The 56,164-nt window shown below is 57.0% G+C and carries 54 protein-coding genes (2 of these 54 cut by a window edge); 36 read left to right on the top strand and 18 right to left on the bottom strand.

The window, feature by feature from the left end:
• From tviB to AC07OG_RS12180, 14 genes are all read left to right on the top strand, one after another.
• Positions 1–495: the final stretch of a Vi polysaccharide biosynthesis UDP-N-acetylglucosamine C-6 dehydrogenase TviB gene (gene tviB, locus AC07OG_RS12115; RefSeq protein WP_218425281.1), read on the top strand. It extends 783 nt beyond the left edge of the window; the window shows 495 of its 1,278 coding nt (coding positions 784–1,278); the start codon falls outside the window, past its left edge; it ends in the stop codon at positions 493–495.
• A gap of 66 nt (positions 496–561) precedes the next feature.
• Entirely contained in the window at positions 562–1,611 is a 1,050-nt protein-coding gene (locus tag AC07OG_RS12120) for an NAD-dependent epimerase/dehydratase family protein (RefSeq protein WP_218425282.1), read from the top strand.
• A gap of 5 nt (positions 1,612–1,616) precedes the next feature.
• Positions 1,617–2,840 carry an MATE family efflux transporter gene (locus AC07OG_RS12125; protein ID WP_495067128.1) on the top strand — a complete coding sequence of 408 codons (1,224 nt, stop codon included), beginning with the start codon at positions 1,617–1,619 and terminating at the stop codon, positions 2,838–2,840.
• A 115-nt stretch (positions 2,841–2,955) separates the two neighbouring features.
• Entirely contained in the window at positions 2,956–4,167 is a 1,212-nt protein-coding gene (locus AC07OG_RS12130; protein ID WP_495067129.1) for a hypothetical protein, read from the top strand.
• A 34-nt stretch (positions 4,168–4,201) separates the two neighbouring features.
• The gene (asnB, locus tag AC07OG_RS12135; RefSeq protein WP_495067130.1) at positions 4,202–6,127 is read left to right on the top strand and encodes an asparagine synthase (glutamine-hydrolyzing); all 1,926 of its coding nucleotides are present in this window, start codon (positions 4,202–4,204) and stop codon (positions 6,125–6,127) included.
• 23 nt (positions 6,128–6,150) lie between these two features.
• Positions 6,151–7,287 (top strand): glycosyltransferase family 4 protein, encoded by a 1,137-nt coding sequence (locus tag AC07OG_RS12140; RefSeq protein ID WP_495067131.1) that lies wholly within the window; start codon positions 6,151–6,153, stop codon positions 7,285–7,287.
• 3 nt (positions 7,288–7,290) lie between these two features.
• The gene (locus AC07OG_RS12145) at positions 7,291–8,535 is read left to right on the top strand and encodes a glycosyltransferase family 4 protein (protein ID WP_495067132.1); all 1,245 of its coding nucleotides are present in this window, start codon (positions 7,291–7,293) and stop codon (positions 8,533–8,535) included.
• Positions 8,532–9,389 (top strand): dTDP-4-dehydrorhamnose reductase family protein, encoded by an 858-nt coding sequence (locus AC07OG_RS12150; RefSeq protein WP_218425288.1) that lies wholly within the window; start codon positions 8,532–8,534, stop codon positions 9,387–9,389. Before AC07OG_RS12145 ends, AC07OG_RS12150 begins: the two co-directional genes overlap by 4 nt.
• Positions 9,390–9,422: 33 nt before the next feature.
• On the top strand, positions 9,423–10,433 hold the full coding sequence (locus AC07OG_RS12155) for a polysaccharide biosynthesis protein (RefSeq protein WP_218425289.1): 1,011 nt from the start codon (positions 9,423–9,425) through the stop codon (positions 10,431–10,433).
• Positions 10,426–11,553, top strand: coding sequence for a non-hydrolyzing UDP-N-acetylglucosamine 2-epimerase (gene wecB, locus AC07OG_RS12160; RefSeq protein ID WP_218425290.1), 1,128 nt, complete (start codon positions 10,426–10,428; stop codon positions 11,551–11,553). Before AC07OG_RS12155 ends, wecB begins: the two co-directional genes overlap by 8 nt.
• A gap of 20 nt (positions 11,554–11,573) precedes the next feature.
• Positions 11,574–12,548 (top strand): UDP-glucose 4-epimerase family protein, encoded by a 975-nt coding sequence (locus AC07OG_RS12165; protein WP_495067133.1) that lies wholly within the window; start codon positions 11,574–11,576, stop codon positions 12,546–12,548.
• 52 nt (positions 12,549–12,600) lie between these two features.
• Positions 12,601–13,626, top strand: coding sequence for an MraY family glycosyltransferase (locus AC07OG_RS12170; RefSeq protein WP_218425292.1), 1,026 nt, complete (start codon positions 12,601–12,603; stop codon positions 13,624–13,626).
• Between the two features lie 103 nt (positions 13,627–13,729).
• A complete protein-coding gene (locus AC07OG_RS12175; protein ID WP_218425293.1) occupies positions 13,730–15,724 on the top strand; it encodes a polysaccharide biosynthesis protein in 1,995 nt (664 codons plus the stop codon).
• A gap of 112 nt (positions 15,725–15,836) precedes the next feature.
• Positions 15,837–16,172 (top strand): ComEA family DNA-binding protein, encoded by a 336-nt coding sequence (locus AC07OG_RS12180; RefSeq protein ID WP_218425294.1) that lies wholly within the window; start codon positions 15,837–15,839, stop codon positions 16,170–16,172.
• Positions 16,173–16,291: 119 nt separating this feature from the next.
• On the opposite strand, the gene AC07OG_RS12185 is transcribed toward AC07OG_RS12180, so the two are convergent.
• Together AC07OG_RS12185 and AC07OG_RS12190 are read right to left on the bottom strand one after the other, a co-directional pair.
• The gene (locus tag AC07OG_RS12185) at positions 16,292–18,058 is read right to left on the bottom strand and encodes a calcium-binding protein (protein ID WP_495067134.1); all 1,767 of its coding nucleotides are present in this window, start codon (positions 18,056–18,058) and stop codon (positions 16,292–16,294) included.
• Between the two features lie 146 nt (positions 18,059–18,204).
• Positions 18,205–18,381, bottom strand: a complete 177-nt coding sequence (locus tag AC07OG_RS12190) for a hypothetical protein (protein ID WP_495067191.1) — start codon at positions 18,379–18,381, stop codon at positions 18,205–18,207.
• On the opposite strand from AC07OG_RS12190, the gene AC07OG_RS12195 reads away from it, so the two are divergent.
• From AC07OG_RS12195 to AC07OG_RS12205, 3 genes are read left to right on the top strand one after another with little or no spacing between them, the layout of a single operon-like run.
• On the top strand, positions 18,352–20,094 hold the full coding sequence (locus AC07OG_RS12195; RefSeq protein WP_495067189.1) for a type I secretion system permease/ATPase: 1,743 nt from the start codon (positions 18,352–18,354) through the stop codon (positions 20,092–20,094). The two genes, AC07OG_RS12190 and AC07OG_RS12195, sit on opposite strands and share 30 nt — an antisense overlap.
• Before the next feature lie 13 nt (positions 20,095–20,107).
• Positions 20,108–21,430: an HlyD family type I secretion periplasmic adaptor subunit gene (locus AC07OG_RS12200; RefSeq protein ID WP_218425296.1), complete on the top strand. Its 1,323-nt coding sequence runs from the start codon at positions 20,108–20,110 to the stop codon at positions 21,428–21,430.
• Positions 21,427–22,836, top strand: a complete 1,410-nt coding sequence (locus AC07OG_RS12205; protein WP_495067135.1) for a TolC family outer membrane protein — start codon at positions 21,427–21,429, stop codon at positions 22,834–22,836. The genes AC07OG_RS12200 and AC07OG_RS12205 overlap by 4 nt, the downstream gene beginning before the upstream one ends.
• Before the next feature lie 163 nt (positions 22,837–22,999).
• Here the strand turns inward: AC07OG_RS12205 and AC07OG_RS12210 are convergent, their stop codons facing one another.
• Both AC07OG_RS12210 and AC07OG_RS12215 read right to left on the bottom strand, forming a co-directional pair.
• Positions 23,000–24,268, bottom strand: coding sequence for a Wzz/FepE/Etk N-terminal domain-containing protein (locus AC07OG_RS12210; RefSeq protein WP_495067136.1), 1,269 nt, complete (start codon positions 24,266–24,268; stop codon positions 23,000–23,002).
• A 7-nt stretch (positions 24,269–24,275) separates the two neighbouring features.
• Positions 24,276–24,542, bottom strand: coding sequence for a hypothetical protein (locus AC07OG_RS12215; protein ID WP_495067137.1), 267 nt, complete (start codon positions 24,540–24,542; stop codon positions 24,276–24,278).
• A 226-nt stretch (positions 24,543–24,768) separates the two neighbouring features.
• On the opposite strand from AC07OG_RS12215, the gene AC07OG_RS12220 reads away from it, so the two are divergent.
• Both AC07OG_RS12220 and fabF read left to right on the top strand, forming a co-directional pair.
• Positions 24,769–25,563: an SDR family NAD(P)-dependent oxidoreductase gene (locus AC07OG_RS12220; protein ID WP_495067138.1), complete on the top strand. Its 795-nt coding sequence runs from the start codon at positions 24,769–24,771 to the stop codon at positions 25,561–25,563.
• A 32-nt stretch (positions 25,564–25,595) separates the two neighbouring features.
• Positions 25,596–26,870 carry a beta-ketoacyl-ACP synthase II gene (fabF, locus tag AC07OG_RS12225; protein WP_060540904.1) on the top strand — a complete coding sequence of 425 codons (1,275 nt, stop codon included), beginning with the start codon at positions 25,596–25,598 and terminating at the stop codon, positions 26,868–26,870.
• Here fabF and AC07OG_RS12230 read toward each other — a convergent pair.
• The 5 genes from AC07OG_RS12230 to rfbB form a co-directional block, all read right to left on the bottom strand.
• The gene (locus AC07OG_RS12230) at positions 26,867–27,424 is read right to left on the bottom strand and encodes a TetR/AcrR family transcriptional regulator (protein ID WP_060540905.1); all 558 of its coding nucleotides are present in this window, start codon (positions 27,422–27,424) and stop codon (positions 26,867–26,869) included. The two genes, fabF and AC07OG_RS12230, sit on opposite strands and share 4 nt — an antisense overlap.
• A gap of 181 nt (positions 27,425–27,605) precedes the next feature.
• On the bottom strand, positions 27,606–27,773 hold the full coding sequence (locus AC07OG_RS12235; protein ID WP_020299652.1) for a DUF2897 family protein: 168 nt from the start codon (positions 27,771–27,773) through the stop codon (positions 27,606–27,608).
• Between the two features lie 235 nt (positions 27,774–28,008).
• Positions 28,009–28,878: a dTDP-4-dehydrorhamnose reductase gene (rfbD, locus tag AC07OG_RS12240; protein WP_218425300.1), complete on the bottom strand. Its 870-nt coding sequence runs from the start codon at positions 28,876–28,878 to the stop codon at positions 28,009–28,011.
• 43 nt (positions 28,879–28,921) lie between these two features.
• A complete protein-coding gene (rfbA, locus tag AC07OG_RS12245; RefSeq protein WP_060540908.1) occupies positions 28,922–29,797 on the bottom strand; it encodes a glucose-1-phosphate thymidylyltransferase RfbA in 876 nt (291 codons plus the stop codon).
• Positions 29,794–30,876 carry a dTDP-glucose 4,6-dehydratase gene (rfbB, locus tag AC07OG_RS12250; RefSeq protein ID WP_495067139.1) on the bottom strand — a complete coding sequence of 361 codons (1,083 nt, stop codon included), beginning with the start codon at positions 30,874–30,876 and terminating at the stop codon, positions 29,794–29,796. Before rfbB ends, rfbA begins: the two co-directional genes overlap by 4 nt.
• A 314-nt stretch (positions 30,877–31,190) precedes the next feature.
• On the opposite strand from rfbB, the gene kdpF reads away from it, so the two are divergent.
• From kdpF to AC07OG_RS12280, 6 genes are all read left to right on the top strand, one after another.
• Entirely contained in the window at positions 31,191–31,280 is a 90-nt protein-coding gene (kdpF, locus tag AC07OG_RS12255; RefSeq protein ID WP_007899818.1) for a K(+)-transporting ATPase subunit F, read from the top strand.
• An 8-nt stretch (positions 31,281–31,288) separates the two neighbouring features.
• Positions 31,289–32,983 (top strand): potassium-transporting ATPase subunit KdpA, encoded by a 1,695-nt coding sequence (gene kdpA / locus AC07OG_RS12260; protein ID WP_495067140.1) that lies wholly within the window; start codon positions 31,289–31,291, stop codon positions 32,981–32,983.
• A gap of 11 nt (positions 32,984–32,994) precedes the next feature.
• On the top strand, positions 32,995–35,052 hold the full coding sequence (kdpB, locus tag AC07OG_RS12265; protein WP_495067141.1) for a potassium-transporting ATPase subunit KdpB: 2,058 nt from the start codon (positions 32,995–32,997) through the stop codon (positions 35,050–35,052).
• Positions 35,053–35,291: 239 nt separating this feature from the next.
• Positions 35,292–35,837, top strand: a complete 546-nt coding sequence (gene kdpC / locus AC07OG_RS12270; protein WP_495067142.1) for a potassium-transporting ATPase subunit KdpC — start codon at positions 35,292–35,294, stop codon at positions 35,835–35,837.
• 142 nt (positions 35,838–35,979) lie between these two features.
• Positions 35,980–38,631, top strand: a complete 2,652-nt coding sequence (locus tag AC07OG_RS12275) for a DUF4118 domain-containing protein (protein WP_495067143.1) — start codon at positions 35,980–35,982, stop codon at positions 38,629–38,631.
• A 48-nt stretch (positions 38,632–38,679) separates the two neighbouring features.
• Complete coding sequence (locus tag AC07OG_RS12280; RefSeq protein ID WP_495067144.1) at positions 38,680–39,378, top strand: response regulator; 699 nt, start codon at positions 38,680–38,682, stop codon at positions 39,376–39,378.
• A gap of 113 nt (positions 39,379–39,491) precedes the next feature.
• On the opposite strand, the gene AC07OG_RS12285 is transcribed toward AC07OG_RS12280, so the two are convergent.
• Entirely contained in the window at positions 39,492–40,529 is a 1,038-nt protein-coding gene (locus tag AC07OG_RS12285; RefSeq protein WP_060541017.1) for a patatin-like phospholipase family protein, read from the bottom strand.
• 218 nt (positions 40,530–40,747) lie between these two features.
• Here AC07OG_RS12285 and AC07OG_RS12290 point away from each other — a divergent pair, with 218 nt between their 5' ends.
• The 3 genes from AC07OG_RS12290 to AC07OG_RS12300 all read left to right on the top strand — a co-directional run bounded on the left by AC07OG_RS12290 (position 40,748) and on the right by AC07OG_RS12300 (position 42,884).
• Positions 40,748–41,026 carry a hypothetical protein gene (locus tag AC07OG_RS12290; protein ID WP_060540914.1) on the top strand — a complete coding sequence of 93 codons (279 nt, stop codon included), beginning with the start codon at positions 40,748–40,750 and terminating at the stop codon, positions 41,024–41,026.
• Between the two features lie 106 nt (positions 41,027–41,132).
• A complete protein-coding gene (locus AC07OG_RS12295) occupies positions 41,133–41,891 on the top strand; it encodes a CHAD domain-containing protein (RefSeq protein WP_495067145.1) in 759 nt (252 codons plus the stop codon).
• 198 nt (positions 41,892–42,089) lie between these two features.
• A complete protein-coding gene (locus AC07OG_RS12300; protein WP_495067146.1) occupies positions 42,090–42,884 on the top strand; it encodes an acyl-CoA thioesterase in 795 nt (264 codons plus the stop codon).
• Here the strand turns inward: AC07OG_RS12300 and AC07OG_RS12305 are convergent, their stop codons facing one another.
• Positions 42,885–43,250, bottom strand: a complete 366-nt coding sequence (locus AC07OG_RS12305) for a terminase (RefSeq protein WP_495067147.1) — start codon at positions 43,248–43,250, stop codon at positions 42,885–42,887.
• Positions 43,251–43,466: 216 nt separating this feature from the next.
• On the bottom strand, positions 43,467–44,276 hold the full coding sequence (locus AC07OG_RS12310; protein WP_495067148.1) for a TatD family hydrolase: 810 nt from the start codon (positions 44,274–44,276) through the stop codon (positions 43,467–43,469).
• A gap of 236 nt (positions 44,277–44,512) precedes the next feature.
• On the opposite strand from AC07OG_RS12310, the gene AC07OG_RS12315 reads away from it, so the two are divergent.
• The 3 genes from AC07OG_RS12315 to AC07OG_RS12325 all read left to right on the top strand — a co-directional run bounded on the left by AC07OG_RS12315 (position 44,513) and on the right by AC07OG_RS12325 (position 47,022).
• Positions 44,513–45,934, top strand: coding sequence for an MltF family protein (locus AC07OG_RS12315; RefSeq protein WP_060540919.1), 1,422 nt, complete (start codon positions 44,513–44,515; stop codon positions 45,932–45,934).
• 95 nt (positions 45,935–46,029) lie between these two features.
• Positions 46,030–46,464 carry a DoxX family protein gene (locus AC07OG_RS12320; RefSeq protein WP_060540920.1) on the top strand — a complete coding sequence of 145 codons (435 nt, stop codon included), beginning with the start codon at positions 46,030–46,032 and terminating at the stop codon, positions 46,462–46,464.
• A gap of 249 nt (positions 46,465–46,713) precedes the next feature.
• The gene (locus tag AC07OG_RS12325; protein WP_060540921.1) at positions 46,714–47,022 is read left to right on the top strand and encodes a hypothetical protein; all 309 of its coding nucleotides are present in this window, start codon (positions 46,714–46,716) and stop codon (positions 47,020–47,022) included.
• 16 nt (positions 47,023–47,038) lie between these two features.
• On the opposite strand, the gene greB is transcribed toward AC07OG_RS12325, so the two are convergent.
• From greB to AC07OG_RS12340, 3 genes are read right to left on the bottom strand one after another with little or no spacing between them, the layout of a single operon-like run.
• Positions 47,039–47,536, bottom strand: coding sequence for a transcription elongation factor GreB (gene greB, locus AC07OG_RS12330; protein ID WP_495067149.1), 498 nt, complete (start codon positions 47,534–47,536; stop codon positions 47,039–47,041).
• A gap of 34 nt (positions 47,537–47,570) precedes the next feature.
• Entirely contained in the window at positions 47,571–50,075 is a 2,505-nt protein-coding gene (locus tag AC07OG_RS12335) for an ABC transporter permease (RefSeq protein WP_495067150.1), read from the bottom strand.
• The gene (locus tag AC07OG_RS12340; RefSeq protein WP_495067151.1) at positions 50,075–50,758 is read right to left on the bottom strand and encodes an ABC transporter ATP-binding protein; all 684 of its coding nucleotides are present in this window, start codon (positions 50,756–50,758) and stop codon (positions 50,075–50,077) included. Before AC07OG_RS12340 ends, AC07OG_RS12335 begins: the two co-directional genes overlap by 1 nt.
• Positions 50,759–50,768: 10 nt before the next feature.
• Here AC07OG_RS12340 and AC07OG_RS12345 point away from each other — a divergent pair, with 10 nt between their 5' ends.
• The 3 genes from AC07OG_RS12345 (at position 50,769) to AC07OG_RS12355 (ending at position 52,797) form a co-directional block, all read left to right on the top strand.
• Positions 50,769–51,374 (top strand): arylesterase, encoded by a 606-nt coding sequence (locus AC07OG_RS12345; protein WP_218425313.1) that lies wholly within the window; start codon positions 50,769–50,771, stop codon positions 51,372–51,374.
• Positions 51,375–51,430: 56 nt separating this feature from the next.
• Positions 51,431–51,724: a hypothetical protein gene (locus tag AC07OG_RS12350; RefSeq protein WP_003226812.1), complete on the top strand. Its 294-nt coding sequence runs from the start codon at positions 51,431–51,433 to the stop codon at positions 51,722–51,724.
• A gap of 101 nt (positions 51,725–51,825) precedes the next feature.
• Entirely contained in the window at positions 51,826–52,797 is a 972-nt protein-coding gene (locus tag AC07OG_RS12355; RefSeq protein ID WP_060540926.1) for a L,D-transpeptidase family protein, read from the top strand.
• 124 nt (positions 52,798–52,921) lie between these two features.
• Here the strand turns inward: AC07OG_RS12355 and oprI are convergent, their stop codons facing one another.
• Positions 52,922–53,173, bottom strand: coding sequence for an outer membrane lipoprotei OprI (oprI, locus tag AC07OG_RS12360; protein ID WP_007943620.1), 252 nt, complete (start codon positions 53,171–53,173; stop codon positions 52,922–52,924).
• A 640-nt stretch (positions 53,174–53,813) separates the two neighbouring features.
• Between oprI and AC07OG_RS12365 the strand changes: the two genes are divergently transcribed.
• Complete coding sequence (locus AC07OG_RS12365) at positions 53,814–54,101, top strand: GNAT family N-acetyltransferase (protein WP_020800382.1); 288 nt, start codon at positions 53,814–53,816, stop codon at positions 54,099–54,101.
• 85 nt (positions 54,102–54,186) lie between these two features.
• Here AC07OG_RS12365 and AC07OG_RS12370 read toward each other — a convergent pair whose 3' ends face one another.
• A complete protein-coding gene (locus AC07OG_RS12370) occupies positions 54,187–55,263 on the bottom strand; it encodes a 3-deoxy-7-phosphoheptulonate synthase (protein WP_060540927.1) in 1,077 nt (358 codons plus the stop codon).
• 182 nt (positions 55,264–55,445) lie between these two features.
• Entirely contained in the window at positions 55,446–55,889 is a 444-nt protein-coding gene (locus AC07OG_RS12375; RefSeq protein ID WP_495067152.1) for a PilZ domain-containing protein, read from the bottom strand.
• Between AC07OG_RS12375 and AC07OG_RS12380 the strand changes: the two genes are divergently transcribed.
• Positions 55,888–56,164, top strand: the 5' portion of a protein-coding gene (locus tag AC07OG_RS12380; protein ID WP_060540929.1) for a thioredoxin family protein. The gene runs 110 nt beyond the window's last position; only the first 277 of its 387 coding nucleotides appear in the window; the start codon lies at positions 55,888–55,890; its stop codon lies off the right edge, out of view. The two genes, AC07OG_RS12375 and AC07OG_RS12380, sit on opposite strands and share 2 nt — an antisense overlap.

Genomic DNA, 56,164 nt, shown 5'->3' on the forward strand with positions numbered 1-56,164 from the left:
ATTGGTGTAGACCCTTACTACCTGACGCATAAAGCCCAGTCGATTGGTTACCATCCTGAAATCATTCTGGCCGGTCGCCGCTTGAACGACAGTATGGGCGCCTACGTCGTGTCTCAACTGGTCAAGGCCATGCTCAAGCGCAAAATTCATGTCGACGGTGCTCGAGTACTGATTATGGGTTTGACGTTCAAGGAAAACTGCCCTGATCTGCGAAACACCAAAATCATCGACATCGTTAATGAGCTTGCAGAATTCAATATTGTTGTTGATGTGTACGACCCGTGGGTAGATGTGGCTGAAGCACAGCATGAGTACTCAATCACTCCTGTCAGTCAGCCAGAGGTCAACTCCTACGACGGTATTATTCTGGCTGTGGCACATAACGAATTTTCCGCAATGGGCGCTGAGAGCATTCGCAGTTTGGGTAAAGCCGAACACGTTCTTTATGACCTTAAGTATCTCCTGGATGCTTCTCAGTCAGACCTGCGTCTTTGAGTCTCAGGGTCTGCGAAGACCCTGATTCGTTATCGCTGAATTCAAAATTGCCAAGTCGAGAATTACATGATCCGTTTCGAACAAGTCAAAGCTGAAATCCAACAGTCTCCAAAAGTTTGGTTGATCACGGGTGTTGCCGGATTTATCGGTTCCAATCTATTGGAGACGCTGCTGCAACTGGATCAACGGGTTGTGGGGCTCGATAACTTTGCGACTGGCCATCAACGTAATCTCGACGAAGTGCAATCGGTAGTGAGTCCGGAGCAATGGGCGCGATTCGCATTGGTTACCGGGGATATCAGAAATATTGAAGACTGCAGGAAAGCGATGAGTTTTGCTGGGTCCACCGATACTCCAGTGGATTACGTTCTGCATCAGGCAGCACTTGGCTCCGTTCCTCGCTCCATCAATGATCCTATTACCACCAATAGCACCAATATTGATGGCTTTCTGAATATGCTCGTTGCGGCGAAAGACGCGCAGGTGAAGAGTTTTACCTACGCAGCTTCCAGTTCTACCTATGGTGACCACCCGGCTCTTCCAAAAGTTGAGGGGGTTATCGGAAAGCCTCTTTCTCCTTATGCCGTCACGAAGTATGTAAACGAACTGTACGCCGAGGTTTTTTCCAGTACTTACGGGTTCAAAACCATCGGCCTTCGTTATTTCAACGTGTTCGGCAAGCGTCAAGATCCGAATGGCGCCTACGCAGCCGTTATTCCGAAGTGGACTGCAGCCATGATCAGTAACGAGGAAGTTTTCGTTAATGGTGATGGTGAAACGAGTCGCGATTTCTGCTTTGTAGAGAATGCGGTCCAGGCCAATATTCTGGCTGCCTGTGCGAGCCCTGAAGCCAAAAACAATGTTTATAACGTCGCCGTTGGAGACCGCACAACATTGAATGAGGTCTTTGCTTGCATCAAGGGCGCTTTGGCCAATGTTGATGTCACAACTACGTCAGAATTGGTATATCGGGATTTTCGTGCCGGTGATGTAAGGCATTCGCAAGCCAATATAGACAAGGCCAGGAATCTGCTGGGTTATCAACCCCTGTTCAATGTTGGCGAGGGCATGTTGAAAGCAGCTGGCTGGTACGTCTCTTTCTTCGCAAGAAGCTGACTCTGGTGATTAAAGAGATCAGTGCAATCACCGTTTTGGCAAACAAACTTTGCATGTTTGTTATGCTGTTCAGCCTGGCCCGGATTCTGGGGGTCGAGTTGTACGGTGTATTCTCTTACCATTACGCTATCGTCACAGGCATCGCGACTGTGGCAGGCGAGTGCTTGAGTGTGGCGCTGAGTCGCTATGCGGTATTGAATGCCGAAAATGTAAATTACAGGACTTCCTTGAGCCTCATGGCATGGGGTGGCATTGTTGTGGGTGCCCTCTGTATTGTCGTGTTTTCGGCTTTCCCGGCGCCGGCTTCGTCCTATGAGGCAAGTACGGGCTACTTGATGGTTGGAGCGTTTTTGCTCGGTTTTGCTTGTGTTTGTAATTTGACCATCACCGGCCTGATGTTCTCCTTGAACACCACGGGGAGATGGGTGGCCGCTTTGGCCGCTCACGGGCTGCTTGGATTGCTGCTGGTGGTAGCAATCGCGAAGGCTGATGGGCGTATAGAGGGTGTGATGCTGACACTTGCACTTTGCACCTTGATCGCTCCTGTGTTCGGCTTCTTGATGATAAAGGCCAGCAAGCTCTCACAAGACAAAACGCAAGGGCGTGAGTATTTCTCTTTTGCAAAGATGATAGCGCTGCTATCCCGGTCCGGCGCACCTGCAATCGCTGGAAGCATGCTTCTGGGGGCGCCTGTCCACATCGTTTGTCTGATGATTTTTGCTAACTCGAGTTTGAATGTGTCAGAAGTAGGCTATTTCAACCTTTTTTTCCTGTTTTATATTCTGGTTACGGTTCTTCCAAGTTCGCTTACTTCTTATGCCATCGTCAAACTCGCAGGGCGCGGCAACAGTGCCAGTAAACTGTATTTGACCCTCGGTGTCGCAATCGCGGTTTGCTTGCCTTTGTTCTTGGTTGTGACGCAGAGTTACTGGCTGTGTTTCCTTGGTAGTGGTTTTTGCAGCAAGGATAATCTTCTGACTTACGCGGTGGCGGCGGGGGGGCTTGGTCTTGTGACTACCATCGTCACTCAAATCCTGCATAGCAAAAACTTGACGAGAGTTGTTTTTCTGGGTAGCTGCATATACGCAGTTATCTACCTTTCGTCGACAATTTTTGCGGGTGGGAAAGGCGATATGTTGGCAATTGATCTTTTCAGATCATTCGTGCTGGCCTTGGCTGCGCAGATTGTTGTGCTTGCAGCCTTGGGTGGGCGTAAGTTGGTGCGATGAAAAATATGTTTGATATGAGCCATGCTTACGAAAAGCTCATGTCTACAAGTGATATTGGGGCCAGTGTTGAACCTGGTTGGCGGTTCTATTGCTTTGATTTTTTTGGTTAAGGCTCATGGTTATATTACTGGTTTCGGCAAGTTTACTGATTTTGGTCGCTCAATGTGTATTGTGCCTGATATTAAAAAAATATCTTGTGGCGTTGTACGCGGTCTGCTATTCGGTACCCTTTCTTGGACTCATAAGCTCCCTATGGGGGAACACCATTACGCTTTGGCCTATCGGGAACTATAATTTTTATCTGGATGACCTTTTGGTCCTCAGGCTGTCACTCGTCTGGCTCCTGGGGGTCTCGGGTGGGCTGGTTGCCTATCTGTTGTCGCTTCTGGTTCCTTCCAGAAGTCTTTACTCGAACAGCGTTGCCTTTTTTTCCCCAGTGGACTTCAAGTTGGCCGCGCTGGTGTTTCTTTCGCTCTCGGTCTTTTTTATTCTGTTCAGATTCGTAAATGCGAATGCGTTACTCGAGATGTTTGCGGGCATTGAATCGGTGGTGGTTTTTTCCATCATTGCGGTCACTGCATCGGTGTTTGCCTACCCCTCCAGGGCCATGCTTGCCTTGTCGGCGCTTCTGGTAATCGCTTATTGCGTTGCTAACGCAATGACTGGAGATCGGGATTTCGTTGTGTTGGTTGTGGCCTATGTGCTGGGTTTGATGTTTCGTTACAATCATCTTATAAAATTTAAGGTGTTGTTATTTGTCACGACTTTCATGGCGCTTGTTCTGGCCAGTGGTGTGGTTGTTTCGATGAGTCGAATGGAAGTTGATTTGACTTCAGATAATATTACGCAGTATTTCTTGTTCAACTCATGGAACGCGATAATATTACCTCTTGTCCAACAGTTGACCAATTTCTGGGATGGCGAACACCTTCGGTATGGCCAAACCTACGTGGACATGTTCCTTTCGCTCGCGCCTTCTCCCATCTATTCGGCTTTCGGTGTGGCAAAGCCCATCATGGTAGATAATCCTGCCCTCTGGTACTACATTACCGGTTTGGGCGGGATCCATGTCGCCGGCGTTGCGTTCGAAAACTTTGGGTTGTTTGGCGTGTTCCTCAATGGATTCATCAGCGTCAGTTTCCTGCGGATGATTGATTCGCGTTGCCGCGATGACGACTTCTTGCGAATTTTTCTGTATATGCTTTGTGCTGCATCGGTTATGCACTGGGTTTGGTATGGCGAAATATACTTGCTGAACTCATTGGTTTTTTATGTGATGTCCTTAGGATTATTCTTCGCGATGAAACTCGTTCGGGTTTTGAAGTGAGTATAAAAATTTTCACTGGAGTGAGAGCGTAGGTATGTGCGGAATTGCGGGAGTTGTCGGGTGGAAGCTGGATCAGCAGAGCGCCATTGCCGTTGGCACAATGGTAGATGCGCTGATACATCGCGGGCCCGATGACGGAGCAGTTTGGTCAGATGCCGATAGTGGGATTTCGCTAGGCCATCGGCGGCTTTCCATTCTGGAGTTGTCGGTACATGGAAGTCAGCCAATGGTGTCCGATAACGAGCGTTTCGTTATTGTTTTCAATGGTGAAATCTACAACTTCAACGAGCTGCGCCAGAAACTGATTGATTCCGGGTCGACACGTACCTGGCGAGGTCACTCTGACACGGAAGTACTGTTGGCAGCGATCGAGACGTGGGGTGTCCGCGCAACGCTTGAAAATTTGGTCGGCATGTTTGCATTCGCTGTCTGGGACAAACTTTCCAAGACGATTACGCTAGCCCGTGACCGTATGGGGGAAAAACCCCTTTATTACGGCATCGTCGGTAACCGTTTTGTTTTTTCCTCCGAGTTGAAGGCAATAAAGGCGGCATTCAGTGATGACCTGCGCATTGATCGTCACGCGCTGGCGAAGTTCGTCAGGTTCGGCTATGTTCCAGCCCCGGAGTCAATCTACGAAGGCATCAAGAAACTGCCGCCAGCCCACTATCTGACTGTTGAATCATTTTCTTCCGAGCAGGCGCCGGTTGCATACTGGTCATTATCACAATCCAGTACATTGAGGGACGAGCTGTCTCAGGCTACTGATAAAGAAGTGGTAGATGCAGTGGGCGAACGGCTTTCGGCAGCGGTAAAGTCGCAGATGATTGCAGATGTTCCACTGGGTGCGTTCCTGTCCGGGGGAGTGGATTCGAGCCTGATTGTTTCTTTGATGCAATCGCAAAGCAGTTCGAGTATCAACACTTACACTATCGGCTTTAATGAGCCTGAATTTGATGAAGCGCCGTATGCGAAGGCCATCGCCAAGCACCTGGGGACTAATCACACTGAATTTTACCTGGGTGCAGATGACGCAGTTTCGATAATTCCGCATTTGCCGGAAATATACGACGAGCCTTTCGCTGACTCCTCGCAGATCCCTACGATCCTGGTTTCCAGGATGACTAAGCAACACGTATCGGTTGCGTTGTCCGGAGACGGCGGTGACGAACTTTTTGCAGGTTATCCTCGTTACCAGATCACTGCCGGCTTATGGGCGCGTATAGAAAAGCTTCCATTGCCTGCACGCCGAATCATGGCTTATTCACTTCGCACGCTATCCTCCAAAGGTTGGGACAACGTCTGCTCTGTTCTTCCGGGTTCGGTACGAGCGAAGGTGAATGGTCGACGTATCTACAGAATGTCCGAACTGCTGGCATCTGAAAATCTGGCGCAGATGTACACCGGTTTGATGTCACAGTGGCAGCCTACTGATAATGTTGTGCTGGGTGTTGGCGCTCAGGATCAGGGAGTGATTTGTTGGGAGTCGGCGCAGGACTATATTGAGGAAATGCGTCGGTGGGACGTTTCTCAATATTTGCCTGACGACTTGCTGGTCAAAGTAGACCGTGGCGCAATGAGCGCGAGCCTCGAAACGCGAGCGCCATTGCTCGATCATCGTGTTGCGGAGCTGGCTTTTTCTCTGTCTTCAGACCAGTTGATCAAAAATGGCGCTGGGAAATGGCCACTTCGCGAGCTGCTGAAGCGCTACGTACCCACTTCATTCTTCGACAGGCCAAAGGCGGGGTTCTCCATTCCCCTGGCGCAATGGCTGCGTGGGCCGCTTAGAGAGTGGGCGGAGGAGTTGTTGGCGGAAGAGCGTATCAAGAGAGAGGGTTATTTTGATTGTCAGAAAATTCGTTCGGCATGGCTCCAGCATCAAAACGGAACCTACGATCGCAGTCTTCATTTGTGGAATATTCTAATGTTCCAGTCCTGGCTTGATAAAAATAGTCGCTAATTTATATTGAGCAAAGGTGTTTTATGAAGATAGTTTTCAATGCGCTCTCTGCCCGTCTTGGCGGGGGGCAGACATATCTGATCAATCTATTTCAGTTTGTACCTGTTAATGCAGACCTTGAAATTCTAGTTTTCGCTCCAGCCTCACTGAAACTGCCGGATCATCCAGCGATCCGTCGGGTCGAGCCGGCCTGGCCCACAGAGAACCCGGTTGTCAGGGCACTCTGGGAAAAGTGGGTGCTGCCCGGTATCTTGAAAGCGGAAAAGGCCGATGTTCTGTTTTGCCCTGGTGGGGTAGTGGGCACTCGTGCACCCGCTGGCTGCAAGGTCGCGACGATGTTTCGGAACATGATCCCGTTCGATCTGCGCGTACGGAAAAGTATCCCGTTAGGGTTGCAGCGCGTGAGGAACTGGTTGTTGAATCGCATTATGCTCAAGAGCATGTCGCAAGCTGATTTAACGATTTTTATCTCTAATTATGCGCGGAGTGTAATCGAGTCACTGACGCAGGTAAAAAACGCGGTGACAATCCCTCATGGGATTGGTTCGGTATTTCGCACGCACAGTGGTACTACTGTTCGCCCTGATTTTCTGCCGGCGAGTGAATATATTCTATATGTGTCAAGGTTTGACGTTTACAAGCATCACTATGAAGTAGTTAGTGCCTACGCGGAACTATCTCCTGAACTTCGTGAAAGGTTTCCGCTGATTCTCGTGGGTGAAACAAACCTGCCAGAAGCGGAGCGCGTAAAGTCTTTGATTGCAGCGCTCGGCCTGGAAAAGCAGGTGGTTCTGCTGGGCGCAATTCCCTATCAGAGCCTTCCTCCTCTGTATCATCACGCCTATCTGAATCTGTTTGCTTCATCCTGTGAGAACTGCCCAAATATTCTTCTTGAGGCACTTGCATCGGGCAGGCCAATGATCTGTTCGGATGTAATGCCGATGCCGGAGTTTGGAGCGGACGCGGCACTTTATTTTTCTCCTTTTGATTCCAAGGATATACGTAAGGTTCTCAGCGAAGCGTTAACAAGCCCGGGTACTTTGGAACGGCTGTCCGCCGCGGCAGTTACGCAAAGCGACAAGTTTGATTGGGAAAACACCTCAAGAAAAACCTGGCTCGAGTTGCTGGCATTGGCCGCGCGCGCAAAAGGAAGTATTTGATAGATGAAAGTTCTTGTGGTGTCGCAATATTTTTGGCCCGAATCTTTTATTATCAATGATCTGGTCAAAAACCTGTCTGCTCAGGGACACGTCGTAAAAGTTCTCACCGGAAAACCGAATTATCCGGATGGAGCGGTATTCGATGGTTACAGCGCTTCGGGGTACCAGGAACAAACCTATGACTCTTCGGTGAGCGTTTGTCGCGCGCCGCTTAGACCGCGTGGTTCATCGGGTGCAAAAAACCTGGTGCTGAATTATTTGTCCTTCATCGTCAATGGGCTGAGATTCTACCCGCGCGCAGTCAAAGGGCAGCATTTCGACGCGATCTTTGTATTTGCGCCATCCCCGATTACCTCGGTCATACCTGCCATTTACTTGAAGTGGAAACTCAAGAGCCATCTGGCTGTTTGGGTTCAGGATCTGTGGCCGGAGAGCCTCAGTGCAACGGGTTTCATAAAAAACAAGGCAGCGTTGCGTGTGGTGGGCTGGATGGTCAGGGGCATCTACGCGTTCGTCGATACACTGCTCGTTCAGTCGAGGGCCTTTCGCGAGCCGGTTTCCCGCTATGCTGATCCTGGTAAGGTTGTTTATTACCCGAACTCCTATCAGGACGTCCCTCCAAGTACCGAGCAAGCCCGGATTCCTGCGCCATTGCTTGCAGAGCTGGATAATCACTTCTGCCTAGTTTTCGCCGGAAACCTGGGGACTGCGCAGTCGGTTGAAACCCTTGTCGAGGTGGCTGACAAGCTTCGCCATTTATCGGGGCTGAAAATTGTCCTGGTCGGCAGTGGCAGTATGTTGGGCTGGATCGAAAGTCAGAAGCAATCACGAACATTGGACAACCTCATCCTTGCCGGACGTTTCCCGGCGAGCGAAATGCCTCATTTTTTCAGACGGGCTGCGGGATTGTTAGTGACGTTGAAGCAGGATGAGGCGTTCTCCTATACCATCCCCAGTAAAGTTCAGGCTTACCTGGCAGCAGGGAGGCCCATCGTTGCCGCACTTGATGGCGAGGGGGCTCGCGTCATTCAAGAGGCAGGGGCTGGTCTGACGTGTCCGGCGCAGGACGCCGAAGGTATGGCGAAGAGCATTGAACAACTTTTCCGCATGACTCTGGATCAACGAGAGTCGCTGGGGCAGTCAGGACGAGCGTACTACCTCGAGCATTTCGAAATGGAGCGGCAAAGCCAGCGCCTGGTCGAGATTCTCTACAGCAGGATTAACGAATTGAAAGGTAGGTCAAAATGAAGGTTCTTGTGTTAGGGGTCACCGGAATGCTGGGTAGCACGGTGTTCAGGCAATTCCACGGAAACCCGCACCTCGAGGTGTGGGGCACTTTGCGCAACCCCAATGGCGCCAAATACTTTTCTGAAGACACCCACGGTTCGTTGATCAGTAACGTTGACGTGCTTGACCATGATTCCCTGGTTTCGGTACTGGCGCAGGTCAAGCCGGATGTCGTCATCAACTGCGTTGGATTGATCAAGCAACTGGCTGATGCCAAGGATCCTCTTTCGGCCCTGCCTATCAATGCGATGTTGCCGCACCGCATTGCCAAATTGTGTGCGCTGTCCGGTGCCCGCCTGATTCACATCAGCACCGATTGCGTGTTCTCCGGCCGCAAGGGTTCGTACACCGAAGACGATATCTCCGACGCGGAGGACCTCTACGGTAAGTCGAAGTATATTGGCGAGCTTCATTCTGAATCGAATGCGGTCACCCTGCGGACCTCCATCATTGGTCACGAATTGGGAAGCCAGTATTCGCTGGTGGACTGGTTCCTGTCGCAGAACGGACCGGTCAAGGGTTATGAGAAGGCCATTTTCTCGGGGCTTCCTACCGTGGAACTGGCGCGTGTCATTCGCGACTACGTAATACCGAATCCGGAGCTTCATGGCCTTTACCATGTATCGGTGGCCCCGATTGACAAGCTGTCGCTTCTGAAACTGGTAGCGGAAGTTTACGAAAAGGAAATCGATATCATCGCGGACAGTCAGGTTTCCATAGATCGCTCACTGGACTCCTCGAGGTTTCAGGCTGCAACCGGTTACGTTCCACCTTCATGGTTGGAATTGGTTAAATCGATGCGTGCGTTGCGTTGATCATTAAATTCAATCAGGTTTGGGAAGGTAGTTATGTTCGATAATAAAGTTTTGATGATCACGGGCGGTACGGGCTCGTTTGGCCATACGGTATTGAAGCGGTTTCTGGATACCGACGTAAAAGAGATTCGTGTATTCAGTCGTGACGAGAAGAAACAGGAAGATATGCGCATTGCCTTGTCCAATGACAAAGTGAAGTTCTATATCGGTGACGTGCGTGACCGCGATAGCCTTGAGCAGGCCATGGTGGGGGTGGATTACATTTTCCACGCCGCAGCCCTCAAGCAGGTGCCTTCCTGCGAGTTCTACCCGATGGAAGCCGTGCGTACCAACGTCATGGGTACCGAAAACGTCTTGAACGCGGCAATTGCATCGGGTGTGCAACGTGTCGTTGTACTGAGTACCGACAAGGCTGTCTATCCGATTAACGCCATGGGTATTTCCAAGGCCATGTCCGAGAAGCTGATGGTTGCCAAGTCGCGGATGATCCCGGCGAAAGGCCCGGTGATCTGCGCCACTCGCTACGGTAACGTCATGGCATCGCGCGGTTCGGTTATCCCGTTGTTCATCAACCAGCTGCAAAGCGGCGAGCCGTTGACCGTCACCGACCCGAACATGACACGCTTCCTGATGTCGCTCGAGGATTCTGTTGACCTGGTACTGCACGCATTCGAACACGCCGAGCAAGGTGATATTTTCGTCCAGAAAGCACCTGCCTCGACAGTGGCGGACCTGGCGCAAGCGCTCAAGGAACTCTTTGCTCGCGACAATGCTGTCAAGGTCATTGGCACCCGCCATGGCGAAAAACTTTACGAGTCGCTGATCTCTCGCGAAGAGATGGCCAAAGCCGAAGACATGGGGCGTTACTATCGCATTCCATCGGACAATCGTGACCTGAACTACAAGAAGTTCTTTGTTGAAGGCGAGCAGGAAATTTCCGATCTGGACGACTACACCTCGCACAATACCGAACGTCTGGATGTTGAAGGCGTGAAGAAACTTCTTTTGAACCTGGAATACATTCAGGAGCAGCTTAATGCTTAAGGTCATGACGCTGGTCGGTACGCGACCAGAACTTATCAAGATGAGCCGCGTTATTGCCGAGCTTGATAAGCAGGTTAATCATGTGCTGGTCCACTCAGGTCAAAACTATGACTTCGAATTGAATCAGGTTTTTTTTGATGATCTTGAAATTCGTAAGCCTGATTACTTCCTGGGTGCTGCCGGCGATACCGCCGCCAAAACCATCGCCGAAGTGATCTCGAAGGCGGATGAAGTATTTGAGGCCGAGAAGCCTGATGCGCTTCTGCTCTACGGCGATACCAATACCTGTCTGGCCGTCATTGCCGCCAAGCGCCGCAAGATTCCGGTGTTCCACATGGAAGCCGGCAACCGCTGCTTCGATCAGCGCGTGCCTGAGGAACTCAATCGCAAGGTGCTCGATCACCTCAGCGATATCAACATGGTCCTGACAGAACATGCCCGGCGTTACCTGATCGCTGAAGGCATTCGTCCGGAAACGATCATCAAGACCGGATCGCACATGGAGGAGGTACTCGACTATTACATGCCGAAAATCCTCACATCCGACGTGTTGTCGCGAGAAGGCCTGGAGCAGGACAAGTTCTTCATTATCAGTGCTCACCGTGAGGAGAACGTCGATACGCCGGAGAATCTTCGCGACTTGCTGAAGACCCTGCGAGCCCTGGCCGACAAGTACCAGTATCCCATCATCGTTTCCACGCATCCTCGTACCCGCAAGCGTCTGGAAGCGATCGGTGAATCCCTGGATCACCCATTGATTCGTTTCTCGAAGCCTTTCGGTCTGCTCGACTACATCAAGTTGCAGATGTCGGCGTTTTGCGTGTTGTCCGATAGCGGCACCATTACCGAGGAAGCGTCGCTGCTGAATCTTCCTGCCATTACTATTCGTAATGCGCACGAGCGGCCGGAAGGAATGGATGAGGGCACTCTCATCATGAGTGGCCTGAAGGTGGAAGGCGTGCTGGATGCCGTACGTGTCGTGACCAGTCAGCATGATCGTAGCCAGCGCGTTATCCCGGTCGTGAGGGATTACCAGGCAGGTCCTGTGTCGAAGCAGGTAGTTCGGGTTGTGTTGAGTTATACCGACTACATCAATCGTACTGTCTGGTCCAAATCCTGAGCGTCGTCGAGGTTTGAAAAATGCGTGTTTTATTGACAGGTGCCACGGGTTTCGTTGGTCGCGCGGTATTGGCTCGCTTGGCAGCCTCTGACGATCTGGAGCCAGTGGCAGCCATTCGTGGGCACGCCTTGCCTGACTGTCCGTCGCGCGCTACTACTGTTCGAACCGCCGGGCTCAGCGCTGATACCGATTGGTCGCAGGCACTGGATCAAGTGCAAGTGGTCATTCATAGCGCGGCGCGCGTTCACGTCATGAATGACACCGAGTCCGATCCGCTTGAGGCGTTTCGCAAGGTGAATGTCGAAGGCACGCTGAGCCTCGCTCGGCAGGCGGCGTCGTTGGGTGCTCGTCGCTTCGTGTTCATCAGTTCGATCAAGGTGAATGGCGAAGGTACTCCGCTCAACCAGCCGTACTTCGCCGACGCGGCACCTGCACCTGGCGACCCTTATGGCATTTCGAAAATGGAGGCCGAACAGGGGCTGCGCGAGATTGCGAGCACCAGTGGCATGGAAGTGGTCATCATCCGTCCGGTGCTCGTTTACGGCCCGGGCGTGCGAGCCAACTTCTTGAGCATGATGCGTTGGCTGGACAAGGGAATACCCCTGCCATTCGGCGCCATCCATAATCGGCGCAGCCTGGTCGCGCTCGACAATCTTGCTGATTTGATCGTGACCTGTGTCCGGCATCCGGCCGCCGCCAATCAGACCTTTCTCGTCAGCGATGGCGAGGATTTGTCCACGACGCAATTGTTGACGCGGATGGCGCAGGCATTGGGTAAATCTGCACGCCTGTTACCTGTGCCGAGCGTGCTGCTTGAACGGGGTGCGCAGCTTCTGGGCAAGCAGTCATTGTCGCAACGCCTGTGCGGTTCGTTGCAAGTCGATATAAGCAAGACTCGAGAATTGCTGGGCTGGATTCCTCCGATCAGCGTCGATGAGGCGCTTGCATCGACTGCCAATTACTACAAGGAAAGTCAGCGCCAAGCTGGCTTATGACAATGCCGGTTCAGTTGCAGAACCGGTTTTGGTTGTTTCAGGAAGTTGACCTTTGAACACAATATGGTTGTTGGCGTTGGTGGTGGCTGTTTCGTTCCTGGGCACCGGTGCATTGCGTAAATACGCATTGGCACGCAGCCTGATAGATGTTCCCAATGCGCGTAGCTCACACTCGGTTCCTACCCCTCGGGGTGGTGGTGTGGCGATCGTGGTAAGCTTTTTGATTGCACTGCCGGTCCTGGCCTGGACAGACGCCGTCGCCTGGCCGATGGCGTTGGCTCTGTTGGGGGCCGGCGGCTGGATCGCGATCGTCGGTTTTCTCGACGACCATGGGCATATTGCCGCGCGTTGGCGCCTGCTTGCGCATTTCGGTGGAGCCATCTGGGCATTGTGCTGGATTGGCGGGATGGCACCGATCAATCTGTTTGGTCACGTGTTCAGTCTCGGCTGGTTCGGCTATGTCATCGGGGCGTTCTATCTGGTCTGGATGCTCAATCTCTACAACTTCATGGACGGTATTGACGGCTTGGCCAGCGTCGAGGCCATTTGCGCCTGTGTTGGTGCTTGCCTGGTCTACTGGGTCGCAGGCCACACCAGCCTCGCCATTGCGCCGCTTGTACTGGCGATGGCCGTAGCGGGTTTCCTTGCCTGGAATTTTCCGCCAGCGAAGATTTTCATGGGGGATGCCGGCAGTGGTTTTCTGGGCATCGTATTGGCGGTGATGTCGCTACATGCGGCGTGGACCAACCCTCTGTTTCTCTGGGTCTGGCTCATTTTGTTGGGCGTCTTTATTGTGGATGCCACCTTTACCCTCATTCGTCGGCTGTTGCGCGGGGATAAGGTTTATGAGGCTCATCGTAGTCATGGCTACCAGTACGCTTCACGAAAGTATCGCAGCCATCGGGTGGTCACTCTGGCCATCGCAGCGATCAATTTGTTGTGGTTGGTGCCAGTCGCTATATTGGTGGCCATGCAGTATCTCGATGGCGTGACAGGACTGGTCCTGGCCTACGTGCCTTTGGTGTTGCTGGCTTTCAAGTTTCACGCAGGCGAGTTGGAAATCGCCGGCAAGGTGTGATTGACGCATTGGGTTCTGAGCATTGCTTCGTCGGCAAGCGAGTTACCGAGAGCTGTGGTTGCTGTATCAATGCTAGGAGCTTCGAGAGGTGTTAAGAGGGTTTATGGATAAGATTCGGGCAAAGTTGTTAAGTCTGCCAAGACGACATAAACGTATTTTGCAGGTGATGACCGATATTTTCTTGGTCTGGTTTGCCCTGTGGATGGCGTTTGTCGTTCGATTGGGGGTGGACGAGCTGATCAACCCGTTCACTCAGCACGTCTGGCTTTTTGTCAGTACCCCTGTAATCGCCATCCCTCTTTTCGTCCGCTTTGGCATGTACCGTGCCGTCATGCGTTACTTCGGAAATGACGCACTGATTGCCATTATCAAGGCGGTGACACTATCGTCCTTGATACTTGGCGTTGTGGTGTACTGGTACAGCAACCACCAAAACGTTGTTCCTCGCTCGATCATTTTCAACTACTGGTGGCTGAGCCTGATCATGATCGGCGGGCTGCGCCTGGGCATGCGTCAGTACTTCATGGGCGATTGGTTCAGTGCTGCTCAGCACGTCCCTTTCACCAGTCGGGATGACGGCCTGCCGAAAGTAGCTATCTACGGTGCGGGGGCGGCGGGTAATCAACTCGTTGCTGCACTGCGGATGGGGCGCGTCATGCGGCCTGTGGCTTTTATCGATGACGATAGCGGAATCGCCGACAGGGTGATCTCCGGGTTGCAGGTGTATCAGCCCGATAATATCCAGCAGATGATCGACAACACTGGCGCCCAGGAAATTCTCCTCGCTATTCCTTCGTCCAACCGCGGGCGCCGGCGCGAGATTCTCGGGTTTCTCGAAGGCTTTCCGCTGCACGTTCGAAGTATCCCGGGTTTCATGGACCTGGCCAGTGGCCGGGTCAAGGTTGACGATATCCAGGAAGTAGATATTGCGGACCTGCTCGGACGGGATGCAGTACCGGCCCAGGCTGACTTGCTCGAGCATTGCATCACGGGTCAGTCGGTGTTGGTCACGGGCGCTGGTGGCTCCATCGGCTCTGAGCTTTGCCGGCAAATTCTGGCGCTGCGCCCGACAACGCTCCTGCTGTTTGAACACAGTGAGTTCAATCTTTACTCCATCTTGTCCGAGCTGGAGCAGCGGGTCGCTCGAGAGTCCTTGTCCATTCGTCTTTTGCCGATTCTTGGCTCGGTGCGTAACCCGAGCCAGCTGCTTGACGTGATGAAGTCCTGGCGAGTGGACACGGTGTATCACGCCGCAGCCTACAAGCATGTACCAATGGTCGAGCACAACATTGCCGAAGGCGTACTCAACAATGTGATCGGCACGCTTAATACGGCCCAGGCCGCACTCCAGGCAGGAGTGGCCAACTTTGTTCTGATTTCGACCGACAAGGCCGTACGACCTACCAATGTCATGGGCAGCACCAAGCGCCTTGCCGAGCTGACGTTGCAAGCATTGAGTCGCGAGTTGGCTCCGGTGTTGTTCGGTGATACGAGTAACGTTTCACGCGTGAACAAAACACGTTTCACGATGGTGCGCTTTGGTAATGTCCTCGGATCGTCGGGTTCGGTCATTCCGCTGTTTCACAAACAGATCAAGTCGGGTGGTCCGCTGACTGTTACGCACCCCAAGATCACTCGTTACTTCATGACCATCCCTGAAGCGGCGCAATTGGTGATTCAGGCGGGCTCCATGGGGCAGGGCGGTGATGTCTTTGTCCTGGACATGGGTGAGCCCGTGAAGATCGTCGAGCTGGCCGAGAAGATGATCCATTTGTCCGGCCTGAGCGTGCGCTCGGAAAGAAACCTGCATGGCGATATCGCTATCGAGTTCACCGGGTTGCGCCCTGGCGAGAAGCTTTACGAAGAGTTGCTGATCGGTGACAACGTAGCGGCTACGCAGCACCCGATGATCATGACTGCCAACGAGGATCACCTGTCGTGGGATCTGCTGAAGGAGAGGCTCACCGAGTTGCTCGCTGCGGTTGATCAGGACGACTATGCGCGCGTCCGTCAGTTGTTGCGCGACACTGTCAGCGGCTACACCCCGGACGGTGAGATTGTCGACTGGATTTACCAGCAACGCCGCCTGGAGCCCTGACTGCTTCATATCCTGCAACGAACACATTTTTGACAGTTCGATAACATGACCTAGGTTTGGAGGGCAGCTTCGGAAAAGCTGCTTTCTCAAACGATGGCATGGAGCTTCACAAATGCGCACAAGCAATTTTCTTTCTCTGGTTTTTGCCCTTCTTACCAGTGCCTCCCTTTCGGCAATCGCCGCACCTGTCAACGCACCTGGGGTCAGCAACGCTCCTCAGGTGCAGGATGTAGCCGCCAAGGCGCAATCCGGCAAAGTTGATCTCAATAGTGCTGATGCACCTACGCTGCAACGAGAGTTGGCGGGTGTGGGTGAGGAAAAAGCGAAAGCGATTGTTGCTTATCGTGAAAGCAATGGCGCGTTTGCGTCAGTTGACGAATTGCTGGAAGTGAAGGGCATCGGCAAAGCGATTCTGGATAGAAACCGCGACAGGATCGAAGTGAACTGAGCGAGTGATAGAACGACAAAGGCCGATCATTGATCGGCCTTTGTCTGTAGCGAGACTTATGGCTGGCGGGCCGGTCGTCTGTGGTTGCTGGAGCTGTTATTGCTACCAGTCACCCGAGTTCAGGCAAGGTATATGTCAGCAGCGTTCAACAAGGTGGTCTGGCCAACCAACGTGATATTGCCACCGTGAGCACCGTCACCCGCGGTGTCGAATGACACCACCAGCCCCTGGTCTTGTAGCGTTTGCGTGATTCCCTTGGCGGTCGTCCAGCCATAGACGTAGAGGGTGTCTTCACCTTGTTTGAAATCCTGGATGGTGTCCGAGCCGGAGCCTGCGGTGAATGCGAAGACGTCCCGACCGTTTCCGCCAACCAACAGGTCGTTGCCGGTACCTCCGACGATAAAGTCGCTGCCGTTACCGCCAACCAATACGTCGTTGCCATCTTGACCGTACAGCGAGCAATTTGCATCCGAGCGAGACTGGATGACGTCATCGCCACTGTTTTTTCCGCTGGCACTGCCAGCCAGTTCGGCGCCAAGGGTGCCTGTGTAGAGGATTTTGTCTGCGCCGGTACCGCCGTAGATTTTTTCGGCGTACCCGGCACCTGGGGTCCCGGTGACAGTCGTGGTCTTGAAGCCTGCGTGTGGATCAGCGTTGAAAACAAAAGTAGCATCGCTGGCGGTGAGCAGTGTCGTACGGTCTTCGATCAGCATTGCGCCATCAAAACGGAAATCGCCATCGATGTCATAACGAAGATAGATTCCGTCTGTGGTTAACTTCTGGTCGACCCTCAAATTGAATTCATTTTGCGACAGTTGCGTGCGGCCAGTACCGCCGGCACCGCTGACGCCGAGGAAAACAAGTTTATCTGCGCCTACGCCGAAACTGTCGACGATGTCGTTGAACCCGTCGCCCTTGGAAAACGCATACTGGTCTGCACCGCCTCCGCCAGACAAGTAGTCATCACCTGTACCACCGGAGAGGAGATCTGACTGCTGTCCGCCGATCAGGACGTCATTGCCAGCATTGCCGTAAAGTTGACCGCCGGACCAACGTAGAGCGAGCGTGTCATTGCCCGCTCCGCCGATCAGCGTGGCGAACACCGGACTGAGTGCGCTGCCATCATAGGAAACAAGGTCCGCTCCCGAGGTGCCGGTTATCGTGGCTCTTCCGTTATCGGTGATGGCATTGCTGTCGGTAAAATGGGTGACGTTTGGATTGCCGGCAGAGCCCTGTACCGTATAGGTAAAGACCCCGCTGAGCGAATTGGAGATGCTGTCCAGCAAGGTATCGCTCAGACTGTCGTTACTGGTATAGAGCTTGTGTTCAGTAGTGATCATCTGGGCCGCATAGAGATTGGCCTGGCGCAAGGCATCTGCGCCTGTCTCTGTCCATCCGGATTCATTCGCGTTGTGGGGGATGAAAAACTCAACATCGTCTGCTTTCATCATGTCCATGACACCGACACGTTCGCCCGTGCGAATATCGGTGTAATAGACGTTGTAGTCCGCGTCCTGGATTTCCCACTTGTTGGTTGTGGTATTGAAAATTTCCAGGTACGTATGCCCCTGAAAATAACCCTGGGAATCTGAATACGTCCAAATGGTACGTTTTTGCAGGCCAAGCTCGGCGCAGAGGCCGCTGAACACGTTAACCATATTGCCGCACAGGAGTTCCGGGCGTTCGGCAGTCGGGTCACCCTTGATGGTTTTATAGATCTGCTCGGCGGTATAGAAGGGGTCATTACCATGGGCAGCCCACCAGGCGCCGTCCGAGTGAGTCGTATTGGTGGCCAATAATTCGCGGGCTACATCTTGAAGCAACATGCCGGTTGCAGCCGATTCTTGTCGGACCATATTGGCGAGTAAAGCAAAATAATTGATCAAAATTGACTCCCTGATGAGTGGGTGGCCAACCCAATATCCAAAACACGCTGCAAACGGCGATGCTGGCCGAAATTTTGCTTATTTTACAGTTCTTTAGCCGGTATGTTAAAGAACCGTTAATCACTAATGGCGGGTTTATTGAGTCGTCAATGATCAGCGACGGGATGCTGCGTGGCGATTACTTTTTCAATGTCGGGCATGATGGCGATTTCATACTGCGATTGTCGCTCAGGTGCTACACTCGCGCGCCCCGCAAAGCCCGATAAACACACCAGGTTGTCAGTTCCGAAATGATGCGCAGTCGAACCGAAAATAGTTTGCAAGTAGCCCTCAGGGCCTGCAGGAACAGTTTCATATCGGTGGGTTTTTTCAGTCTGTTCATCAACGCACTGATGTTGGTTCCTACCTTTTACATGCTTCAGGTCTACGGACGGGTCGTCACGGGCGGTAGCCTGACAACCCTGGCCATGTTGACCATAATCCTGACCGTGTTGCTCGTGACCATGGGACTGCTGGAGTGGGTACGCTCGCGGATCATGGTTCGTGTCAGCACCAGGCTCGACGTGTTGCTTAGCCGTGATGTCTACAGGGCCAGTTTCAAACGGGCTCTGGACAGCGGTGGCATGGATGCTTCGGCGCAGCCGCTCAGCGACCTGACCGGGCTGCGCCAGTTCATGTCCGGCAATGGCCTGTTCGCGTTTTTTGACGCGCCGTGGCTGCCGATCTATGTCGCGGTGCTGTTCCTGTTCCACCCTTGGTACGGCTGGACGGCAATCGGCTGTGCGGTGATTTTGCTGGCGCTGGCCTACATCAATGAGCAGTCCACGGGCAAAGTTCTGGCGGCGGCCAACAAAGAGAGCATTGCTGCGTCACTGCACACCAACAAGAATCTGCGCAATGCCGAAGTGATCGAGTCCATGGGTATGCTGGACTCCCTCATGTCACGTTGGAGTCTGCGTCAAAAGAAAGTCCTGCTGTTGCAGTCACGGGCCAGCGATCGCAGCGGGATCATCACAACGATTTCAAAAACCTTCCGAATGCTCGTTCAGTCCCTGATTCTTGGCCTTGGCGCTTATCTGGCGGTCAGCCACGAGATCAGCCCGGGGCTGGTGATCGCAGGTTCCGTGCTGCTGGGTCGGGCGCTGGCGCCTCTGGACTTGATGATTGGCAGTTGGAAAGGATTTATTTCTGCGCGTTCACAATACGCACGTCTGAACAGCATTCTTGACCAGCAAAATGCCGAACCCGAGCGTATGCAATTGCCCGCTCCGATCGGTCACGTGACGGTAGAAAACCTCACACTGGGTGCGCCGGGTGCCAAGACCGCGATCATCAAGGGCATCGGTTTCAATGCGCGGGCAGGATCAATGATCGGTGTCGTCGGTCCAAGCGCCTCGGGCAAGTCAACGCTTGCCAAAGCGTTGGTGGGGGTGTGGAAACCACAGAATGGCGTGGTACGTCTGGATGGTGCCGATATTGCCAATTGGGACAAAAGCCAGCTGGGACCGCATCTGGGGTATTTGCCGCAAGATATCGAGTTGTTCGAAGGCACAATCAGCGACAACATCGCGCGTTTTGGTGTGGTTGATCCGGAAAAAGTGGTGCTGGCGGCCAGGATCGCCGGTGTTCACGAAATGATTCTGATGTTGCCCAGTGGCTACGATACGGTCATTGGCGAGGGGGGTATCAATCTCTCTGGCGGGCAACGACAACGTATAGGGTTGGCCCGGGCAATCTATGGCAGCCCGCGGCTTATCGTTCTGGATGAGCCGAACGCTCATCTGGACGAGGTCGGGGAGCGCGCGCTGGCGTTGGCGCTGCAACAGATAAAACTCACGGGTGCGACGGTTTTCGTTATCGCCCACCGCACCTCCATATTGGCCCATCTCGATCACTTGCTGGTGATGAACGCCGGCACGATCAGCTTGTACGGCCCGCGGGATCAGGTTCTCGCGCAACTCAATTCGCCTCAATTGGCCGCCCAGCAAAAGCCTGGCGCAAGGGCCGACACAGACGTCGCTTCGGCCGACGTTTGACAGGATGCTATCGATGAACCATACGCTCACTAGTCCTGCCGACACTTTCGCAGATCTGCCCACCTCCGATGGATCCGTAAGGCGTATCGGGTTTTACATTGTGTTCGTGACATTCGGCCTGTTCGGCGGATGGGCGGCGTTTGCGCCACTCGACGGTGCGGCGTACGCGCCGGGGGTGGTTACCGTGCAAACGTATCGCAAGACGGTACAGCATCTGGAGGGCGGTATCGTCAAGGACCTGCTTGCACATGATGGCGATGTGGTGAAGAAAGGCGACCCGATCATCGTGCTCGATGACGCTCAACTGCGCTCGGAATACGAGATGACCCGCAGCCAGTTGATCGCTGCGAGGACGATGGAGGCGCGCTTGCTCGCCGAGCGCGATAACCTTGCGACGATCGCGTTCCCGAGCGATATCAACGCCGACAGTCAGCGCAGTACCGAGGCGCGCTACGGCGAGACTCAGGTGTTCAACGCGCGGCGTAGTTCGCGGCTTGGACAAATTTCGGTCCTGCAAGAACGTATCGGTCAGTTGAATCAGCAAATCAAGGGCACCGATACCATGATCGGTACCAAGACCAACTTGCAAGAATCCTACAGCGGCGAAATTGCCGAATTGAAAGAATTGCTGGCCCAAGGTTTTGTCGACAAGCAGCGGATGCTGGAACAGGCGCGCAAGCTGGACTTGCTCAAGTCTGAAGTGGCGGATCACCGATCGTCGAACATCAAGACCAAGTTGCAGATCAATGAAACGCAGTTACAGATCCTGCAGATCGACAAGGACTTTGACGCCGACGTTACCCGGCAGTTGGCAGAGACCCAGACCAAGGCCTACGACCTGCAGGAAAAAGCCTCGGCGCTGGAAGATCGCCTGAGCCGGGTGGTTATTCGCGCTCCGGAAGACGGGATGGTGATCGGCATGACGGTTCACACCATCGGTGGTGTTGTGCGTCCGGCGACGCCCTTGCTGGATATCGTTCCGTCGGTTTCCGATCTCGTGGTTGAGGCGCAGGTAGCCCCCAATGACATCGATCGAATTGCTATTGGCAAATTGGCGGACATTCGCTTCAGCGCCTTTAACACGGCCACGACACCTGTCATCGAAGGTCGGGTGACGAGCGTGTCCGGCGACCGCTTGATCAATGAAAAAACCGGCGCACCGTATTATCTGGCCCGGATCAGTGTCACCGGGGATGGTGCGCGCAAGCTGGGTGATCGCAAGCTGTTGGCGGGCATGCCGGCAGAGGTATTGATCAGCACGGGAGAGCGCACCATGCTGCAATATTTGATGCAGCCGGCACGTGATGTTATCGCCCAGTCGATGATCGAGGAGTGATCGTGCGCCTGTTTCCCTGTCTGATATTGGGTTCGTTGGCGTTGCCTGTTCATGCCGCCGAACCAAAGGTCGCCCAATCCTCGAATGTCGCTGTGCAGACGAATTCAATCAGCAAGCAGGCCTATTCCGTTGACTTGATGCAGCTGTATCGCGAGTCACGCCTTGAAGACCCCCGGGTAATTGCTTCTTACTCCAGGGCGCAATCGGTTGTCGAACAGGAAAAGCAGGCGTTTGGCAGCCTACTGCCTTCGGTGACTGCGAACGCGGGTTTCAACCGTATCAAGCAGAACAACATACGACTCAACGAGGCATACGACAGCCGCAATTACACGGTGGGGTTAACTCAGCCGCTATACAACAAGGCTGCATGGGAAAACTACCAGCACTATAAAAGCCTGGCCAAACAAGCGGACTCCGAGTCGACGGAGGCGCAGGCAGAGGCCACTGTTGATCTTGCGCAGCGTTATTTTTTCGCATTGGCTGCCGATGACGAACTGGAACTGGTACAGGCTGAACGCAGGGCTACCCAGAAAAACCTGGACAGAGTCAGCGCCCTGTACAGTAAACAGTTGGCTATGGTCACCGATTTACTGGACCTCAAGTCGCGGGTCGATTCGCTGGCCGCCCAGGAAGTTGACGCGCGCAACCAGTCCAGTCTGAGCCGTGTTGCGCTCTCGGAAATCATCGGGCGTCCGGTCAATGAAAGGCTGAGTCGCGTTCGTAGTGATGTCGAGTTCAAAGTGTCAGCGCAGAGTCTGGAATCGTGGGTGGAACAGGCAATCAGCGCGAACCCGTCCATCAAGGCCAGTGAAAGCGCACAGGACGCTGCCGAGGCTGCATTGCGCGCGGGCAAGGGCGGGCATTACCCGACGGTTAATCTGAACCTGAGTGCGCAACAGACTAACGAAGGTTATAACAACTCGCTGGCCCCCCAGACCGATAGCTATGTAGCTGGCGTTGGGGTGCAAATTCCGATTTTCAGCGGTGGTTCCACGTCAGCGCGAGTGCGGCAGCTGTATCAAGATCAGCTTACCGCAGAACAACAACTGATTGCGACTCGTCGCCAAGTGGTCAAGGAAACGACAAACGCGTATTTGACCGCCGACTCCAGCATAGAAAAAATCCGCGCCAACCGTAATGCGGTGGCGTCGGCCGAGCAATCCCGTGTCGCGGCTGAAAAGGCGTTTACCTATGGTGTCGTCAATTCCGTGGATGTATTGACGGCTGTACAAAACGAATTCAAGGCGCGTCGTGATCTGCTCAAGGCGCAGTACGATTTCATCACCAATCTTTTTATTCTGAATCGTTGGGCAGGGAAGTTGTCAGGAGAAAGTGTCGAAAGTGTCAATGTCTGGTTGGATCATAACCATCAGCCTGTTGCTGTGGCCAGTGCGCAAGTTGAATAGCTACAATAATTGAGCACTTGGTCCAGTGATAGGGTTGGCCGATTAGCTGAGAGCCGTTACCTTCACTTTATAAGTGGCTGGGGAGGGCAGCTAATTCGAGAATTACCACCACTGAGGGATCGCGTTTGATGAACAAGCGCGACCCCTTTCATCTATGTCGGATTTAGCGCAGCGACAGGACGGCTCGACGGATAATAGCGACGCCAACGCCCAGCATAAACCCGAATATCATACCGAAACCGACAATTAGAGCCTTCTTCGGTTTTACCGCGCCTTCAGGTGGAGTTGCTTCTTTATCAATTTGCGCGAGGTTGAATTGATCGAAGTCCACATGCAGTTGTTTCAAGTGCATCAGTTCGCCGCGAATATCCGCGAAGTCCTTGACGAATAGCTCAGGATTGTCACGCTCTTTAAGAAGTATTGCTTCGCGGTTAGTGGCCAGCAAGCTGAGTTCTTTTTGAATTTCATCAATGCGCGGCTCGGTGAAGTCGTCAGAGCGACGGGTTTCCAAGGTGGCACGCTCAGCTTCCAGGGCAGCCTGTCCCAGGAAATACAGTGGTATTTTCTGATTGTTGACTTCTGTCCGGATCATGTTGCCTTGATGGGCTTGATCCGTGTCTCCCAACGCTGAAGGTGTTGTGGGTTTGACGATGCCGAGTTTTTTTGCAATGACGATTGCTTCATCAAGCTCTTTGACACGATTTTGTCTGCGGCTTTGCAACTGTTGACGTAATGCTTTCAGTTCGTCCTGAAGTATTTGTTTTTTAAGTTGATCTTTTTCAAGCAGAACGGCGATTTTGGAATCTTTCTCTGCTTCGTACGCAGCCTTTTTTGACTCCAGCTTTTTTTCTACTTGAATGATGCGATTGCTTACCAGGGTTTCAAGGCTCGAAGCTACTTTTTCTTTTTCGGTCTTAATTGCAAAATCAGTAAAGTTTTTTGCAATTCCGACGCCATCTATACCCTGTGGATACCTAAGTCTGAGGCCCACGGCCTCAGAAAGGCTTGTGCTTTTTTTTGGGTCAATTATTTCAATGGTGAATGATTTTTCATTGAATTTTTTGAAGGTTTCTTCAATTGACTGGTTTGGTGTCTGGACGGGTGCCAGGTACTGCGGGTAAGTTTTGAAGAATTTCAGGCGCACGTCATAAGACTGCATTGAAGATCCGACGCGTGTCAGGGCATCCTTTGGAGTTAGTTTATAAAGCCCCGATTCATTCAGCTCATCGAGGTCCGCCTTGGTGACAGGCCGGATCGTAGTTTCGACTTCATATTCCGGCGTAGCGTATACGGTGTATGCAATGGCGGCGGAAGCAGTTAGTGCGGTAAACAGTAAGACAATAGCTCTTTGATCCCAAAGGCTGTTGATGAGATCCTTTACTTCAACTACTTCGTGGCTGGAATTGCTGATTGTATTTACTGGGCTGTTCATCGCGCGCTCAAATAAATTCGACAGAGGCTCCATAATACAGCTGGAAATTCCCGTCATGTATGTTGTTGAAGGAAAACATCGAGTTACATTTTGATTTTCCAGCATTTGTTCGCAAACGGCAAGAGTCAACCGGCGGATGAGCCGATAGGAAGCAGGACGCAGCAGCTGTTGTTTGAATGATCGTCATCAGCAGTTTTGATCGTTTCAGCATCCCGGTGCAAGCACACGACATCATGGGAGTATCTGTTTTGTATGCGTTCTCTTCGTCGATCATGCAATTTTCCACGTGGATTGATAGGCCGCTCCTTTGCGCTTGAAAGTCAGTCGGGCGTTTTCAGTTCAGCAGGTGCGGTCGGACTTTGCCGAAAATCCGACGAACCAACCATTTCCCGGGAATCATTCAGGTCCCCTGCGACCTTTAAATTATGACTATAATATATCACTTCGCTGATCCGTTCTGGCGTCGGGTTTTTCCTTAAACGTCCCAAGGAGCACTTCCCATGAGTTCTGTTCAGTTCAAAGGTACAGCCCTTGTCACCGGCGCCTCTTCCGGCATCGGGGCAGTTTACGCCGAACGGTTGGCGGCGCGCGGTTTTGATTTGTTGCTGGTTGCGCGCGACGAGCAGCGCCTGGAGGCTGCGGCCAACGAATTGCGTTCACGGCATGGAATTCAGGTCGAAGTGCTAAAGGCAGATCTGACGCAAAAAGAGGATGTATTCAAGGTTGAGCAGCGTCTGCGAAGTGATTCCAGTATCAGCTTGTTATTGAATAACGCCGGTGTGGCTGCGGATGGTCTGCTGGCTAATGCAGATCTGGAACAACTGGAGCGCTTGATCCAGTTGAACGTCACAACGGTTACGCGATTGGCCTCGGCAGCAGCGGCGAGTTTTACCAAGGCCGGTCGCGGCACCATCATCAACATAGCTTCAGTGGTGGCCCTGTTTCCCGAGCGCTTTAATGCAACGTACAGCGCCAGCAAGGCCTACGTTTTGAGTCTGACTCAGTCGTTGAATGCGGAACTGGATGGGACTGGTGTGAAGATTCAGGCCGTGTTGCCAGGCGTCACACGTACTGAAATATGGGAGCGCTCCGGTATCGACGCTTCACAGATTCCTGCAGATATGGTCATGGACGCAGGGGAAATGGTCGACGCAGCGTTGGCGGGCCTGGATCAGGGTGAGTTGGTCACCGTTCCTTCGCTACCTGATGCCGCGGATTGGGATGCCTTTGTAGCCGCGCGTCATGTCATGGCGCCGAATCTTTCCAGAAGTAAGGCTGCCTCACGTTACAAGTGAGGCATTATCAATCGGCCAGAGGTGTTTGCGGTATGAATGATCGTCGAGTCGTTGTAACGGGCATGGGCCTGGTATCTCCATTGGGCAGCGGTGTCGAAGCTGTCTGGCAAAGGCTGCTGGCCGGGCGTTCCGGGCTGCGCAATCTGCCGCAGGAGGTGGTTGCCGATCTGCCGGCAAAGGTGGGTGGGTCGGTGCCGACGCTGGCCGAGGATCCCGAGGCCGGGTTCGACCCGGATCGGGCAACAGCGCCCAAAGAACAGAAGAAAATGGACCGCTTCATTCTGTTTGCCATGGAGGCGGCACGTCAGGCGCTGGAGCAGGCCGGTTGGCAAGCCCAGGACAGCAACGCCCAGGAACGCACGGCGACCATTATCGGTTCTGGCGTAGGGGGGTTCGGTGCAATCGCCGATGCGGTGCGCACCACGGACAGCCGTGGCCCACGACGCTTGTCACCCTTTACCATTCCGTCGTTTCTGGTCAATCTCGCTGCCGGGCATGTCTCGATTCAACATGGTTTCAAAGGCCCGCTGGGTGCGCCAGTCACCGCTTGCGCCGCCGGTGTGCAGGCGATCGGTGATGCGGCACGGTTGATCCGTAGTGGTGAGGCCGATATCGCCGTGTGTGGCGGCGCGGAAGCCGCGATCGATCGCGTCAGTCTCGCCGGGTTTGCTGCAGCTCGTGCTTTATCCAGCGGTTATAACGACACCCCGGAACGCGCCTCGCGTCCGTTCGACAGCGGTCGCGATGGTTTTGTCATGGGCGAGGGCGCGGGGCTGCTGGTGATCGAATCCCTGGAGCATGCCTTGGCGCGCGGCGCTCAACCGTTGGCTGAACTGGTCGGTTATGGCACCAGTGCTGATGCCTATCATCTGACCGCGGGACCCGAGGATGGCAGCGGTGCGCGGCGAGCGATGGCATTGGCCTTGGCCCAGGCCGGTATTTCACCTGCTCAGGTTCAGCATTTGAACGCTCACGCGACCTCGACCCCGGTGGGCGATCTGGGTGAACTGGCGGCGATCAAGTCGTTGTTCGGTGCGCAGAATGCAATTGCGGTGACATCGACCAAGTCGGCAACCGGACATTTGCTTGGGGCAGCGGGCGGGATTGAAGCGATCTTCACACTGCTGGCCATTCGTGACCAGATCGTCCCGGCCACGCTTAATTTAGACAATCCGGATCCCGCTGCCGCAGGCGTGGACATCGTTCGCGGCCAGGCGCGGCCGATGACTATCGATTATGCGCTGTCCAACGGTTTTGGATTTGGCGGCGTCAATGCCAGCGTGTTGTTCAAGCGCTGGCAGGGCTAGTCCTGCGATTGCTTGAGATGTTCGCGCGTGACGTCGAGCAGGCGTTGGGCGAGTTCGGGGTCGGCAACGCTGCGTGAAAGTAGCAGGGCGCCGACCAGTGCGGCCATGATGACAATGCTGCGATCAGCGGTGTTGTCCCCTTTGAGGGTGTGCTCGATCTGATCCAGTCGAGCCTTGAGCACGGTGTCACTTGTCGTGCTCGGTTGCCCGCGCAGGCCAAGTTCCGAAGACATGGTCGTTAGAGGGCAACCTTCGTGGGGCGAGGTTTGGTGCCATTGCGACAGGTAGGTATCGATGAAGGCTTCGAGGGGATTTTCTTCGGCAAAGATTTGCGCGCACAAGCCGTCAACCTGATTGCCAGACTCCTGGAGAGCCTTTTCTACCAGTTCGTCCTTGGACTCGAAGTGGGAATAAAAGCCGCCATGGGTCAAGCCCAATGCTTTCATCAGAGGTTGCAGGCCGGTCGCGCCGATACCGTCGCGGCGGAATCGCGCCGAAGCTTCCTTGATGATGCGTTGGTGGGTCTGGGCTTTATGGTCCTGCGAATAACGCATCTGAAATCTCCACATCAATGCGTCATCTTAACCAATGAAAATTGGATGGTGATTGTACTTTTACTTCTAAAAAGCATACAGATGCTTCGATTCTGATACAAAACCGCAATAATGGCCGGCATTGCCAAGGTTTTTTCGGCTTCGAAAAAAAACAAACCCCGCCGGTTCTGGCGGGGTGTTATCAGCGATCCTGCGCTTCTTTGGCGTCCATTTGCGCATTACGTTCAGCCACGCGTTTACGTTGCTCTTCGGTCAGTTCAACCTTGTTGGCGGTGTCGCGTAGCATCATCAAACCACCAACGATCGAGCCAATGGCAACAACCAAAATTAACCAGGCATACCAGGGCATGGGACTCTCCTTGATGACAAACGGGCCGGCGAGGCTCGCCAACCGATCGTGCATACCACTTTGAGTGACGGGGTCTGGCAGCAGTTCCATCGCTACCTGTGCATTCTATGCCTGTTACGTGTGGCGCAGGCGAATGCCTTCAATGTCCGGTCAACATCGCGCGCCGTTGGTGCATCGGCGCGCTGATGGGCGGCAAGCATGGAATACAGGAACGAGCGGTGCCGTGGTTTGATGCCTATGTCTGTTGGCGAAGGCACGCGCACAGTGCAGTTTGCCAGTCAGGTTGACTGACACCCCACTCACGTTGCAGGCGACTGCAATCGAGACGTGAATTGAGCGGCCGGGTCGCGGGCGTCGGGTAATCGCTGGTGGGAATCGGCAGCACACTGGCACAGGGTTTTCCCTGCTGTTGCAATGCTTCGCCAATTGCCTGGGCAAAGCCAAACCAGGAGGTCTGGCCCTGAGCAGTCAGATGAAACGTCCCCCAGCTGCCGGCCATGCCCGCCTGCCAGCGTTCAATCAGGGCCAGGGTACTGTCGGCGATCGTGCCTGCCCATGTTGGCGCTCCGATTTGATCGGCGACCACGCGCAACTCTGTTTTCTCCTGCAGTAAACGCTGCATCGTCAGCAGGAAGTTGCGGCCATGGTTCGAGTAGACCCAACTGGTGCGCAGAATCAGGTATTTACCTTGCACGTCCCTGATGGCCTGTTCACCGGCCAGCTTGCTCCGGCCATACACCCCGAGCGGATTTGGCGCGTCGTCCTCGTTGTACGCTCCGACCTTCGTCCCGTCGAATACATAATCAGTGGAGTAATGAATCAGCGGGATATCGAGAGCCAGCGCTTCTTCGGCAAGTATGCCGGGGGCGACTGCGTTTATGGCAAAGGCTGTCTGCGGCTCGCTTTCGGCCTGATCGACCGCTGTATGGGCTGCCGCATTGATGATCAGATCGGGCCGAACGGTCTGGACCTGCCGACGAATCTGTTCGGGTTGCGTCAGGTCGAGCTGGTCGCGACCCAGTACGATCAGTTCGCCGACCGCGCCCAGTCGGTGTTGCAGCTCGCGTGAGACCTGGCCGTGCTGGCCATTGATGAGAATTCTCATGGCAACAGTCCGGTCTCTTCGTGCACGCCGGGTTCAATCATGATCATTGTTCTTCCCCGGCCAGTTTGGCGAGGTACTGACCATACCCGGTCTTGCCAAAGTACTGCGCCCGCTCGAGTAACTGTTCACGATTGATCCAGTCATTCTCGTAGGCAATTTCTTCGAGGCAGGCGACTTTCAGTCCCTGGCGGTGCTCGATGGTCTGCACGTACTGACTGGCTTCGAGCAAACTGTCGTGGGTGCCGGTATCGAGCCAGGCGAAACCTCGGCCGAAACGCTCCACCTGCAGATCGCCCCGTTGCAGATAGGCATTGTTGACGTCGGTGATTTCCAGCTCGCCGCGTGGCGAAGGTTTTACTGCCTTGGCAATCTCGATGACATCGTTGTCGTAGAAATACAGACCGGTAACGGCATAACTGGATTTCGGCGTCGTCGGTTTTTCTTCGATTGAAAGCGCACGGCCATCACTGTCGAAATCGATCACGCCGAAGCGCTCGGGATCCTTGACCCAGTAACCGAACACGGTGGCGCCAGAGGTGCGTTTTGCCGCGTTCTGTAATTGTTCGCCGAAGTGCTGGCCATGGAAGATGTTGTCCCCCAGGATCAGGCAGACAGGGTCATTGCCAATGAATTCTTCGCCAATCAGGAACGCCTGGGCCAGCCCATCCGGTGAGGGTTGTTCGGCAAAGCTGAAATTGACCCCGAACTGGCTGCCGTCACCCAGCAGGTTGCGGTATTGAGGTAAATCCTGGGGGGTGGAAATCAGCAGAATATCCTTGATGCCGGCCAGCATCAGCACCGAAATCGGATAGTAGATCATTGGTTTGTCGTAGACCGGCAACAGCTGTTTTGACACGCCGAGGGTAATCGGGTGCAGGCGTGTGCCCGAGCCTCCCGCTAAAACGATGCCTTTCATCATGCGAGCAACTCCTTGTTATCGATGGCGCCGAGGCGTTCACCTTGATAGCTGCCATCCTGAACACGACGGCACCACTCCAGGTTGTCCAGATACCATTGCACGGTTTTGCGCAGGCCGGTTTCGAACGTCTCTTCAGGCACCCAGCCCAGTTCGCGTTCAATCTTGCCGGCATCGATTGCATAGCGCTGATCGTGGCCGGGACGATCCTGTACGAACGTGATCAGGTCGGCATAGTGCGCAACACCGTCGGGCTTGTGCGGTGCCAGTTCTTCAAGCAGGGCACAGATGCCACGCACGACGTCTATGTTCTTCTGTTCGTTGTGCCCACCGATGTTGTAGGTTTCGCCGACGGTGCCAGTGGTCACCACTTTGAGCAGAGCCCGGGCGTGATCTTCGACGAACAGCCAGTCGCGCACTTGCAGGCCATTGCCATACACCGGTAGCGGCTTGCCGGCCAACGCATTGAGGATGACCAGCGGAATCAGTTTTTCGGGGAAGTGGAACGGCCCGTAATTGTTCGAGCAATTGGTCAGCAGTACCGGCAAACCATAGGTGCGCTGCCAGGCGCGGACCAGGTGGTCGGACGCAGCCTTGCTGGCGGAGTAGGGCGAGCTCGGAGCGTAGGGCGTGCTTTCCGTGAACAGGTCATCGACACCATGCAGATCGCCATAAACCTCGTCGGTAGAGATGTGATGAAAGCGGAACGCGCTTTTCTCAGGCTCTGTGAGGGTTTGCCAATAGGCACGGGTTGCCTCCAGCAAGCTGTAGGTGCCAACAATGTTGGTCTGGATAAATGCCGATGGCCCGTCGATGGACCGATCCACATGGGATTCAGCTGCCAGGTGCATGATCGCGTGAGGCTGGAAGCGTGCCAGCACTGCTCTGACAGTCGACTGATCAACGATATCGGCCTGGACGAACTCATAACGAGTGTCGTTGGCGATGCTGGTCAGCGACTCGAGATTGCCGGCATAGGTCAGTTTGTCCAGATTGAGCACTTCATGTTCGGTGTGCCGAATCAACTCGCGAATAAGGGCAGAGCCAATGAAACCGGCACCGCCGGTGATGAGGATACGCATGGAGGCCAGCCTTTTTCAGTAATTCGATAATGCCAATAGCCGTAGCTTGTAGGCACGAGCGGGGAGGTGCAAGAGTGTTAATGCCATTTTTGTTGCGTCAAGCCTGTCGGGCTTGAGTTTCAGTGGTGCGCGACAACGCGCGAAACGACCGTTTTTGCCGGCCTGAAGCTTGATCCAGCCCCCTGTAATCCCCGCATAAACCCACTCTTTACGCTTTCTTTATGCCCGGCGAGACTCCTCGATCTCGTTCCTTTACAGCCTTCCTTCCGACAATGGCTCACACGCGGCAATACGCCGTAACACGGAGAATTTCCATGAGCGTTCTGGATGGAGTGTCGCTGCTGCTGGCAGTGGGGCTGTTCATTTATCTGTTGGTTGCGCTGTTGCGCGCGGACCGGAACTAGGAGCGGCCATGCACAGTTATGACTATTGGCTAATCCTCGGATTTTTCGCGCTGGTATTGCTACCTGCGCCGTTCCTCGGGCGCTTCTATTACAAGGTCATGGAAGGCCAGCGCACCTGGCTGACACCAATCCTCGGGCCGCTGGAACGTGGCTGTTATCGTGTCGCCGGTGTCGATCCGCAGGCCGAGCAGAGCTGGCAGAAATACACACTGGCCTTGCTCGCTTTCAACCTTGCGGGCTTTTTGCTGTTGTTCGCGATCCTGTTGCTCCAGGACCACTTGCCGCTCAACCCGCAGAACCTGCCGGGGCAAGAGTGGACGCTGGCGTTCAACACCGCCATCAGCTTCATGACCAACACCAACTGGCAGGCGTACAGCGGTGAGGCGTCGCTGAGCTATCTGAGTCAGATGGCCGGTCTTACTGTGCAAAATTTCGTCAGCGCCGCCACCGGCCTGGCGGTATTGGTTGCGCTGTGTCGCGGTATCGGCCGCAAGTCGACCAAGACCCTGGGCAACTTCTGGGTCGACATGACCCGCGCCACCCTCTACGGTTTGCTGCCGCTGTGCCTGCTGCTGGCGTTGTACCTGGTGTGGCAGGGCGTACCGCAAACCTTCGCCCAGTACGTGCATGCCGTGACCTTGCAAGGCGTCGACCAGGTGATCCCGCTCGGCCCGGCGGCCAGCCAGATTGCGATCAAGCAATTGGGCACCAACGGTGGCGGTTTCTTCGGCGTCAACTCGGCGCATCCGTTCGAGAACCCGACAGCCTGGAGCAACCTGTTCGAGGTCGCATCGATCATTCTGATCCCTGTTGCGCTGGTGTTCACCTTCGGCCACTACGTGAAGGATCTGCGTCAGAGCCGCGCGATCATCGCCTGCATGCTGGCGCTGTTCCTGATCGGTGGCGCGACCTCGCTGTGGGCCGAGTACCAACCTAACCCGGCGCTGAACAACGTCGCTGTCGAACAGACCGCGCCGCTGGAAGGCAAGGAAGCACGGTTCGGCACAACCGCCAGCGTACTGTGGTCGGTGACCACGACCTCGGCGTCGAACGGTTCGGTCAATGCCATGCACGACAGCCTCAATCCGCTGAGCGGCATGGTCGCACTGGTCAACATGATGGTTGGCGAAGTGATCTTCGGAGGCGTCGGTGCCGGGCTCTACGGCATGTTGCTCAACGTGTTGATTGCGGTGTTCCTCGCCGGCCTGATGATCGGCCGCACCCCGGAATATCTCGGCAAGAAACTGCAAGCCAGGGAGGTGCAATTGCTGGTGGTGACCCTGATGGTCATGCCGATCGGCGTGCTGGTGCTCGGTGCGATCGCGGCCAGCCTGCCAGGGCCTGTGGCCTCGGTAAGCAACCCTGGTGCCCACGGTTTCAGCCAGTTGCTCTACGCCTACACCTCGGCCAGTGCCAACAACGGTTCTGCGTTCGGTGGCTTCGGCGCCAACACCCCGTTCCACAACCTGATGCTGGGCCTGGGCATGTTGATCGGTCGCTTCGGCTACATCCTCCCGGTCCTGGCCCTGGCCGGCAGCCTGGCGATGAAGAAAACCGCACCGATCGGCCAGAACAGCTTCCCGACTCACGGCCCGCTGTTCGTGACCTTGCTGACGGTGACCATTTTGCTGGTGGGTGGCCTTACTTTCCTGCCGACACTGGCGTTGGGCCCGATTGCTGAACATCTGAGCATGGCCTTCTGAGGGAGTTGAAGATGAATATGCCCATAACCAAAACCGCCGTCGTCAAGGCGCCGGAACAGCCGAAAACCGCAATTTCGGCCTTGTGGCGCCCGGCGCTGGTGCAAGCCTTCGTCAAGCTCGACCCACGGCAATTGCAGCGTGCGCCAGTGATGTTGGTGGTCGAACTGACCGCGATCCTGACCACCGTGCTGTGCTTCATTCCCGACACGGCGGTACCGACCTTCGTCGCCGCACAAATTGCCGTATGGCTGTGGTTCACCGTGCTGTTCGCCAACTTCGCCGAAGCCCTGGCGGAAGGCCGCGGCAAAGCCCGCGCCGACAGCCTCAAGGCCGGCAGCGCAGGCCTCAGTGCCCGGCGCCAAACCAGCAACGGCACCTTTGAGGTGGTGCCGGCCACCAGCCTGCGCAAAGGCGATGTGGTGCGCGTCGAGGCGGGGGAGATGATTCCCGGTGACGGCGAAGTGATCGAAGGCATCGCGGCCGTCAACGAAGCGGCGATTACCGGTGAGTCGGCGCCGGTCATCCGTGAGTCCGGCGGTGATCGTTCGGCCGTCACGGGCAATACACGACTAGTGTCCGACTGGCTGTTGGTGAAAATCACCACCAACCCTGGCGAATCGACCCTGGACCGCATGATTGCCCTGGTCGAAGGCGCCAAACGGCAGAAAACCCCGAATGAAGTAGCGCTCGACATCCTGCTGATCGGCTTGACCCTGATCTTCCTGCTGGTGGTCGTCACTCTGCAACCTTTCGCCCACTTCGCCAATGGCAGCCTGCCGCTGGTGTTCCTGGCAGCGTTGTTGGTCACGCTGATTCCGACCACCATCGGCGGCCTGCTGTCGGCCATCGGTATTGCCGGGATGGATCGCCTGGTGCGCCTGAACGTGATCGCCAAGTCAGGTCGCGCCGTGGAGGCGGCGGGGGATGTGCACGTCTTGCTGCTGGACAAGACCGGCACCATCACGTTCGGTAATCGTCGTTGTGCAGCAGTGTATGCGGCGCCGGGTGTCAACGCTGTGGAACTGGCCGAAGGCGCATTGTTTGCCTCGCTGGCGGACGACACTGCTGAAGGCAAGTCGATCGTCGAGTATCTGCGTGGCACACATCCCCAGCCGGAGCCGTCCGCCGACGTGCTGACTGCCGTGCCGTTCAGTGCTGAAACGCGGCTGTCCGGGGTCGATTACCAAGGGCGCGTGTATCGCAAAGGCGCTGTGGATTCGCTACTGGCGTTTGTCGGCCTGAACCGTGGCGATCTGGCACCGGCCCTGTCCCGGGAAATCGACAGGATCGCCCAAAACGGCGGCACTCCGCTGCTGGTATGCGTCGACGGCAAATTGTTGGGGGCAATCCATCTCAAGGACGTGGTCAAGCCCGGTATCCGCGAGCGTTTTGACGAGTTGCGCAAACTGGGCATTCGCACCGTCATGGTCACCGGCGACAACCCGCTGACGGCTGCTGCCATTGCGGCCGAAGCCGGAGTGGATGACGTTCTGGCAGAAGCCACCCCGGAGAAAAAACTCGCACGCATCCGCCACGAGCAAGACGACGGTCGACTGGTGGCGATGTGTGGCGATGGCGCCAACGACGCTCCGGCGCTGGCCCAGGCGGACGTCGGCATGGCAATGAATGACGGCACGCAAGCGGCGCGTGAAGCGGCCAACATGGTCGATCTGGACAGTGATCCGACCAAACTGCTGGACGTGGTGCAGGTGGGCAAGGAGTTGCTGGTCACCCGTGGTGCGCTGACGACTTTCTCCATCGCCAACGACGTGGCCAAGTACTTCGCGATCTTGCCGGCCCTGTTTGCCGCGATCTATCCGCAACTGGGTGTGCTCAACGTCATGCACCTGAGCAGTCCGCAGAGCGCGATTCTCTCGGCGATTGTGTTCAACGCCCTGATCATCGTGGTGTTGATTCCGTTGGCGCTGCGGGGGGTGCGGGTACAAGCGGTGAGTGCAGCGGCGCTGTTGCGGCGCAATCTGTTGATCTACGGCCTGGGCGGGCTTGTGGTGCCGTTCGTGGGTATCAAGGTGATCGACATGCTGTTGACGGCGTTGCATCTGGTGTAGGTGTCAGGCGATTGCGCAGGCGCGGAATGGCTCGAGATCCAGCCCTCGCCCCAACCCTCTCCCAGGGGGAGAGGGGACTGATCGAGTTGTTTGTCAGATGTGCTGCACCTGAAGTTGCGAGTCGAACTTCTGTTTTGAAAACGGAGATTGGCCCCCTCTCCCGCCGGGAGAGGGCTGGGGTGAGGGTTGGTTGCAACTGACACCCCGCAATGTTTGCCATTGAATTCGAGGATTGTGAAATGTCCACAATGATACGCCCGGCCCTGAGCCTGCTGGTCCTGATGACGCTGATCACCGGCGTCGCCTATCCCCTGGTCGTCACCGGTGTGGCCCAGGTCGCGTTCCCCGACCAGGCCAATGGCAGCCTTGTCCGCGATGCCGAAGGCAAGGTCCGTGGCTCGTCGCTGATCGCCCAGGATTTTGTCGGTGACGCCTGGTTCCATTCGCGTCCTTCCGCCGGTGCCTTTGCCACGGTGTCGAGCAGCGCCAGCAACCTGGCGCCGAGCAATCCGGCGCTGGCCACCCGGGTGATCGACGACGCCGGCAAACTGCTGGTGCCCGGCCAGGGCCCAGTGCCGCTGGCATTGGTCACGACGTCTGGCAGTGGCCTTGATCCGCACTTGCCACCGGCTGCGATTGCCTATCAACTGGCGCGTGTCGCGGCGGTGCGTAATGTGCCGCTGGCAACGCTGCAAAACCTGCTGGATGCGCATATCGAGCGGCCACTGGTGGGGCCGCCGGTGGTGAATGTACTGGCGCTGAACATGGCGCTTGAGAAGTTGTAAAACGGTGGCACGGCAATTCGCGAGCAAGCCCACCCTCACATTCGATCTACAGTGCTACAGAGTTCGAGTGTGGGAGCGGGCTTGCTCGCGAAGGCGGTTTGCCAGTCACCACATCACTACCTGAATGAAGAGATCCCCAAGCATGAGCGACTCCGGCCGCGCCGACGCGCTGTTAGCAAACCTGCCCCGTGATGGCCGTGGCCGGCTCAAGGTTTTTCTCGGGGCCGCGCCGGGTGTCGGCAAGACCTACGCCATGCTGCAAGCGGCGCACAGCCAACTGCGTCAAGGCGTGAAAATCATTGCCGGCGTGGTAGAAACCCACGGCCGCGCCGAAACCGAGGCGTTGCTCTCAGGCTTGCCGCAGCAGCCTTTGCTCCGTTCGGAGTACCGGGGCGTGCAGCTCGAGGAAATGGACCTCGACGCACTGCTGGCGGCCAGGCCGAAACTGGTGTTGGTGGACGAACTGGCCCACACCAACGCCCCCGGCAGCCGCCACGAAAAACGCTGGCAGGACATTCAAGAGCTGCTAGCCGCCGGCATCGACGTGTACACCACGGTCAATGTCCAGCACCTGGAAAGTCTCAACGATCAAGTGCGTGGCATCACCGGTGTGCAGGTCCGTGAAACCCTGCCGGACTGGGTCCTGCAGGAAGCTTACGAACTGCTGTTGATCGACTTGCCGCCACGGGAGCTGCTGGAGCGACTGCGCGATGGCAAAGTCTACGTGCCGGAGCAGGCGCGGGCGGCCATCGATGCCTTTTTCTCCCAGACCAACCTGACCGCCTTGCGCGAGTTGGCGATGCAAGCGGCGGCGGCCCAGGTCGATAATGATCTGGCCCAGGGTTATCGTCAGCTCGGCCAGTCGGCCCCGGCGGTGCGTGGTCGATTATTGGTCGGTGTCGACGGTGATGACCAGGCCGAGCGCCTGGTGCGACATGCCTGTCGTGTGGCCCAGCGCCGGCATCTGCCCTGGAGCCTGGTGCACGTGGACAACGGCAGCGTGCGCGACGAGCAATCGCGCCTGCGCCTGCAAAGTGCCCAGCAACTGGCCGAACGCCTGGGTGGCGAAGTGGTGCTGCTGCGGGCCGGCGAAGTGGCAAAAACCCTGATCCAGCACGCCACCGAACGTCGCGCCAGCCTGCTTCTGGTCGGGCAGTCCAGGCCTCGTTGGCGTCGACGCCTGTTCGGCGGTGGTCTGGCGGCGCGGTTGTTGCGCAACGCCCGGGGCCTGGAAATCAACGTGCTCGACAGTGATCATGAACGGCATCAGCCGCGTCAGCGTTCGCTGCAACCCTTGGTGTGGTTCGACTACGCCCTGGCGCTGGTGGCGACGGTGCTGGCCAGTGCCTTGGCCTGGGCGGTGTCGAGTGTGCTGGCGCTGCCGAACATCTCGCTGGTGTTCCTCGCCGCGGTGTTGCTGGTGGCGGTACGCAGCAGCCTGGGACCTGCCCTGGTATGTGCGGCGTTGTCGTTTCTGACTTACGACTTTTTGTTCATACCACCGAATTTTTCCTTTCACATCCAGCGCGAAGAAGACGTGCTGACCTTGGTGTTTTTCCTCTTGATGGCGGCGCTTACCGGCAACCTCGCGGCACGTCAGCGCAGGCAGTTGCAGGCCCTGCGCGATACCCAGGAAGAGACTACGGAACTGCTCGATCTGTCGCGCAAACTCACGGCTGCCACCGATCGGCAAGCGGTGGTCAGCGCTGCCGCGCAACATCTCAACGGCTGGAACGATCTGCAATTGTGTCTGCTCAATCGCGATGGGCAAAGCGGCTGGAAAGTCGAAACAGGTGGCCCACTGGAGTTTTCCGAAGCCGAGCGCGCCGCCGCCGATTGGGCCTGGCAACACGATCAACCGGCGGGTGCCGGCACCGGCACCTTGCCATTCGGGAAATGGTGGTGGTGGCCGCTGTCGGTGGAGGATGGACCGTTGGCACTGCTGGGTGTGTGCGCCAAAGAAGGCCATGCGTTGAGCGGTCAGCGTCGGCGCCTGCTGACCGCATTGAGCCAGCCCCTGGCCCAGGCCCTGGCCCGGTCACAATTGGCAGACGACCTGGAAGCGGCGCGCTTGCACGGCGAAACCGAGCAACTGCGCAGTGCCTTGCTGGCCTCGGTGTCCCACGATTTACGCACGCCGCTGACCTCCATGCGCGGCAGCATCGACAGCCTGCTGGCGCTTGGCGAAGCGATCCCGCTGGAGGATCGCCGTGAACTGCTCGAAGGCACCCGCGATGAAGCCGAGCGCCTTGATCGCTATATCCAGAATTTGCTCGACATGACACGTCTCGGGCACGGAGCCTTGAAGCTGGCTCGCGACTGGGTGTCGCCGGCCGATATCGTCGGCAGTGCGCTCAATCGTCTGCGCACGGTGCTCTCATCGTTGCAGGTCAGTACCGACGTGCCGGCGCAGCTGCCCCTGCTGTACGTTCACGCCGCTTTGATCGAACAGGCGCTGATCAATGTGCTGGAAAACGCCGCGCGTTTCTCGCCGTCCCACGGGCGATTGCAATTGCGTGCCGGCGCTGACGACAGTGAGCTGTTCTTCTCGGTGAGCGACGAAGGCCCGGGGATTCCGGAAGCGGATAGGACGAAGATTTTCGACATGTTCTACACCGCTGCGCGCGGAGATCGGGGCGGGCAGGGGACCGGGCTGGGGCTGGCGATTTGTCAGGGCATGGTCGGCGCTCATGGTGGGCGGATCAGCGTGGACGATGGCATAGAAGGGCAGGGCACCTGCATCACCTTGCACCTGCCGCTGCAGGCGCAGCCAGGATATGAAAGTGAAGCCTGAACTGGCTTGCGGTACTCTCTTGTCACTTCTTTGTGTTGATGTGAATTCATGAGCCAGACCTCGACCATTCTGGTCATCGACGACGAACCGCAGATCCGCAAGTTCCTGCGCATCAGCCTCGCCTCTCAGGGCTACAAAGTACTGGAGGCCGGAACGGGCAGCGAAGGGCTGGCCCAGGCCGCGCTGAACAAGCCGGACCTGCTGGTGCTCGACCTCGGCCTGCCGGACATGGACGGCCAGCAGGTGCTGCGCGAGTTTCGCGAATGGTCGACGGTGCCGGTGCTGGTGCTCTCGGTGCGCGCCGGCGAGGGGCAGAAAGTCGAGGCCCTGGATGGAGGCGCCAATGACTACGTGACCAAGCCGTTCGGCATTCAGGAATTTCTCGCGCGGATTCGCGCCTTGCTGCGTCAGGCGCCGGTAGGTGAAGCCCGGTCGGCGGCGCTGACTCTTGGCCCGTTAACTGTCGACCTGGCCTATCGCCGGGTGTTGCTCGACGGCGTTGAAGTCGCGTTGACCCGCAAGGAGTATGCGGTGCTCGCGCAACTGGCGCGGCATCCCGGGCGGGTGATTACTCAGCAGCAGTTGCTCAAGGATATCTGGGGGCCGACTCATACCGAGGACAGTCATTACTTGCGCATTGTGGTGGGGCATTTGCGCCAGAAATTGGCGGACGACCCAACCCGACCGCGGTTTATCGTGACCGAGGCGGGGGTGGGGTATCGGTTGTTGAGTGAGGGCAGCCTTTAGTCCAAGTGTTGTCTCATCGCGAGCAGGCTCGCTCCCACTTTGCAATGCATCCCCCGTGGGAGCGAGCCTGCTCGCGATGAGGACCTGACATTCACCGGGAAATTTCCAGATGCTCAGTTCTGCTCACTCTCATACCGATCCAGCGTATCCCGCGCAATCTCCCGGCCCAGGGCGATCAACTCCGGCGCCTTGTAGAACTCGAAGAACCGGCATACCCGCTTCGGCACGTTGATCAGGATATCCGGCGGATAGCCGGCGATCTTGTACTGCGCCAATGAAGTCTGCATCACCTCGAAACTCTGGTTGATCAAATCCAGCAAGGACGCAGGTCCCACGTTGTCGATGATGAATGAGCCCGTGGCGGAGCGCGGCGCGCCTGAAGCCTCTGGAGCGGCTGCCGGTTGCTGGGCTTCGGGCTCGGCAGACTCGATCCACGGGTTGGGATCGGCCCCTTCGGCCCTGAAGGCCTCCTGTTCCAGTATCAGCAGTTGTTCCGCCTGTTTACGCCGGAACGGAAACTTCGAGCCCAGGGAGTTGATCAGGCTGTCGAACCGGGTCTTGAACGCGGCGGGACGCTGGATCACCGGTAATTGATAGTGACGCTGGTTGGTGGAGTTGAGGTTGACCGCGATGATCAGGTCGCAATGGCTCGATACCACCGGCACGATCGGCAACGGGTTGAGAATGCCGCCGTCTACCAGCATGCGATTACCCTGCATCACCGGGGTGAACAGGCTCGGGATTGCCGCCGACGCACGCATGGCTTGATGCAGGCAGCCTTCCTGGAACCAGATTTCCTGCTGGTTGGTCAGGTCGGCGGCCACCGCCGTGTAAGGGATGCGCAGGTCTTCGATATTGATGTCGCCGACGATCTTGCGGATCTGCCCGAATACTTTCTCGCCGCGAATCGCTCCCAGGCGAAAGCTGACGTCCACCAGGCGCAGCACGTCGAGATAGTCCAGGCTCTCGATCCAGTCGCGGTACTCGTCGAGTTTGCCGGCGGCATAGATGCCGCCTACTACCGCTCCCATGGAGCACCCGGCGATGCAGGCAATGTCATAACCGCGCCGTTCGATCTCTTCGATGACGCCGATATGCGCATAACCCCGCGCTCCTCCGGAGCCCAGTACCAATGCAACACGCTTTTTCATGAACCACCCTCGTTTGATCAGCTTCAACAATGCACCCATCGACAGGCATGCATCAATCGCCAAGGTCGTCTGGTGAGCCAGGGGTGTCGTATTTTCGACACTTGATGGCGGCATGTGGTCGTGGTGGCGCTATAGTTTGCGCGTCAGGTCCGAGGCACTTTTCAGGTGCCAGGCCGTCTTAACTGCATGACTGTTTCCCATCTGTAGAGGAGTAAATGATGAAAGCCTGGATTTGTGTGCCCCTGATCGCTCTGGCGCTTGCCGGTTGTGCCGGTAAAACCGCCTACCGCGACAGCTGTGGTAGTCAGCTCGATGCAGCATGGCATGAGCTGGACCTGGCCAAGGCTGAGGGTTTCGCCGGGACTGTCAGCTACTCCAAGGCCCTGTCGTTGTTGACCGCGGCCAAGACGCAGCAGCAATTCGAAGGGTTCGAAGGCTGTACTCACAAAGCCGAGAAGGCACGCTTCTATATCCGCGAATCCCGCGCGGGCCGCTGAGGTAAAAAACAGTTACAAGTTATAGGCTGCAAGCTGCAAGTCGAACCTGTCACGTTTGACTTGTAGCTGGAAGCTGGCAACTTGCCGCTGTTTACGGAGTAAACCGATGATCAATCGATTGGTGGCCCATGTCCTGGGTCTGGAAGTTCGATTACTGGCCTGTCAGGCGCGCTTGAACCAGCGTACCGACCCGGAGGCCTTGCACGATCTGCGTACCACGATGCGTCGCCTGCGCAGCCTGTTGCGGCCGCTGCGCGGCTTGCCCGGCGTAGAGCAGCTCGAAGCAGCGGCCTCGAGCGTGGGCGATCTGACCACACCGTTGCGTGATCGCGAGGTGATGGCGGCGTATTTGCTCGAACACGATCAAGCCGAAGCCGGACAGCGGCGGGCGGTGCAAATGGCCAAGGCGTATCCGCTGGTAGCGACCAGTCCCGAGCTGGCGCAGTTGCTGATCATCCTTGACGCTTTTCCGCGTTTTTTACGCGCCAGCGAGCGGCAGGGCTTGCTCAAGGGCCTGCGCAAGCGCATCGAAAAGCGTCTGGACAAACAGTGGACGAAACTCGACTCGGCCCTGCAGGACCCGGCGCACGACCGTCATCGCCTGCGTTTACTGATCAAACGCGTGCGTTATGGTATCGATGCCTACCCTGAACTGGATCGCCTGCCAAAAAAGGCAATGCCTCGATTGAAGTCGGCGCAAGGCGCGCTGGGTGACTGGCACGATTGCGTGCAGTGGCTGGCCCTTGCCGAGCATGAGGCCGATTTGCAGCCGTGTGTCGCCGTCTGGAAAGCCAACATGGCCAAGGCCGAACAGCGTTCCGACCGTGTCCTCGACAAACTCAGCGCTGACTGTTTCAAATCCTGAGTTCAAGCGCCCCTGTACGAGCTGCCGCAGGCTGCGATCTTTTGATTTTGCTTTTCAAGATCAAAGCATCGCACCCTCTGGCAGCTCCTCTATAGATGGCGCGGCTCATCTGTCAGCCAATTTGGCCGGAACAGGTGCTGTATCCGTCTCGCCGGCTGGTTAAGATCCCTACATACTTTTCCTGTCCTTGAGGTTTTCATGCGCTTTTCCGATCTGCTCGACGCCGTCCGCCGCCAGCCGCAGGAACTGTCTATTCCGGCATCCTGGGCACAGGGGCGAGCCAGTTTCGGTGGCCTGGTGGCCGCTTTGCAGTACGAAGCCATGCGGGCCAGAGTTCCAGCGGAGCGTCTGGTGCGCTCGCTGGCGATCACCTTCGTTGGTCCGGTTGAGCCTGAGGTTCCGGTCAGTTTTGAAGTTGACGTGCTGCGTGAAGGCAAGGCGGTCAGTCAGGTGCTGGGGCGGGTCATGCAGAAAGGGCAGGTGGTGACCCTGATCCAGGGCAGCTTTGGCGCTTCGCGCCCATCGGAAGTGGCGGTGACGGCGCAACCGGCGCCAGAGATGAAACACTGGGATGATTGCCAGGAACTGCCGTTCATCGAAGGCGTTGTTCCAGAATTCATGCGCCACCTGGCGATGCGCTGGAGTGTTGGCGGGCTGCCGTTCACCGGCAACACCTCACGGCAGATGGGTGGCTGGGTGCGCTTGCGCGGGGACCAGGAAGAGGCAGTCGGTGAAGCGCACATTCTGGCACTGGTGGACGCCTGGCCACCCGCCTTGATGCCGTTTTTGAAGAAACCGGCGGCAGGTAGCACCCTGACCTGGACCATTGAGTTCGTCCAGCCGTTGCTCGAACTGAGTACGCTGCACTGGTGCAAATACCTGGTTGAAACCGAGCATGCCGCCGACGGTTACGGGCATGCCGCAGCGAAGATGTGGAGCGCCGATGGCCGGTTGATCGCGATGAGCCGCCAGACCGTGACGGTTTTTGCCTGATCAGTGACGGCGGTGGCGCTCACGCCAGGCGCGCCACCAGCCACCGCTGAGAAAAAAGCGCGGGAAGGTCAGGAACTGTTCGACCAGCAACCGCGATACGGCGTCCTTGCGGTCACTGAACGGTTCTGAGGCTTGCTCTTCCAGGCTGTGACCGTGGCGTTGCAAGCCCAAGGCGGCAATCAAGCCGACCACGCCGATGGCGAAGTTAGCCAGGTTCAGGCCGAAGACCCCGGACACGATCAGGAGAAAGGCGACGATGAACAGCGGCACGGCGATCAGATGCAGCACCAGATTGGCCGGGTGCTGGTGATTGCCCGGGTAGGCACGCCATTGCCAGGCGGGAAGGTTGGGATGACGTTTGCCCATGATGCTGATCCTCAATCCGTACTGAACTCATGATTGAAGGATAGGCCCGGTCAGTGAGGACGGCGAATCAACACTGGCTATCAGGGCGATAGGGGGCATGGTCAAATTTAATGTTGCCGGGCTCCCTCCCACAGGTGTTCAGTGGTGAACATCAATCTTGTTTCACCTGGATCCATTGTGGAAGCGAACCTGATCGCTCCCACAGAAGATTTGAGACTATTGGGAAATCGCGGGCAAATCGAAGAACGCCCGTGCACATGCAGTCGTGTGCGCGGCCAGATCTTCATGGGTTTCACCGCGATGCAAGGCCACTTCACGCAAGACTTCAGTCAGGTATGCAGGCTCGTTACGCCCGTTTTTCGGCTTGGGCCGCAGGCTGCGCGGCAGCAGGTATGGCGCATCGCTTTCCAGCATCAGGCGCCCGCGCTTAATCTCCCGAACCAGCGGATGCAGGTGCGTGCCCCGGCGTTCATCGCAGATCCACCCGGTAATACCGATATGCAGGTCCAGGTCGAGATAACTGAACAGCGCTTTCTGTTCTCCGGTGAAGCAATGCACTACCGCGGCCGGCAGTTGATCACGGAAGTCGCGCAGGATCTCCAGCAATCGCTGGCTGGCATCACGCTCGTGCAGGAACACAGGCAACTGCAACTCGACCGCCAGCGCCAGATGTTCTTCGAGTACCTTTTCCTGCTGTGGGCGCGGCGAGAAGTCGCGATTGAAGTCCAGCCCGCATTCGCCCACGGCCACCACATTCGGCTCCTCGAGCAGGCTACGCAGACGCCGGGCGCTGTCGGCATTCCAGTCGCTGGCCGAGTGGGGGTGAATGCCCGCCGTGGCGAACAGCTGCTGAGTACTTTCATCCAATTGCCGGCACAGTTCCAGCGCCTGCTCGCTGCCCTCGACGCTGGTGCCGGTGAGCACCAATTGGCAGACCCCGGCGGCGTAGGCGCGGTCGAGTACGGCCTGGTGTTTGTCGGCAAAACTGGGGTTGGTCAGGTTGACGCCGATATCGATGAGTTGCATGGTTCTACCTCGGACCAAAGGCCGGAAAGCATATCAGAGCCACGGATTTAAAAGAAAAGCCAAGAACTACAATGAGTTAAAGGTGTCTCTTGAGGCGCGAACGCGGTTGTATTGGTAGTTTTGATGTCATTGTGCCAGTCTTTCTCGCTTTGCCAGTGTCGTGAACATTGGACTTTTGTCGCCGAATCAGATGCCGTTCGTCATGAGCGCGGTCTCATTACTTTTCCGGAGAGTGGATGATTCGTCCCTCGGTTCTGCTACTGCTGTGCTGCTCGCTGCTACTGCCGTTTCCGGCGGTCGCGCGTCTGCCCGGGCCACTGCAAGCCGTGCCGACAGCAAAGGTGCGTGACCTCTCGGAAATTCGCAGCAGTCGCGTGTTGCGGGTGCTGGTCAATCAGAGCCGTAACAGTTCCGGCGAAGTCCAGGGGCAGGCCATCGGGGTCGAATACCATCGGCTGCGGGCCTTTGAGCAATACCTCAACGGGCACGCCCGGGACGGCCAGGAAGTCACCCTCAAAATCATCCCCAGGGCCAAGGATCAATTGCTCGGCGCGCTGCAGCGCGGAGAGGGCGACCTGGTGGCCCCCGGGGAATTGCTTGATCTGCAACCGGGCTACGCCGTCAGCAGCAGCGAGCCGATTGCCAGCAACATTCCACTGGTTTTGGTGGGCATCAAAGGTGAACGGCGCTATACCCGTCTCGAACAACTCTCGGGTAAAACCCTGGCCTTGCCCGCCGGCAGCGCAGCCGGTGACGCCGTCAGTCAAATCAATCAAAAACTCGCGCTGCACAAGTTGCCGCCGGTGACGATCGAGTGGGTCGATCCCAGTCTGGCGGTCGAGGATGTGCTGGAGATGGTGCAGGGCGGGATCTTTCACCTGACCATCGTTGAGCTTCCGATCGCCGAGCGCTGGGGCAAGATCCTGCCTAAATTGCGTCTGGACCGACAGGTGCAGATCAGCGAACCGGGCGAAGAGTTCTGGTTCGTGCGCCGCGATGCGTCGATGTTACGGGCCAGCATCGATCGCTTCCTTACCGGCTACAAATCACCATCGGATCAGGATGCCGCATTCCTGCGGATCTATCGCCGTCTGTATCAAGTGCATTATCCCTTGGCCAAGGCGGATCGCCAGCGCCTGGAAAAACTGCGCCCGGTATTGCAAAAGCATGCCGCAGCCCAAGGCATGGACTGGCTGAACCTGGCGGCGCTGGCGTTCAAGGAGTCGGGCCTGCAGCCGCCGGCCCGTAGCGGCGGTGGGCCGACCGGCCTGATGCAGATCACGCCTTCCGCTGCCCAGCGGGTGGGGGTGAACAACTTTCAGGAACTCGACGGCAATGTACAGGCCGGGGCCAAGTACCTGGCGTTGATCCGCCGCAAGTTTTTTGCCAGTCCCAAACTCAATGAAAGAGAGCGTATGGCCTTCGTGCTGGCGGCCTACAACATCGGGCCGGAGCGGGTCCAGGGAATGCGCGCCGAAGCTCGCCGGCGCGGGTTGAATCCCAATCAGTGGTTCTTCCAGGTGGAACGTATCGCCATGGAGCAAGTGGGAATGGGACCTGTCAGCTATGTTAATAGCGTGAACAAGTATTACCTGGCGTTCGATCGAGAACGCGAGTCACTGGAGCCCCAGGGACAAAAGGTGGTATCAAGTAAATAATCGAAATATTCGATGGTGATGTTGAATTTTTTGCGCTTTTAACATGGAATTTACTGATTAATATAGCGGCCAACCCACTACAAGGAAGCAACAGCATGAGCACATTGATCAACAGAGTACTGTTTACCCGCGCCGGCTACGGTTTGACGGTATTGCGCATCTTCGTCGGCATCATCTTCGCGGCCCATGGCGCGCAGAAGCTCTTCGGGGCATTCGGTGGTTACGGGTTGGCCGGCACCGCGCAGTACATGGAAAGCATCGGCCTGGCGCCGGGCTACCTGATGGCGACGCTGGCGGGGGGGACCGAGTTTTTTGGCGGCCTGGCCTTGATCATCGGCCTGCTGGCTCGTCCGGCGGCGCTGGGCCTGACCTTTCTTTCGCTGGTGGCGATTTTCTCGGTACACATCAGCAACGGTCTGTTCATGGCCAACAACGGCTATGAGTTCGCCCTGGCCTTGCTCGGTGGCAGCATCGCGGTGTTGATCGAAGGCGCCGGCAAGCTTTCGGCGGACCGCCTCATCGCCGACTGACCGCTCTGGTTCAATGATAAAGGCCTGCATTGCGCAGGCCTTTTTTGTTTTGCGTCATTCTTGACACTGTCCGGTCAGCTTCTCTAGGATGTTGCTCATGCGCCGATTTAAACAGCTACTTGCGGGGCGCCAGGTGACTCATTCAGTCACCGACAGAAGCTTGAAACAGGCTTCGAAATACCGCTAAAGCGCTGGTTCGGTGTTGCCTCTCACCTGCCATGCAGACTTTTGAGGCAGAGACACGACACAATGAATGCATTAAACCCTGTTGTACGTCCCGCGCCGATCACGGCACATCTCACCCAGCGCAATCCAAAAATCCTGCTTGGCGGCAACCATCAGCCGACGCTCCTGCGGTATCTCGACGGCTGGCCACGTCGTACCGGCGGTCCGGCAGCCTTCCTGATCCAGTTTGTCGAAGACGGTGAATCCCTGGCCCGTTTTGCCAATGACAGTTTTGATCTGGCGGTGATTCAGTCCCCCAGTGTCGAAGAGGCTCCCGAGGTCATCAAGCAACTGACCCGTGTCGCCCGGCAAGGCCTGATTACCCGCCGTTGACTCACCGCGTTGCATTTCAGGGATATTCGATCGCAACGATGTACACGCACTGCTCGCCAGTCGGCGTCTGCACCCGGACCTCGGCGTCGAGTGCCTTGCCGATCAGGGCTCGGGCCAATGGTGAGTCGATGCTGATCAGCCCTTGCTTGAGGTCCAGTTCATCCGGCCCGACAATGCGGTACCGAGCCTCCTTGCCGTCCTCGTCTTCAATCGTGACCCAGGCGCCGAAATAGACCTTGTTCGGATCACTGGGTTTTTCGCTGACGACCTTGAGCGCTTCCAGGCGTTTGGTGAGAAAGCGCACGCGACTGTCGATCTCGCGCAGCATCTTTTTACCGTAAGTGTATTCGGCGTTTTCCGAACGGTCGCCCTGGGCGGCGGCTTCGCTGACCGCCTGAGTCACTTGCGGGCGGCGCACGTGCCACAGTTCATGAAACTCGGCACGCATCCGCGCTTCACCTTCAGGGGTGATCAGCGCGGTGCCGGCGGTGCGGGGAGGGCGGTAACGGCTCATGGCAACTTCTTTTGAGGGTTATGGCTGGAGTCTATCAACCCTCGCGCAGGACTGTCAGGGGGCTGGCGTTCAAGGCGCGACGGGTACCGAACACACCGGCACCACCGATCAACACGGCACCGATCAGTGGCAGTACCAACAGCCACGGATGCGGATGCCACGGCAGGTCAAACGCATAACGGTAGAGCACCAGGCTCACGACTTCCGAACCCAGTGCCGCCAACAAGCCACTGACCGCGCCGAGCAAACCAAACTCGATACGCCGAGCCTTGACCAGTAATTGCCGCTCTGCGCCCAGCGCCCGCAGCAGTGCGCCTTGGCGAATGCGTTCATCCAGCGTCGCCTGCAAGCCGGAGAACAACACCGCCATCCCCGCCGCCAGTACGAACAACAGCACGTATTCCACCGCCAGAGTGACCTGGGCGAGGATGCTGCGCAGTTGCTCCAGCAACGCTTCGACTTGCAGGATCGTCACTGCCGGAAAACTGCGGGACAGGTCAACGATCTGCTGGTCATGGCCGGCCGCCAGATAAAAACTGGTCAGGTAGGTCGCCGGCAGGTCCTTCAGGGTGCCGGGCTGGAAGATCATGAAGAAGTTGGGCTGGAAATTGTCCCAGTTGATCTCGCGCAGACTGGTGACTTTCGCCTCGCGGTTGACTCCGCCGACGGTGAAAATCATATGGTCGCCGAGCTTGAGCTTCAGGCTTTCGGCAACCTTGCCTTCCACCGACACCCCAGGAATATCGCCGGGTGCCTGATCGTTCCACCATGTGCCCGCAGTGATTTTATTACCCGCGGGGAGGTCCGCCGCCCAGGTCAGGCTCAGGTCGCGCTGGATGGCGCGATCACCCGCCGAGTCCTTGCTGACAATTTCCCGCACCGGGTCACCGTTGATGCTGATCAGGCGCCCGGGCACTACCGGGTACAGCGGCGCCGATTGAGCCGACACGGCGATCAGGCGATCGGTGAAGGCCTGTTTGTCTGCCGGCAGGATGTTCAAGGCGAAATAATTGGGTGCGTTTTTCGGCAACTGGTTCTGCCAGGTGTCCAGCAGCTCGCCGCGCAGCAGGGCGATCAGCGCCATCGACAACAGAATCAGGCCGAAGGCCAGGGATTGCCCTGCTGCTGCCAGCGGATGACGCAGTAATTGACCGAGTCCAAGCCGCCAAGGCAAGGACGCGCGAGCGAGCAGGCGCCGCAGGCTTTTGAGCAGCAGCAACAGCAGTCCGCCCAGCACCAGCGCTGCAATCACCCCGCCGCCGAGCAGGGCGAAGGTCAGCACCAGGTCCAGGCTCAGGCGCCACATGATCAGCCCGAGGGCGCCCAGTGCCGCGCCGTAGACCATCCAGGTGCTGGAAGGAATCGGCAACATGTCGCGACGTAATACCCGCAGGGGTGGAACCCGACCCAGGGCCGCCAGAGGTGGCAAGGCAAAGCCGGCCAAGGCCACAAGCCCCGTACCGATTCCGGCGAAGGCCGGAAACAGGCCGCCCGGCGGCACATCGGTCGGCAGCAGATCATGCAGCAGGGCGAACAGGCCGAGTTGCGCCAGCCAGCCAATGGCGGCGCCGCTGAGACTGGCGAGCAGTCCCAGGACGGTCAGCTGTAAACTGAACAGCAGCAGGGTTTCCCGACGGGACAACCCCAGGCAGCGTAACAACGCACTGGCATCAAAGCGCCGGGTGGCGAAGCGCGTTGCCGACAGCGCCACCGCGACACCGGCCAGCAACACCGCCACCAGACTGGCCATATTCAGATAACGCTCGGCCTTGCCCAGCGCGCCACCGATCTGCCGGTTGCCATCGCGGGCGTCCTGCAGGCGCTGGTTGGCGGCGAGCCCCGGTTTGATCAGTTGCCGATAGGTTTCCAGCGCCTGGGCATCGCCGCGCCACAGTTCGCGGTAGCTGACCCGGCTGCCCGGTTGCACCACGCCAGTGGCCTGCAGGTCACTGAGATTGATCAACACCCGCGGCGTCAGGCTGTAGAAGTTGCCGGCACGGTCCGGCTCGTAGGTCAGCACGCGTGCCAGCTTCAGGGTTTTCATGCCCACGTCGATGCTGTCGCCGATCTTCAGCTCCAGCGCCGTGAGCAGTCGCGCCTCGACCCAGGCTTCACCGGGTTTCGGTCCGCCGCCTGGCTCTGGCGGGGAAAAAGGGGCAGGGGCACTCTTGAGTTCGCCGCGCAGCGGATAGACGTCGTCGGCCGCCTTGATGCTGGACAGCTGGATGCCGTTGTCGGTGGCGATGACACTGGAGAACTCCACCACCTGTGCATGTTCGAGTCCTAGTCCCGTGCCGCTACTGATCTGTTCCGGCCGTGCCGGCGAACTGCCTTCGAGCAACAGGTCGGCACCGAGGAACTCGGTGGCGCGCAACATCATGGCGCCGTTCAGGCGGGCGCCGAAGTAGCCGATGGCAGTACTGGCGGCTACGGCCACCAGCAGGGCGAAAAACAACACGCGCAACTCACCGGCGCGGGCGTCGCGCAATAACTGGCGGATGGCGAGACTGAACAGGCGCAACAGCGGCATGCGTACCATCAAGGCTCCAGAGGGGCGACCAGCAGGCCGGCTTCAAGACGGATCAGGCGCCGGCAGCGATGGGCCAGGCGTTCGTCGTGGGTTACCAGCACCAGGGTCGTGCCGCGCTCGTTGTTGAGTTCGAACAGCAAGTCGCTGATGCGCTCGCCCGTATGGCTGTCGAGGTTGCCGGTGGGCTCGTCGGCGAACAGCACGTCGGGTTCGGCAGCAAACGCACGGGCAATCGCCACGCGTTGCTGCTCACCACCGGATAGTTGGCGAGGCGAGTGAGTCAGGCGTTGGCCAAGGCCCACCCGCTGCAGCAATTGGGTGGCGCGTTCACGGGCATCTTTGCGCCCGTCGAGCTCAAGCGGCAGCATGACGTTTTCCAGGGCGTTGAGACTGTCGAGCAGCTGGAACGACTGGAAGACAAATCCCACATGCTCGGCACGAATGCGAGCGCGCTGGTCTTCATCGAGGTTGCTCAGGCCTTGCCCGGCGAGGGTGACCTCACCGCTGCTCGGCAGGTCGAGGCCGGCCAGCAGGCCCAGCAGGGTAGATTTGCCGGAACCGGAAGCGCCGACGATGGCCAGGCTGTCGCCCTTGTTCAGTTCCAGGCTGAGTTCGTGCAGGATGGTCAGTTCACCTTCCGCGCTGGGGACCACTTTGCTAAGGTTCTTCGCGGTGAGAATGCTTGCGTCCATGGAGAATCCGATGCGTGTGTGGTTTTTGAGTGCCGGCCTGGCCTTGATGTGCATGGCCCAGAACGCAGCGGCCGGTACTGTGCTGATCGTTGGCGATAGTATCAGCGCCGGTTTCGGGCTGGATACCCGGTTGGGGTGGGTGTCGTTGCTGGAGCAACGGCTCAAAGGGGAAGGTTTTGACGATAAAGTGATCAATGCCTCCATCAGTGGTGACACCAGTGCAGGAGGCCAGGCGCGCCTGCCTGCGCTGCTTGCAGAGCATAAGCCTGAGGTGGTGATCCTCGAGTTGGGTGGCAACGATGGTCTGCGCGGGCTGTTGCCAACACAATTGCAACAAAACCTTGCGTCGATGATCGACAGCTCCCAAGCCAGCGGTGCCAGGGTGCTGTTGCTCGGCATGCAATTGCCGCCCAATTACGGCGCCCGCTACACCACAGCCTTCGCCGAGGTCTACAGCAATCTGGCTGAGGAGAAAAAAGTCCCGCTGGTGCCATTTTTCCTTGAAGGTGTGGGCGGTCATCCGGACCTGATGCAGGCCGATGGCATACACCCGGCGGCCGGGGCCCAGAGCAAATTGCTGGATAATGTCTGGCCCACCCTAAAACCGCTGTTATGACTCTTTTCTAGGCGCGGGCTTTCGGCTAAGGTGGCGCCCCCGATTTGGAGCCCCCGATGCCGCGTCCCGCCTGGTCACTTTTTGCCTATCAACTGATCGAGCCTGACGAGCAGCTGGATCTGTTCGCCTGCCAGGAAGTGCGGGTGCATCTGGTGACCCGTCAACTGGAGTTGGGCGGCTCGGCAGACCGGACCTTGTGCGGCAGCCTGTTGCCGGCACAGCCCCGCTGGTCTAGCGTCGATCGTCGGGTGTTCCAGGATCAGCGCCTGTGTTCGCTGTGCCGCGCCATCCTCGAGTCGCAGAAGCGCGGCACCTCGCCCATCTGGCCGGAACTGCGGTTCGAGTTGTGAAGCCGCAACGTTAGCTTACTATCGGCCAACTCCCCGAATCACTGGGCAGCGGTGTACAATCTCGCGCCTATACCCTCTGTTGATCACGAAGGATTTTCCGGATGTTGCCGCGCTTTCCTGCCGTCACCCGCTGCCTGACTCTTGCTGCCCTGTTTGTGGCCGGCCCAGTTGCAGCATTGGAGCTTCCCCTGCCACCGCCCGGCGAAGACATCATTGGCCAGGTCCAGGTGATAAAGGCCAAGTACGAAGACACCTTCGCCGACCTCGGTACCGCTTACGACCTGGGCTACACGGAAATGGTCGCGGCCAACCCGGGCGTCGATGCATGGTTGCCGGGTGCCGGCACCGAAATCATTCTGCCGACCCGTTTCATCCTGCCGCCGGGACCGCGTGAAGGCATTGTGATCAACCTGGCCGAATACCGCCTCTACTACTACCCGAAAGGCCGGAACGTGGTGTACACCTTCCCGCTGGGTATCGGTCGTGAGGGCTGGGGCTCGCCGATTGCCCATACCAGCATCACCGCGAAGACACCGAACCCGACCTGGACCCCTCCAGCGTCGATCAAGGCCGAGCACGCCGCCGACGGTGATCCGCTGCCCAACGTGGTGCCGGCAGGCCCGGACAACCCGCTGGGGCCGTTCAAGTTCACATTGGGCACACCGGGCTACCTGATCCACGGTTCGAACAAGAAGTTTGGCATCGGCATGCGCACCAGCCATGGCTGCTTCCGAATGTTCAACAACAACGTGCTGGAAATGGCCGGCATGGTGCCGGTGGGGACGTCGGTGCGGATCATCAATGACCCGTACAAGTTCGGCATGAGTGGCGGCAAGGTTTATCTGGAAGCGCACACGCCGCTGGACGACAAGGGCAACCCTTCGGTGGTCGACAAGCACACCGCGGTGATCAACGCGATGCTCAAGCGTGAAGACATCACCAACAACCTGCGCATGAACTGGGATGTGGTGCGTGATGTGGTTGCGGCTGAAGACGGTCTGCCGGTGGAAATCGCGGTACCGGGGACGGCTGCGCCGATGGTGTCGAGCACGCCGCTCGACCTGCAGCAGTAACGCCTGCAAAGAGCCCGCCGGCGCTGACTGCGCCGGCGGGTTTTTTATTGCCTGGAGGAAACGCCGGGCAATAAAAAAGCCGACCCAAAAAATGGGTCGGCTTGATAACAATCCCGAAGGATTATTACTTGCGGCTAGCTTTGTCCAGCATGCGCAGAGCACGCTCGTTAGCTTCGTCAGCAGTCTGTTGTGCTTTTTGAGCAGCAGCCAGAGCTTCATCAGCTTTACGGTAAGCTTCGTCTGCACGAGCCTGGGAGCGAGCAGCTGCGTCTTCAGTAGCGGTCAGACGTGCTTCAGTTTCTTTGGATGTGCTGCTGCAACCGGTAGCCAGAACTGCGGCCAGAGCCAGAGCAGAGAATTTCAGAACGTTGTTCATCGTGTTCCCCTTCAAGGACTTTCTATTAAGTGACTGTCTCCTCAGAGTGAGGAAATAGCCGGCGTACATACTACCCATTACTTGTAGTAAGTAAAACTGACGTGAAGCAAGAAGCATAAAAAATTGTAGGCGTTGATTCTTTTTCGAGCAACTTTTAACGACATCGTATAAAAAATATCCAGCTACAAGCCCCGATCCTGAGCGCGCCGCAACGGAAAAGTTCCCTGTTTACGGGCTCTTTTTGCCGACCTTGGCTAAAGGCAGTCTATATGGATTCGTTTACACTTTTATTCGGATTTTGCGCGGTGCGTCCCATATCTTTCACCATGTTCAGGTGACTTTAACAAAGGGCGTTCGTCTCAAGTCTCAACATCCGGCAATGTTCAGGCTCTCGACCTTGGGGGGATCTACGGTCGAGCCCTTCCTGCGTGACCCGGGGCAGCACCCGCCAACCTGTGTGATGACGAGCGTACCTTGAGCATTTCTGCCAATGGTGCCTACTATTTGTACGTGCTCGGTAACGCGAGATCGGTGCAGCTCTTCTCGGTGTCCATTCTGGCACGGGGTGGCGTAGATGTTCCTTCGCCGGAAAAACATCGGTAAGGTAGGGGTCGGAAATCCAGACCCGCGAGGAGTAGTGATGAGCGAGGCGTTGTCCATCCACCATGACCAGGCTGGTCATCAGTTCGAGACCAATGTGGACGGTCATCGTGCCTATCTGACCTATATGGATCTGGGGAAGCAGACCCTGGATATCTATCGAACCTTCGTGCCCAACGCATTGCGTGGTCGCGGCATTGCGGCGGCACTGACCGAGCAGGCTCTGCAGTACGCCGAGGAAATGGGTTACACCGTCATTCCATCGTGCTCCTACGTCGAACGCTACATGGAACGTCATCAGCGCCATGCCGCCAAGCTGAGCCAGTGAGCTTCAGTAAAACGAACGCATAAAAAAACGCCGGGTTCAGCCCGGCGTTTTTTTGTCTGCGTTTTTTGTGCGGCCAAACAGGCGATCAGGTGCGAGCGCGCTTGGGCAGCACATCCTTGAGCTTGGCATGCATGCTGCGCAAGGTGTTCTCTGTGGCGGTCCAGTCGATGCAGGCATCGGTGATCGACACGCCGTATTGCAGATCGGCGAGGTCTTTCGGGATTGCCTGGCAGCCCCAGTTCAGATGGCTTTCAACCATCAGGCCGATGATCGACTGGTTGCCTTCGAGGATCTGGTTGGCAACGTTCTCCATCACCAGCGGTTGCAGGGCCGGGTCTTTGTTGGAGTTGGCGTGGCTGCAATCGACCATGATGTTGGGCTTGATCTTCGCTTTGTTCAGCGCCTGTTCGCACAGCGCAACGCTCACCGAGTCGTAGTTCGGCTTGCCGTTGCCACCGCGCAGCACCACGTGACCGTAGGCATTGCCCTTGGTGGTGACGATCGACACGCCACCTTCCTGGTTGATGCCCAGGAAGCGGTGCGGGCTGGAAACCGACTGCAGGGCGTTGATCGCAACGGTGAGGCCGCCGTCGGTGCCGTTCTTGAAGCCGACCGCCGAGGACAGGCCGGAAGCCATCTCACGGTGGGTCTGGGATTCGGTGGTACGAGCGCCGATGGCCGACCAGCTGATCAGGTCCTGCAGGTATTGCGGGGAGATCGGGTCGAGGGCTTCGGTGGCGGTCGGCAGGCCCATTTCGGCCAGGTCCAGCAGCAATTGGCGACCAATGTGCAAGCCATCCTGGATCTTGAACGAGTCGTCCAGATACGGGTCGTTGATCAAGCCTTTCCAGCCCACGGTGGTACGTGGTTTCTCGAAATACACGCGCATGACCAGATACAGGGTATCGGACACTTCTGCCGCGAGCACTTTGAGGCGCTCGGCGTACTCGTGCGCCGCCTTGATGTCGTGGATCGAGCAAGGCCCGATGACGACGAACAGGCGGTGGTCGGTACCATCGAGAATGTTGCGAATGACTTCGCGGCCCTTGGTGACGGTGCGCAGGGCGGCGTCGCTCAGGGGGATATCGCGCTTGAGCTGATCTGGAGTGATCAGTGTCTCGTTGGAGGCGACGTTTAGGTCGTTGATCGGTAAATCAGCCATCGTTTACTCGTCAGGTCACGGGTGCGGCCGCCAGCGAACCCGCGCGGCGGAGCGCAGCAAATTAAGCGCGTCGGGGAGCCGAACCTTAGCGCGTTACACCGTGGCTCGACAATGGGCAGACGCGGGTTTGGAGGGCATTCTCAAACAGTTTTCCCCTCGTGCCGGGGAAAACGAGAATGTTTCTAATCCAGCGCAGGTTGGGCAAATGCCTTGTGCACCGATTCGTGGGAGAATTCGTTGGCATGTTCCTGCACCCATTCGAGGGCCAGGGCCTGAATACCCTGCAGGTCGTCGAGGCTGTCATGCAGGCGACAGTAGCGCTCAATCTGGCAGACTTGCTCGCCCATTCGGGCGCTAAACAGTGTCTGTTCGTCGACAAAGGCAATACCGACCAGATAACCGCGCTTGCGTCGCAGGCACCAGGCGACATACCCCAGATAGCGCATGTCCGGATTCAGGGTTGGCATGCGCACTTCCAGCGCCGTACCGTGGCGCCATGCACGGTGATAATTGCAAGCCATGCCCCCCAGGCTGATAGTGTGCAGCTGTTGCCGCGAGATGCATTCGGGTTTGAGCAAGGTCAATTCGACGGGTATATCGTCAGGATGAGGAAGAAAACGTCCCATGAGCACGGACTCCATGTGTCGGTCATCTGACATTGTTTTCCCCAGTATAGTGGTCGAATCGGAACTGACCGATTTCGACGCCGACCAACGGCTGCTGGCGATGAGCGGTGTTTCGCTGGTTGTGTTTACCAGCGTTGGCTGCGCCAGTTGCCGTTATGCCCGCGAGCAACTGCCCGGACTCGAACTGGCGGTCGATCGACTGTGCTGGATCGATGCCGGAAACAACGGCGGCCTGGTCGAGCGTTATTCGGTTTTTCACTTGCCGGCACTGTTTG

This window comes from Pseudomonas sp. GW821-FHT09H03 (assembly GCF_059415945.1).

What these genes read in the sequence shown, in the direction of transcription:
- AC07OG_RS12120 (WP_218425282.1), top strand. Translation starts at nt 562, where the DNA reads ATGATCCGTTTCGAACAAGTCAAAGCTGAAATCCAACAGTCTCCAAAA.
- AC07OG_RS12130 (WP_495067129.1), top strand. Translation starts at nt 2,956, where the DNA reads ATGGTTATATTACTGGTTTCGGCAAGTTTACTGATTTTGGTCGCTCAA.
- asnB (WP_495067130.1), top strand. Translation starts at nt 4,202, where the DNA reads ATGTGCGGAATTGCGGGAGTTGTCGGGTGGAAGCTGGATCAGCAGAGC.
- AC07OG_RS12140 (WP_495067131.1), top strand. Translation starts at nt 6,151, where the DNA reads ATGAAGATAGTTTTCAATGCGCTCTCTGCCCGTCTTGGCGGGGGGCAG.
- AC07OG_RS12145 (WP_495067132.1), top strand. Translation starts at nt 7,291, where the DNA reads ATGAAAGTTCTTGTGGTGTCGCAATATTTTTGGCCCGAATCTTTTATT.
- AC07OG_RS12150 (WP_218425288.1), top strand. Translation starts at nt 8,532, where the DNA reads ATGAAGGTTCTTGTGTTAGGGGTCACCGGAATGCTGGGTAGCACGGTG.
- AC07OG_RS12155 (WP_218425289.1), top strand. Translation starts at nt 9,423, where the DNA reads ATGTTCGATAATAAAGTTTTGATGATCACGGGCGGTACGGGCTCGTTT.
- wecB (WP_218425290.1), top strand. Translation starts at nt 10,426, where the DNA reads ATGCTTAAGGTCATGACGCTGGTCGGTACGCGACCAGAACTTATCAAG.
- AC07OG_RS12165 (WP_495067133.1), top strand. Translation starts at nt 11,574, where the DNA reads ATGCGTGTTTTATTGACAGGTGCCACGGGTTTCGTTGGTCGCGCGGTA.
- AC07OG_RS12175 (WP_218425293.1), top strand. Translation starts at nt 13,730, where the DNA reads ATGGATAAGATTCGGGCAAAGTTGTTAAGTCTGCCAAGACGACATAAA.
- AC07OG_RS12180 (WP_218425294.1), top strand. Translation starts at nt 15,837, where the DNA reads ATGCGCACAAGCAATTTTCTTTCTCTGGTTTTTGCCCTTCTTACCAGT.
- AC07OG_RS12195 (WP_495067189.1), top strand. Translation starts at nt 18,352, where the DNA reads ATGCGCAGTCGAACCGAAAATAGTTTGCAAGTAGCCCTCAGGGCCTGC.
- AC07OG_RS12200 (WP_218425296.1), top strand. Translation starts at nt 20,108, where the DNA reads ATGAACCATACGCTCACTAGTCCTGCCGACACTTTCGCAGATCTGCCC.
- AC07OG_RS12210 (WP_495067136.1), bottom strand. Translation starts at nt 24,268, where the DNA reads ATGAACAGCCCAGTAAATACAATCAGCAATTCCAGCCACGAAGTAGTT.
- AC07OG_RS12215 (WP_495067137.1), bottom strand. Translation starts at nt 24,542, where the DNA reads ATGATCGACGAAGAGAACGCATACAAAACAGATACTCCCATGATGTCG.
- AC07OG_RS12220 (WP_495067138.1), top strand. Translation starts at nt 24,769, where the DNA reads ATGAGTTCTGTTCAGTTCAAAGGTACAGCCCTTGTCACCGGCGCCTCT.
- fabF (WP_060540904.1), top strand. Translation starts at nt 25,596, where the DNA reads ATGAATGATCGTCGAGTCGTTGTAACGGGCATGGGCCTGGTATCTCCA.
- AC07OG_RS12230 (WP_060540905.1), bottom strand. Translation starts at nt 27,424, where the DNA reads ATGCGTTATTCGCAGGACCATAAAGCCCAGACCCACCAACGCATCATC.
- AC07OG_RS12235 (WP_020299652.1), bottom strand. Translation starts at nt 27,773, where the DNA reads ATGCCCTGGTATGCCTGGTTAATTTTGGTTGTTGCCATTGGCTCGATC.
- rfbD (WP_218425300.1), bottom strand. Translation starts at nt 28,878, where the DNA reads ATGAGAATTCTCATCAATGGCCAGCACGGCCAGGTCTCACGCGAGCTG.
- rfbA (WP_060540908.1), bottom strand. Translation starts at nt 29,797, where the DNA reads ATGATGAAAGGCATCGTTTTAGCGGGAGGCTCGGGCACACGCCTGCAC.
- rfbB (WP_495067139.1), bottom strand. Translation starts at nt 30,876, where the DNA reads ATGCGTATCCTCATCACCGGCGGTGCCGGTTTCATTGGCTCTGCCCTT.
- kdpF (WP_007899818.1), top strand. Translation starts at nt 31,191, where the DNA reads ATGAGCGTTCTGGATGGAGTGTCGCTGCTGCTGGCAGTGGGGCTGTTC.
- kdpA (WP_495067140.1), top strand. Translation starts at nt 31,289, where the DNA reads ATGCACAGTTATGACTATTGGCTAATCCTCGGATTTTTCGCGCTGGTA.
- kdpB (WP_495067141.1), top strand. Translation starts at nt 32,995, where the DNA reads ATGAATATGCCCATAACCAAAACCGCCGTCGTCAAGGCGCCGGAACAG.
- kdpC (WP_495067142.1), top strand. Translation starts at nt 35,292, where the DNA reads ATGTCCACAATGATACGCCCGGCCCTGAGCCTGCTGGTCCTGATGACG.
- AC07OG_RS12275 (WP_495067143.1), top strand. Translation starts at nt 35,980, where the DNA reads ATGAGCGACTCCGGCCGCGCCGACGCGCTGTTAGCAAACCTGCCCCGT.
- AC07OG_RS12280 (WP_495067144.1), top strand. Translation starts at nt 38,680, where the DNA reads ATGAGCCAGACCTCGACCATTCTGGTCATCGACGACGAACCGCAGATC.
- AC07OG_RS12285 (WP_060541017.1), bottom strand. Translation starts at nt 40,529, where the DNA reads ATGAAAAAGCGTGTTGCATTGGTACTGGGCTCCGGAGGAGCGCGGGGT.
- AC07OG_RS12290 (WP_060540914.1), top strand. Translation starts at nt 40,748, where the DNA reads ATGAAAGCCTGGATTTGTGTGCCCCTGATCGCTCTGGCGCTTGCCGGT.
- AC07OG_RS12295 (WP_495067145.1), top strand. Translation starts at nt 41,133, where the DNA reads ATGATCAATCGATTGGTGGCCCATGTCCTGGGTCTGGAAGTTCGATTA.
- AC07OG_RS12300 (WP_495067146.1), top strand. Translation starts at nt 42,090, where the DNA reads ATGCGCTTTTCCGATCTGCTCGACGCCGTCCGCCGCCAGCCGCAGGAA.
- AC07OG_RS12305 (WP_495067147.1), bottom strand. Translation starts at nt 43,250, where the DNA reads ATGGGCAAACGTCATCCCAACCTTCCCGCCTGGCAATGGCGTGCCTAC.
- AC07OG_RS12310 (WP_495067148.1), bottom strand. Translation starts at nt 44,276, where the DNA reads ATGCAACTCATCGATATCGGCGTCAACCTGACCAACCCCAGTTTTGCC.
- AC07OG_RS12315 (WP_060540919.1), top strand. Translation starts at nt 44,513, where the DNA reads ATGATTCGTCCCTCGGTTCTGCTACTGCTGTGCTGCTCGCTGCTACTG.
- AC07OG_RS12320 (WP_060540920.1), top strand. Translation starts at nt 46,030, where the DNA reads ATGAGCACATTGATCAACAGAGTACTGTTTACCCGCGCCGGCTACGGT.
- AC07OG_RS12325 (WP_060540921.1), top strand. Translation starts at nt 46,714, where the DNA reads ATGAATGCATTAAACCCTGTTGTACGTCCCGCGCCGATCACGGCACAT.
- greB (WP_495067149.1), bottom strand. Translation starts at nt 47,536, where the DNA reads ATGAGCCGTTACCGCCCTCCCCGCACCGCCGGCACCGCGCTGATCACC.
- AC07OG_RS12335 (WP_495067150.1), bottom strand. Translation starts at nt 50,075, where the DNA reads ATGGTACGCATGCCGCTGTTGCGCCTGTTCAGTCTCGCCATCCGCCAG.
- AC07OG_RS12340 (WP_495067151.1), bottom strand. Translation starts at nt 50,758, where the DNA reads ATGGACGCAAGCATTCTCACCGCGAAGAACCTTAGCAAAGTGGTCCCC.
- AC07OG_RS12345 (WP_218425313.1), top strand. Translation starts at nt 50,769, where the DNA reads ATGCGTGTGTGGTTTTTGAGTGCCGGCCTGGCCTTGATGTGCATGGCC.
- AC07OG_RS12350 (WP_003226812.1), top strand. Translation starts at nt 51,431, where the DNA reads ATGCCGCGTCCCGCCTGGTCACTTTTTGCCTATCAACTGATCGAGCCT.
- AC07OG_RS12355 (WP_060540926.1), top strand. Translation starts at nt 51,826, where the DNA reads ATGTTGCCGCGCTTTCCTGCCGTCACCCGCTGCCTGACTCTTGCTGCC.
- oprI (WP_007943620.1), bottom strand. Translation starts at nt 53,173, where the DNA reads ATGAACAACGTTCTGAAATTCTCTGCTCTGGCTCTGGCCGCAGTTCTG.
- AC07OG_RS12365 (WP_020800382.1), top strand. Translation starts at nt 53,814, where the DNA reads ATGAGCGAGGCGTTGTCCATCCACCATGACCAGGCTGGTCATCAGTTC.
- AC07OG_RS12370 (WP_060540927.1), bottom strand. Translation starts at nt 55,263, where the DNA reads ATGGCTGATTTACCGATCAACGACCTAAACGTCGCCTCCAACGAGACA.
- AC07OG_RS12375 (WP_495067152.1), bottom strand. Translation starts at nt 55,889, where the DNA reads ATGGGACGTTTTCTTCCTCATCCTGACGATATACCCGTCGAATTGACC.